Origin of the sequence: Azospira sp., assembly GCF_030247495.1 — a bacterium.
Classification (GTDB): Bacteria; Pseudomonadota; Gammaproteobacteria; order Burkholderiales; family Rhodocyclaceae; genus Azospira; species Azospira oryzae.
Window position 1 is genome coordinate 1 of record NZ_JAOTRW010000005.1, and the last position, 56,013, is coordinate 56,013.

Genomic DNA, 56,013 nt, shown 5'->3' on the forward strand with positions numbered 1-56,013 from the left:
CCGATACCGTCACCGAAGCAGCCAGCGAGGGCACCGACACCGTCCGCGTCGCCGTCACCTCCGTCGCCGGCGGCAATACCTATACCCTCGACGACAACGTCGAGAACGCCACCCTCACCAACACCATCGCCTTCAACCTCACCGGCAACGATCTCGACAACACCCTCACCGGTAATGCCGCCGCCAACACCCTGAACGGCGGCATCGGCAACGACACCCTCAACGGTGGCGCCGGGGCCGACACCCTGATCGGTGGTCTCGGCGACGACACCTACGTCATCGACAATGCCGCCGATGCCATCACCGAGCTCTCCGGCGAAGGCACCGACACCGTCCAGGTCGCCATCGCCACCGCCGGCGGCACCTATACCCTCGGCGCCAACCTCGACAACGCCACCCTCACCAACGCCGTCGCCTACAACCTCACCGGCAACGCCCTGGCCAATACCTTGACCGGCAACGCCGCTGCCAACACCCTTACCGGCGTCGGCGGCAACGACACTCTCATCGGCGGCAACGGCAACGACACCTATGTCGTCACCGCCGGCGATACCGTCGTCGAGAACGGCCTGGCCTCCGACATCGATTCCGTCAGCGCCGACTTCTCCTATAGCCTCGGCGCCAACCTGGAGAACCTCACCCTCTCCGGCTCCGCCAACATCGACGGCACCGGCAACGCCCTCAAGAACACCATCACCGGCAACATCGGCAACAACGCCATCGATGGCGGCGACGGCGTCGATATCCTCAAGGGCGGCAAGGGCGACGACACCTACACCGTGGACATCGTCAAGGTCGGCACCGGCGCCACCGCCACCGCCGCTCTCCAGGACACCGTCACCGAACTGGCCAGCGAAGGCAACGACACCGTCGTCCTGCGCGGCACCATCGCCGACCTCACCAACCCCACCACCCTCATCGTCGGCGCCAATATCGAGAACCTGGACGCCAGCAATACCGGCTCCACCAAGCTCAACCTCTCCGGCTCCGCCGTCGCCAACACCCTCACCGGCAACGATGCCGACAACCTCATCGATGGCGGTGCCGGCAACGACACCCTCGTCGGCGGCAAGGGCAATGACACCTACGTCATCGATTCCCTCGCCGATACCGTCACCGAAGCAGCCAGCGAGGGCACCGACACCGTCCGCGTCGCCGTCACCTCCGTCGCCGGCGGCAATACCTATACCCTCGACGACAACGTCGAGAACGCCACCCTCACCAACACCATTGCCTTCAACCTCACCGGCAACGATCTCGACAACACCCTCACCGGCAATGCCGCCGCCAACCGCATCGACGGCGGCGCCGGCAGCGATGCCATGGCCGGCGGTGCCGGCAACGATATCTATGTGGTGGATGATCTCGGGGATACCGTCACGGAAATCCTCAATGGCGGCATCGATACGGTGGAGTCCAGCATCACCTTCTCGCTCGGCAACCATCTGGAGAATCTCACCCTTACCGGCGCTGCCGGCATCAACGGTACTGGCAATGAACTGGCCAATACCCTCATCGGCAACAGCGGGGCCAACACCCTGACCGGCGGCGCCGGCAACGACATCCTCGACGGCGGGGCCGGTGTGGACACCCTCGTCGGCGGCAACGGCAACGACACCTACTATGTCGATGAATCCCTGGATGTGATCGACGAACAGGGACCGGCAACCGACATCGATTCCGTCATCGCCACGGCCTCCTATAGCCTCGGTGCCAACCTGGAGAACCTCACCCTCTCCGGCTCCGCCAACATCAATGGCACCGGTAACGCACTTAACAACACCATTATCGGCAACGACGGCAACAATGCCATCGACGGCGGGGCTGGTGTTGATATCCTCAAAGGCGGCAAGGGTGACGACACCTACACCGTGGACATCGTCAAGGTCGGCACCGGCAGCACTGCCACCGCCGCGTTCCAGGACAGCGTCACCGAAGTTGCCGGACAGGGTAACGACAGCCTTGTGCTACGGGGTGTGGTAGGCGATCTCAGCAATGCGACCACGATCAACCTGGATGTGAATATCGAGAATCTGGATGTCAGCGCTACAGGAATCACGAAGCTCAACCTGACCGGTAACGTGAGCGACAACATCCTTACCGGCAATAGCGGTGACAACATCATTAATGGGGGCGCCGGCAACGACCAGATGAGTGGCGGCGCCGGGAACGACACCTACGTCGTTGACAGCGCGGGTGATAGCGTCAGCGAATCTGCCGGACAAGGCATCGACACCGTACAGATCAACATTTCCACTGCCGGCGGTTCCTACACCCTCAGCGAAAATGTGGAGAACGGCACCCTGGGTAACAGCGTTGCCTTTGACCTCGCCGGCAACGCACTGGACAACGTTCTGACCGGCAACGACAAGGCCAATCTGCTGACCGGCGGTGCCGGCGCCGACACCCTCAACGGTGGTGCCGGCAACGACACCCTCAACGGCGGCATCGGCAACGACACCCTCAACGGTGGCGCCGGTGCCGGAGATATTGCCGTGTTCAGCGGCAATCATGGCGACTACACCGTCAGCTACAACAACGGGATATTTACGGTTGCCGGTGCCGATGGCACCGATACCCTGCAAGGAGTTGAATTCCTCAAGTTTGACGACAGTATCGACGTCATCCCGATCCAGACCATGCTGGGTTCCGTTGCCACGGAGATCGACAGCACACCTCCCCAGCACGCCATCGATGCCCTCGATTCAGGTTACACCTGGCAACCGACCACCATCGGCCAGCCCCTGGTCATCAGCTACAGCTTCATGACCTCCATCCCGGCTTATTACTCCGGCAGCGGTGCCGATCCCATCTATTCATTCCAGGCGCTGGATGCCGCCCACCAGGCCGCCATCGAAAAGGCACTGGGTATCTACGCCAGCCTGCTCAACGTCACATTCCAGGAGGTGGCCAGCGGCGGCACCCTGCAGTTCGGCTCCAATTATCAAGGCTTCTACAATTCGGCCGGCTACGCCTACCTGCCCTGGGGAACCGGTACCAACAACGGCACCGACATCGGTGGCGACGTCTGGCTGGCCAATGACCAAAGCACCTTCAACCAGCTTGCCGATGGGGAATACGGTCTGGCCACCATCATTCATGAAATCGGCCATGCCCTGGGCCTCAAGCATCCGGGCGACTACGGTGCCGGCGAACCGGGCCCCTTCCTGCCGACGGCGGAGGACAATTACCTTTACAGCATCATGTCCTACAACGCGGACAGCTATACCGTCTCCTACGATGGCACCTACATCTATCTGAATCCCCTGTCGCCGAGCACGCCCCAGGTATTCGACGTTGCTGCCCTGCAGGACATGTACGGCGCCAACACGGCAACCAACAACAGCAATACGACGTACACCTTCAGCAACGACCCGTTCATCAAGACGTTGTGGGATGGCGGAGGCAACGACACCATCAGCCTGGCCGGCCTGAGCCACGGCAGCGTGCTGGACCTGCATGCAGGCAGTTTCTCCGACATCAACTACGATGCGACGGGTGCGTCCGCCTTGCCAGACGGCTTCATCAAGTCCGACATCCCTGTCGGCTGGTGGAACTACCTTTATACCGGCGATGACAACTTCAACATCGCCTACGGCGTCACCATCGAGAACGCCATCGGCAGCTCCAACGCCGACACCATCATCGGCAACGAAACGGCCAACGTTCTCACTGGCGGCCTGGGTGCAGACAAGTTCGTGTTCGAGGACAATCCGGTCATGGGCGTCATCGACACCATTACGGACTTCGTCTCCGGCACGGACAAGCTGGTTTTCGAGAACAGCGTATTCACCGCCCTGGGCACGGCGACCGGCACGCTGGCGGCAACCATGTTCGCCAGCGGCGACAATCTGGCCGGAGGACTGGACGCAAGCGACCGCTTTGTCTTCGACTCCAGCGACGGCAGTCTCTACTACGATGTGGACGGTTCCGGTGCTGCCGATGCAATCCTCATTGCCCAACTGACCGGCGTCACCAACCTGAAGGCCAGCGACATCCAGATCATCTGAGGCCTGGACAAAAAAAGGGGGCGCAGCCTTGCGGTTGCGCCCCCTTTGTATTCAGGCGGAGCGGATGTGCACCAGCGCCGGATCGTCCCAGTGTTCCAGCAGGATGCGGCGCACCCGGTCCTGCCAGAGGAGGCGGAAATCACGGCCGTCCGCCTCGCTGGCTTCGCCGCTGAGCAGGGCCTGGAGCAGGCCGCCCATACGGGGATCAGGAGGGACGGAGGAGAGGTCGAGACTCAGGGTGACGGCGCTGCCGTCGTCCAGGCGCCGGAAGGTGAACGTGCCGCCACCGCCCTGGCCGAAGGCCAGCAGGTTGCGGCGCGAGTGCTGGCCGGCCAGGCCCTTGAAACCGCCGCTGCCGGCGGCGCCGGTAAGCAGGGTGAGAACGCTGGCGATGACGCCGGTGACACCCTCGTCCAGGGAGTCACCGCAACTGACGTGAAAATTGCCCCGCCGGGGTACTTCGCTCCCGTACAAGCAGCCCAGGGCGCGGCTGGCGAGCAGGTAGGCGCCGGCCACCGTGGGGCAGGAATGGCCGGCCAGGCGCACGGCATCGGCGTAGCGGTATTCGATGAGGCCACCTTCCGCCGCCCCCAGGAATTCGGCCAGGGGATCCCGCAGCAGGATCGGCGGCACCTGGGCGAAGAAGGCGGGGAAGGTCATGCTCCGCTCAGCCGCCGACGAGGGCCATGGCTTCGGCGACAGAAACCGGCGTCACCGGCTTGCGCACGAACTGCACCGCAAGGGCGGCCGCCTTGTCGCGGATGGCATCCTGGATATTGGCGGTCAGCAGGGCCAGCTGGGCCGTGCTGCCCTGGGCCCGGACCCGGGCGGCGAACTCCAGGCCGTCCATGCCGGGCATGTTGTAGTCGATGGTCATCAGGTCGAAAGCCTGCCCGTCGCACTTGGCCAGGGCCTCGTCGCCGGTGCCGGCCTCTTCCACCGTCCAGTCCGGATGCTTGTCCAGCATGATGGCCCGGATCATCATCCGGCTCACCCGGCTGTCGTCCACCACCAGAACGCGCTTGCTCATTTCCATTGTCTCCACTGTCAGGGGCAGTCTAGCGGGGCACCTGGCCCTGCCGCCTTGATCCAAATCGGCTTTGAGGATCGCCCATAACCCCCGCCGTCGCCAAGGAGGAAAATCACACCCTCCCTGCCGCCCAGGGTTAGCTGTGCTTCTGGATCAGTTCGATCTTGTAGCCGTCCGGATCTTCGACGAAGGCGATGACGGTGGTTCCGTGCTTCATCGGGCCGGCTTCCCGCACCACCTTGCCGCCCCGGGCCTTGATGGCGGCGCAGGCGGCGTAGGCATCGTCCACTTCCAGGGCGATGTGACCGAAGCCGTTGCCCAGCTCGTAGGCGGGGGTGTCCCAGTTGTGGGTCAGTTCGATCACGGCGCCTTCGCTTTCCGGGCCGTAGCCGACAAAGGCCAGGGTAAAGCGGCCATCGGGATAATCCTGGCGGCGCAGCTGCTGCATGCCGAGGACCTCGGTGTAGAAAGCCAGGGAACGGTCCAGGTCGCCGACCCGGAGCATGGTGTGCAATAGACGCATGAAAAACTCCTGCTGTTGAAGGATCACCAGCGCGGCAGGGTCTGGGCCAGACGCTTGAGCTCGGCCCGGGCCTGCTGGTATTCGGGATAAAGTCGCTCCACCACGGACCAGAAACGGGGCGAGTGGTTCATTTCCCGCAGGTGGGCCAGCTCGTGGGCCACCACGTAATCGACCACCGCCAGGGGAAAGTGGATGAGGCGCCAGTTGAGACGGATGCCGCTGACGCGGCTGCAACTGCCCCAGCGGGTGCGGGCCGAACTGAGGGCCAGGGGCGGTGCGGCGACACCGAGCAGAGGGGCGTAATGATCCAGGCGCTCGGCGAACAGGGTACGGGCCCGCGCCTTCAGAGCCTTCTCCAGCAAGGGGCGCGGATCCTTGGCTTCAGGCAGGCATAGCTGGAGATGCCCGTCGATCCAGGAGATGCGGGCAGGGCCGGCCGTGATGCGCACCGATATTACCTCTCCGAGCAGGGGCAGGAACATGCCGTCGCTCACGCTGACCGCCGTCTGGATCTGGCGCTGGCGCCATTCCTCCAGCTTGCCCAGGACCCAGTCCTGATGCTGGTGGATCAGCTTCTCCACCTCCCGCACGGAAGCGCGCAGGGGCGCGCCGACCCGCAGGCCCCGGTGGTCGATGGTGAGGCCGATGGTGCGCCGGCGGCTGCGCCGCAACTCGTAGGGAATCAGTCGTTCGCCGAGCAGCACGGCGGCGCCCCGGGCGTCCGCCGGCGGCCGCTCTGCCGGATCGCGAAAGAGGGCCAGTTCGAGCTGGGGGGAATCAGGCCTGCTGGGACGACCCATCGCAATAACGGTGCGGGGAGATGCGGTGCATCTCGCCTTCGATCCAGGCTTCCACCTGGCGGTTCACTTCTTCCACCGTCAGGCCGCTGGCGTCGATGGCCGGACCGAAGCTGATGGTGACGGTGCCCGGCTGCTTGATGAAGGCATTGCGCCGCCACACCTCGCCGGCGTTGTGGGCCACCGGCACCACCTTGGCCTTGGCCTGCACCGCCAGGTGGGCACCGCCGGGCTTGTAGCGCTTCTTCTGGCCCGGAGCGAGGCGGGTGCCCTCGGGGAAGATGATGACGCTGATGCCACGCTGCAGCAGGGCCGTGCCCTGTTCGGAAACCTGGGCCAGGGCATCCATGCCGGCCTTGCGGTCGATGGCGATCATGCCGATGGCCTTGAAGGCCCAGCCGAGGAAGGGCAGCAGCAGCAGTTCCTTCTTCAGCACGAAGACCATGCGCGGGAACCACTGCTGCAGGGCCACGGTTTCCCAGGCGGACTGGTGTTTGGAAAGCACCACCACGGCTTCGTCGGGAATGTTCTCGATGCCGACGACCCGGGTACGGATGCCGAGCACCCCGCGCACCAGAAGGCCGAGGAAGATGGAACGCCAGATGTCGATCAGGACGTAGGCGGTGTTCACATGGAACGGCGCGACGACACAGACCAGAGCCCCGAAGAAGGCAATCAGGGGGACCGACAACAGGGTGAACAACAGGGAGCGGATCAGGGCCATAGGGTCAGTTCTTGCCGTTGCCGAGCAGATGATCGACGGCGGCGGAGAGATCGGGGAAGACTTCGGTGGCGTAGGGCAGGTCGCCCTCTTCCTGGGTTTTCTCGCCCTTGCCGGTGAGCACCAGGATGGGGGAAGCGCCGGCCCGGGCGGCGGCCTGCAGGTCGCGCAGGGAATCGCCGATGGCCGGCACGCCCTTCAGTTCGGCGTTGTACACCGCGGCGATGCGCTGGAACATGCCGGGCTTGGGCTTGCGGCAGTCGCAGCCCGCATCGGCGGCGTGGGGGCAGTAGAAGATGGCGTCGATGCGCCCGCCCGCCGCCGCCACGGTCTTGTGCATCTTTTCGTGGATGGCGTTGAGGGTATCCATGTCGAACAGGCCGCGCCCGACGCCGGACTGGTTGGTCGCCACCACCACCCGGTAGCCCGCCTGGTTCAGCTTGGCGATGGCTTCCGGGCTGCCGGGAATGGGCTTCCACTCGGCCGGGCTCTTGATGAACTGGGCCGAGTCGAAGTTGATGACGCCGTCCCGGTCGAGGATGACAAGTTTCTTCATGGTTGCGTGCGCTCCGCGAAACTCAGGCCGACAGCTTGGAAATGTCCGCCACCTGGTTCATGGCCAGGTGCAGGGTGGCCAGCAGGCCGAGGCGGTTGGCCCGCAGGGCGGGGTCTTCCGCATTGACCATGACGTCGTTGAAGAAGGTATCCACCGGCGCCTTGAGGGCCGCCAGGGACTGCAGGGAGGCGGCGTAGTCGCCCTTGGCGAAGGCCGCATCGGCAGCCGGCTTCACCTCGGCCAGGGCCTGGGCCAGGGCCACTTCGGCGGCTTCCTGGAGCAGGGCGCTGTCGATCTTGGCGGCGACGCCACCTTCCACCTTCTTCAGGATGTTGCCGACCCGCTTGTTGGCAGCGGCCAGAGCCTCGGCTTCCGGCAGGGCGGCAAAGGCGCGCACGGCGGCCAGGCGCTTGGGGATGTCACCCAGGCGCTGGGGCCGCTGGGACACCACGGCATCCACTTCCTGGGCGCTGTAGCCCTGCTCCCGCAGGCTGCCGGCAAGGCGGTCGTAGATGAAGTCGGCCAGGGCCTCGTTGGCGGCCTTGAAGCCTTCCACCTGGGCGAAGGTGGCGGCGGCACCGGCCAGCAAATCGGAGAGCGGCAGGGCCAGGTCGCCTTCAGCCAGCATGCGGATCACGCCCAGAGCGTGGCGGCGCAAGGCAAAGGGATCCTTGTCGCCGGTGGGAATCTGGCCGATGCCGAAGAGGCCCACCAGGGTTTCCAGCTTGTCGGCCAGGGCCACCACGGTGCCCACATTGCCCCGGGGCAGGCTGTCGCCGGCGAAGCGGGGCTTGTAGTGGTCCTCGATGGCGTCGGCGATGTCGGCGGAAAGGCCGTCATGCAGCGCGTAGTAGCGGCCCATGATGCCCTGCAGTTCGGGGAACTCGCCCACCATGTCGGTGAGCAGGTCGGCCTTGGCCAGCAGGGCGGCCTGTTCGGCCTGCAGTGCCAGGGCTTCGCCGCCGAGCTGCTGACCGATGGCCTTGGCAATGGCGCAAACCCGCTGCACCCGCTCGCCCTGGGTGCCCAGCTTGTTGTGATAGACCACCTTGGCCAGGCCGAGGACGCGGGATTCCAGGGTCTTCTTGCGGTCCTGGTCGAAGAAGAACTTGGCGTCGGCCAGACGGGGGCGCACCACCCGTTCGTTGCCGCCGATGACGGCGGACGGATCGGCCGGGGCGATGTTGCTCACCACCAGGAACTGGTTGGTCAGCTTGCCGCTGGCGTCCAGCAGGGGGAAGTACTTCTGGTTGGCCTTCATGGTGAGGATCAGGCATTCCTGGGGCACGGCCAGGAATTCGGCTTCGAACTTGCCGATCAGCACATTGGGGCGCTCCACCAGGGCGGTGACCTCGTCCAGCAGGGCCTCGTCCTCGATAGGCTTCAGGTTGGGGCCGGCCTTGGCCGCCGCGGCTTCGAGCTGGCGCACGATCTCGGCGCGGCGCTCGGCAAAGCTGGCGATGACGGCGCCGTCCCGCTTCAGGGTATCGGCATAGCTGTCGGCGTCGGCGAAGGTCACCACTTCCTTGGCCGCTTCGAAACGGTGGCCCAGGGTGGTGTTGCCGGAGGTCAGGCCGAGGATGGCGAGGGGCACCACCTCGCTGCCGTGCAGGGCCACCAGACGATGGGCGGGGCGCACGAAATTGACACTGGTCCAGCCGTCCTGCAGCTGGTAGCTCATCACCTTGGGAATGGGCAGGGCGGCCAGGGCCGCTTCCAGGGCCTTCTGCAGGCCTTCGGCCAGGGCGGCACCCTTGGCCAGGCTGTCGTAGAACAGCACTTCGGCCTTGCCGTCGTTCTCGCGGCGCAGGCTGGGGACGACGGAGGCGTCAGCACCCAGGGCGGCAAGCTTCTTCAGCAGGGCCGGGGTGGCGTTGCCGGCAGCGTCCAGACCCACGGCCACGGGCATCAGCTTTTGCACCACGGGCTTGTCGGCGGCCACGGCCAGCACGTCGGTCACATGGGCGGCCAGACGGCGGGGCGAGGCGTAGGCGGTGACGGCGGCGGCTTCGGGCGCCAGGCCCTGGGTCTTGAGGGACTGGGCCAGGCTCTGGGCGAAGACTTCGCCCAGCTTCTTCAGGGCCTTGGGCGGCAGTTCCTCGACGAACAGTTCAACGAGCAGATTCTTGGCGGACATGATCAGGCGACTTTCTTGGCGTTCTGTTCTTCAAGCTTGGCCAGCACTTCGGCGGACCATTCCTTGGGCGCCATGGGGAAGCCCAGGCGGGCGCGGGAATCCAGGTAGGACTGGGCGACGCTGCGGGCCAGGTTGCGGATGCGGCCGATGTAGGCGGCCCGCTCGGTGACGGAAATGGCGCCCCGGGCATCCAGCAGATTGAAGGTGTGGGCAGCCTTGAGCACCTGCTCGTAGGCCGGCAGGGCCAGCTGGGCCTGCATCAGGTGCTGGGCCTGCTTCTCGTGGGCACCGAAGGCGGTGAACAGGAAGTCGGCGTCGCTGTGCTCGAAGTTGTAGGTGGATTGTTCCACCTCGTTCTGGTGGTACACGTCGCCGTAGGTGAGGCCTTCGGTCCACTTCAGGTCATAGACGTTTTCCACGCCCTGCAGGTACATGGCCAGGCGTTCCAGGCCGTAGGTGATCTCGCCGGTGATGGGCTTGCAGTCGATGCCTCCGACCTGCTGGAAGTAGGTGAACTGGGTCACTTCCATGCCGTTCATCCACACTTCCCAGCCCAGGCCCCAGGCGCCCAGGGTGGGGTTTTCCCAGTCATCCTCGACGAAGCGCACGTCGTTTTTCTTCAGGTCGAAGCCGAGGGCTTCCAGGGAGCCCAGGTACAGCTCCAGGATGTTGTCGGGAGCGGGCTTCAGCACCACCTGGAACTGGTAGTAGTGCTGCATGCGGTTGGGGTTTTCGCCGTAGCGACCGTCCTTGGGCCGGCGGGAGGGCTGCACGTAGGCGGCCTTCCAGGGCTCGGGGCCGATGGCCCGCAGGAAGGTGGCGGTGTGGCTGGTGCCGGCGCCGACTTCCATGTCGTAGGGTTGCAGGAGGGCACAGCCCTGTTTGCTCCAGTAGTCCTGCAGACGCAGGATCACTTCCTGAAAGGTAGGCATGGGTATGGGGTTCGCCAAAAAGCGTTGGAAATTTGTCGGAAACGTTGGATTTTACTGGGTTTCCCGCCGCCGTGCCAAAGCACCTGCAGCCAGGAGAAGGGTCGCCAGAAACAGGGCCACCGTATTGCCGGTGCGGGCAAAGGGCGTCAGCCCCTGGTAACCCCGCACCTCGGCCACCAGGGCGCCCCGGGTGAAGGGCGGCAGCACGGCCTGGACCCGTCCGTCCGGGGCCACCACGGCGGTCATGCCGGTGTTGGTGGCGCGCAGCATGGGGCGACCGGTCTCCAGGGCCCGCAGCTGGGCGATCTGCAGATGCTGGGGCTGGGCCAGGGAACGGCCGAACCAGGCGGTGTTGGAGAGATTGACCAGCAGGGTGGCCCGGGGCAGGGCATGGATGATCTCGCCGCCGAAGACGTCTTCGTAGCAGATGTTGGGAGCGATCTGCTGGCCGGCCAGGGCCAGGGTCGGCTGTTGGCCGCCGCCGGAGGAAAAGTCCGACATGGGCATGTGCATGAGGTCGAGGAACCAGCGGAAGCCCGGCGGCACGAATTCGCCGAAGGGCACCAGGTGGGCCTTGCTGTAGGACTGCTGGGGACTGGCGCCGAAGCCGATGGCGCTGTTGTAATAGCGCCGCTCGCCGCTGCTCTCGTCGGCCACCGGCACCCCCAGCAGCAGGTCGCCACCGCGGCGGGCCGCCAGGACCTTGAGGTCGGCGATGAACTCGGGGGGCAGCTGGTCGTAGAGGGCCGGCACGGCGGTTTCCGGCAGCACCGTCAGGTCCGCCGGATTGTCCCGGGCCAGGCCGACGTAGGTGGTGAGGGAATCGAGAAAGCGCTCCGGCTGCCATTTCAGATCCTGGGGAATGTTGCCCTGGAGCAGGGCCACCCGCAGCGGCTCGCCCACCGGCGCAGTCCATTGCACCAGCCCCAGCCCGGAGCCGAGGCCGAGCAGCAGCAAGACCAGCAGCCCAGGCAGACGCTGGCGCCCCACCACCGCCAGGGCGCCCCAGGCGCCCAGCAGGGCGGAGGCCAGGGACACGCCATACACGCCGAGCAGCGGCGCCAGGCCGGCCAGGGGCGACGGCGGCGACTGGGAGTAGCCCAGGGCCAGCCAGGGAAAACCGGTGAGCACCCAGCCGCGGGCCCATTCGGCCAGCACCCAGCTGGCAGCGAACAGGCATGCGCTTCTCCAGGATACCTTGTCGGAGAAGTCCAGCCGGCGGGCGCTCCAGGCCGCCGCCATGGGATAGAGGGCCATGTAGGCGCACAGGGCCAGGGTGGCCAGGGCGGCCACCGGCAGGGGCATGCCGCCGACGTCGTGGAGGCTGACATAAACCCAGGAGACGCCGCCGAGGAATTGGGCCAGGCCGAAGGCGAAGCCGCGCCAGGCCGCCGCCCGGGGCGACGGCGCCCGGCTCACCAGGAGGAACAGGGCGCCCCAGCTGAGCCAGGCCAGCCAGAAGACAGTGAAGGGAGCGAAGGCGCCCACCCCCAGCAGGCCGGCGCCGGCCGCCAGCAGACGGGCCCGCCCGTCGCTGCTTACTACGGAGAGAAAAGCGGCGATTCCCACCTTATTCGGTATCGCCGATGGTGCGGGGCGTATCCACCAGCAGGGTATACAGACGCCGGCTGTCGGCCCGCAGGACCTGGAAGCGGACGTGGCCCACCTCCACCACTTCGTTGCGCTTGGGCACCCGGCCCAGGTGGTGCAGCAGCATGCCGCCGACGGTGTCGAAATCGTCGTCGGGGAAAGTGGTGCCGAAGGCGTGGTTGAAGCTGGCGATCTCGGTCTGGGCCTTGACCCGGTAGCGACCGGACTGGTCCAGCTGGATGTTGTCCACCGTCTCGTCGAAGTCGTACTCGTCCTCGATCTCGCCGACGATCTGCTCCAGCACGTCCTCGATGGTCACCAGGCCGGCGACGCCGCCGAACTCGTCCACCACGATGGCCATGTGGTTGCGGCTGACGCGGAACTCCCGCAGCAGCACGTTGAGACGCTTGGATTCGGGGATGAAGACGGCGGGGCGCAGCCAGTTGCGCAGGCTGAAGTCCCGCTCGATGATGGAGCGCAGCAGGTCCTTGGCCAGGAGAATGCCCAGCACGTCGTCCTTGCTCTCGCCAACCACCGGGAAGCGGGAGTGGGCGGTCTCGATCACCGTGGGGATGAGCTGGTCCAGGGAGGAGTCGATGTCGATCACGTCCATCTGGGCCCGGGGCACCATGACGTCGCGGACGGAGGTTTCGGAGGCGGCCATGGCCCCTTCGATGATGGTCAGGGCGTCGGCGTCGAGCAGGTCGCGCTCGAAGGCGGAATGCAGCAGGGCGAGGAGTTGCTCCCGATCCTCGGGCTCGCGCAGGAGGAGGGAGGAAAGGCGTTCGAGCAGAGTCGGTTTGGGCGAACTAGGGGAAGGGTCCATGGGCGGGGTTGGGCAACGGAAATTGGGGATGGGGAACCTGGGCGCCCCACCGGCGCCGCTCAGGCGGCGTAGGGATCGGGGTAGCCGAGGCCGGCCAGGATGTCGCGTTCCAGGGCCTCCATGTGCTCGGCCGCCGCTTCTTCTTCGTGGTCGTAACCTTGCAGGTGCAGCATACCATGCACCACCAGGTGGGCGTAGTGAGCTGCCAGGGGCTTGCCCTGCTCGGCCGCTTCCCGGGCCACCACGGCATGGCAGATGACCAGGTCGCCCATGACGACGGGCTCGTATTCGTAGGGGAAGGAGAGGACGTTGGTGGCGTAGTCCTTGCCCCGGTAGTCCCGGTTCAACTCCTGGCCTTCGTCGGCTTCCACCAGGCGGATGGTGACCTGGCCGCCCTTCATGCCGTCCACGTTGAGGGCGGCGCGGGCCCAGGCGCGGAAATCGTCGCGGCAGGGTAGGCCTTCCCGGTTACAGGCGTATTGCACCGACAGGTTGAGGCGGCGGCTGGGCTGATTCATGGCTTGCGTCCGTGTTCTTCGTAGGCGGAGACGATGCGGGCCACCAGGGGGTGGCGCACCACATCTTCCTTGAGGAATTCGGTGAAGGCGATGCCCCGCACTTCGCGCAGAATCTGGGCCGCTTCACGGAGACCGCTCTGGTGGCCCCGGGGCAGATCCACCTGGGTCAGGTCGCCAGTGACCACGGCCTTGGCGCCGATGCCGATGCGGGTGAGGAACATCTTCATCTGTTCCGGCGTGGTGTTCTGGGCCTCATCGAGGATGATGAAGGCGTGGTTGAGGGTGCGCCCGCGCATGAAGGCCAAGGGGGCGATCTCGATGGCGCCCTTTTCGTAGAGCTTGGTCACCTTGTCGAAGCCCATCAGGTCGTAGAGGGCATCGTAGAGGGGACGCAGGTAGGGATCCACCTTCTGGGCCAGGTCGCCGGGCAGGAAGCCGAGGCGCTCACCGGCTTCCACTGCCGGCCGGGTGAGGACGATGCGCTCCACCTGGTCCCGCTCGAAGGCATCCACGGCGCTGGCCACGGCCAGATAGGTCTTACCGGTGCCGGCGGGGCCGATGCCGAAGGTAATGTCGTGATCCTGGATGTGCTTCAGGTATTCGATCTGGCGCGGCGTGCGGCCGTGCAGTTCGCTCTTGCGCGTGATCAGGGCCGGCGAGGTGGGGTCGATGCCGGCGGAACCGGCCCGGGCCGGCTGGTTCAGCAGTTCGATAAGCCCCAGCTGGATGTCGTCCACCGACAAGGGCTCCCTGGCCTTGGCGTAGAAGCGGCTGATGGCGTCGGAGGCACGGCGGGCCTGGGCGACGGAACCGTGAAAGGTGAAACGCTCGCCGCGGCGGGTGATGGTCACATCCAGGGCCGTCTCGATCTGCCGCAGGTTCTCGTCCAGGGCGCCGCACAGGTTGGCCAGGTACTGGTTGTCCACCGGGGACAGGAACAGCTCCAGGGGCCGGGTTTTGCTCGCACCCATCAGGCGGCCACGCCTTCCCGGGTGACGATCTCACCCCGCAGGGAATGGGGCAGGGCCGAAGTGATGGTGACGTCCACGAAGTGGTTGATGAGACGGGGATTGCCGACGAAATTGACCACCCGGTTGTTGTCCGTGCGGCCGGCCAGCTCGTTGGCATCCTTCTTCGAGGTGCCTTCCACCAGCACCCGCTGTACCGTGCCGACCATGGCCTGGGAAATGGCCATGGCCTGCTCCTCGATGCGCTTTTGCAGACGGGCGAGGCGGGCCAGCTTCACGTCCTGGGGCGTGTCATCTTCCAGTTCCACCGCCGGGGTCCCGGGGCGGGGGCTGTAGACGAAGCTGAAGGAAGTGTCGAAGCCCACGTCCTCGATCAGTTTCATGGTCTTCTCGAAATCCTCCTCGGTCTCGCCGGGGAAGCCGACGATGAAGTCGGAACTGAGGGAAATGTCGGGCCGCGCCACCCGCAGCTTGCGGATGATGCTCTTGTATTCGATGGCGGTATAACCGCGCTTCATCACCGCCAGCACCCGGTCGGCACCGGCCTGCACCGGCAGGTGCAGATGGGAGACCAGCTTGGGCACCTTGGCGTAGGTGTCGATCAGGCGCTGGGTCATTTCCCGCGGGTGTGAGGTGGTGTAGCGGATGCGTTCGATGCCGGGCATCTCGGCGATGTACTCGATGAGCATGGCCAGGTCGGCGACCTCGCCGCCAAACTCGCCCCGGTAGGCATTGACGTTCTGTCCCAGCAGGGTCACTTCCTTCACCCCTTGCTGGGCCAGGCCGGCCACTTCGGTGAGGATGTCCTCAAAGGGGCGGGACACCTCGGCGCCCCGGGTATAGGGGACGATGCAGAAGGTGCAGAACTTGGAACAGCCCTCCATGATGGAAACGAAGGCGGTGGCCCCCTCCACCTTGGCCGGGGGCAGCGCATCGAATTTCTCGATTTCCGGAAAGGACACATCCACCGCCGCCTTGCCCTGGCTCTTCCGCTCGGCAATCAGCTGGGGCAGGCGGTGCAGGGTCTGGGGACCGAAAACCACGTCCACATAAGGCGCCCGTGCCACAATGGCGGCACCTTCCTGGCTGGCGACACAGCCACCAACGCCGATCACCAGATTGGGATTGAGCTTCTTCAGGTGCTTGACCCGGCCCAGGTCGTGGAAAACCTTCTCCTGGGCCTTTTCCCGCACGGAACAGGTGTTGAAGAGAATGATGTCAGCCTCTTCGGGGTTGTCGGTCTTTTCCAGGGGTTCGGACTGGTTCAGCACATCGGCCATCTTATCCGAGTCGTACTCGTTCATCTGGCAGCCGAAGGTTTTGATGTAAAGCTTTTTGGACACGGGATCGCTACGTATAGGTGATGAAGGCCGGAATGGCCGGAAGCTGCATCAGTTGGAGGAGGCTGCCGCAGCGCCGGCAGTGCCCATGGTAGGCAAAGTGGGCAATGGCAGCGGTTGGGCCGGAATTTTCCGGGGATTCAGGTTCGCATATTCAGCCGCAGACAGGATCCAAACGCGGATCACATCGCCATTTACATCCACCTGATACCGCACGGGCACCCCACCGCTAACGGATGCCAGTACATCGGGCATCCGGATCAGATTGTCTGTTCCGCGAATCTGCGCCCCTGGCGCCAGCCGATACAGATAAGCGCCAATGGCAATCTGACCATTGCTAACTCCCTTGAGTTCGCCAAACGACGCCCCATCAGGAATGGCTCGCATGATTTCACCCTGCGCCTGCACCGCCATGGCGGACAGCAACGACAAGAGCAACAGAAATCTTCGTAAATTCATCGGATTATTATACAGCACGAAAACCACCCGCCTTGTCAGGCCGGAATCCAAACGCCCCCCCAAGCGGCACGACGCTGGATAGTTGACCTGGAGCGCCCTGAAAGATAGAATCGCGCACCTTGGATTGGGGTCGCACGCGGCCGCCAAACAATATGGTGATGTAGCTCAGACGGTTAGAGCGATGGATTCATAACCCATAGGTCGGCAGTTCGATTCTGCCCATCACCACCAAACACCAAAGAAAATGGCCCGCATTGCGGGCCATTTTCTTTTGCTCGTCCACTCAGCACTCCCCTGCCCAGCAGGTTGCCATTTCAGCGCACCCCGAAGCGGCGGCCATCACCAGACGGCCGCCGACAAGCTTTAACGCAAAGCCAGGTCGCCAGAGACAATTTTCGGCGTAATGAAAATGAGCAGCTCCACCTTGTCTCGATCCGTCCGGGTATTGCGGAACAGGAAGCCGACATAAGGCAGGTCACCCAGGAATGGGATACGACTGGTAGCCTGATTCTCGGTTTCTTCGTAAATACCACCGATCACAACCGTCCCGCCGTTCTCCACCAGGATGTCGGTCTTGATGTGCTTGGTCTTGATGGCGATCACATTGCTAGCAATGGTGGTATCGGGAACATCCTTGTTGATATCCAGAGACATGATGACCCGGCCATCAGGCGTAATCTGGGGCTTCACCTTCAGGGACAGATTCGCCTTCTTGAACATCACGGCGGTGGCCCCGGAACTGGTAGCCTGCTGGTAGGGAATTTCAATACCCTGCTCAATGATGGCCTCTGCCTGATCCGAGGTCATGACACGAGGGCTGGAAACCACCTTCCCTTTGCCATCCACTTCCAAGGCCGACAGCTCCAAGTTGAGGAAGCGGGTGGCACTGGGATTAAAAAGGACCAGCGAGAAAGCTCCGGCTTGGGAACCCTTGATCGCACTGGCAGGCAAATTAACGCTAGTCGCAGAATTATTGTAGGTGGCCGAATTATCCAGCATGACCTTCGCTGGCCGCGTGATCGTTTCAATACCCGTTGTCGCATCAATGGTACGGCTAATTACGTTCTGATAGGTCTCCCGCGCCTGATCCAGCATGCTGCCGCCAATCCGACTTTGCAGACGCCCCGTTCCGTTGACCGGATTGCTGATGTCATTAAAACCAAGTCGAACGCCGAGGTTCTTACTGAAGTTGTCTGTCGCCTCGACGATTCGGGCCTCGATCAAAACCTGCCGTACCGGCACGTCGGTTTTCGCAATGATTTTGCGCAGTTCCTCAAGCCGGGTGGGAGTGTCCTGAATGAACAAAGTATTGGTTCTTGGGTCCATCACCGCGCTACCGCGCTTGGATAGAATCCGTTGCTTTTCATCGGTCAGGACCTTATGGAAAGCCTCTGCCCGTTGATAGTTCAATTGAAAGGTTTCTGTCTTCAACGGCTCAACATCACTGATCTGCTGCTTGGCCTGAAGTTCCAGCTCTTCCTTCTTCAACAACTCATCTTTCGGGGCAATGAGCAGAACAGTTCCCCGCCGACGCTTATCCAATCCACCTCGTTCCAGAATCAGGTCAAACGCCTGATCCCACGGAACATTTTGCAGGCGCAGGCTGATCGAGCCGGACACGGTATCCGACATCACGACGTTGTAGCCAAATTCCTCACCCAGCGTCTGCAGCAACTGTTTTACCGGGGTGTTCTGGATATTGAGGGATATCTTGTCACCACCATACTCATGCGGGCCGCCGGAACGGGCCAGTTTGTTCGGATCTTCAGAAACGGCCTTAACCTCAATGACAAACTGATTTTCAGCCTGGTAGGCCTGATGTTCCCAGAGCCCCTTCGCCGAAATTGCAACCCGAGCATTGCCGGCCTGCGGCATTGCCGTGACACTGGTTACAGGCGTGGAAAAATCGGTCACATCGATCTTCTGGGCCATGTGTGGCGGCAGAGTTGCCTTCTGGAACTCGACAATTACCTGCTCCCCTTGCTGGCGCACATCCACGCCAACATTGGCATCACTGAGATCAATGACCACCCGCCCTTCCCCGCCCGCCCCTCTCCTAAAATTAATCGAGCGGATCGCGTGGGTAGTCGCCGCGTATTTTGACTCGGCAAACTGACTGACCTTGTTGTCAGCCACAATCGCCCCGGTCACTTTCGTCAGCGTGACGTAAACCTGATTGCCTTCTAGGCGCGTTTCGTAGGCCATGGGCTGATTCAGGTTCAGAACCAACCGGGTCCGCTTATCGGACTGAACAACGTTATAGCCACGAATACCACCGCTGGACAACTGCTCGGCATTTTTACCGAGGCTGTTTTCCGTATCCGGGAAATCCAAAGCCACGCGCGCCGGGCTGGCAACACTGAAACTGGCAGGGATAGCAGCCAGCGGATTTTTTAAAGACACCTTGAGCGTTACGGAGTCGCCCTGGGTTGCTACATTAATCGCTTCAATCGCGTTGGATTGAGCCACCCCATAGGCGGAGAAGGATAGCAATCCCAGCAGGGATGCAACCTTCAGGATCTGTTTATAAAACTTCATTTTCCGTCCCCCGTTTCCTGGAGTTGTAGCGAGCTGACACGCTCCACCCAATCACCAGAACTTTCCTGAACCAACTCACGCAAAACAATCTGCGTTTCATCAATATTGGTAATGATCCCAAAGTTCTGGCCCATGTAATTCCCGATCTTTACCTGGTGCAGAGAACTGTCAGCCAGAACAATCCCATTTGCCAGCTTTCCCCGATAGAGGAAGCCCACATACTTCAGCGATTCAAGCGGATAAGCTTCCAAGGCCTCCTTCGGGCGATTGAAGTCCGGCAGCAGCCCGCCTCCGCCCGCTTTGTTGGCCGGGTTCAGCTTGGCTGCCTTAAATGGATCAATATTGCCGGCGGCATCGTAAGCAACGGCTTCATAAGGCTTCATCTCAGGAAGAGGGGCCACTCGCCCTTTCAAACCCTTGGTGGATTCTTGCATCCACTGCTTCAAGTCCTCGTGCTCACCATCCCCGCATCCGCCAAGAGCCAAAACGAGCACACTTGCACCGATCGCCAGACGACGGTTACTCATTTTTTGCCTCCCGCAGCTTTCTTCGCAGCTTCTTGTGCCGCCTTCTTCTGCTTGGCGACCTCTTCTTCATCCAGATAACGGAAGGTTTTGGCAATAGCCTCCATGCTGAGGCTGCCATCTTTTTGAGGGGCGATTGCGATGTTGTTGAGCGTAACGATACGAGGCAACCTGCCAATATCCTCGGCAAAAGCACCCAAATCGTGGTAATTCCCGGTCAATTTTACGGAAACAGGAAGCTCCGCATAAAATTCCTTAAGCGCCTCCTGACCAGGCTTGAATAACTCAAAGGAAAGCCCCCGCCCCAAACCGGACTGATTGATTTCCACAAGAAGGGATTCAACTTCCGCCTTGTTTGGCAGTTGTTTCAGCAATGCGCCGAACGAGCGGTCAATTTCATTGAGCTGCTGCTCATAAAGGCTCAAGTTGATTGTCTGGCGCTTTTTGCTGACATATTCGTCCTTGAGTTTCAGCTCTTCCTCTCGCCGGCCATCGAGCACACCATACTGCTCACTCCAGACGACCACGTAACCTGCAACCAACAGGCCAACAAAAAGTCCAATCAGCACGGCAAACCTTGGTACAGCCGGCCAGGCTCCAATATCATTGGGGTTAAGGTTACGAAAATCCTGTGCGATTTTTTCAAAGTTCAGCGCTGGCAAAGAGATTTTTGGCTTATTCATTTTTTCTCCTTGGCCGTATCCGAAGACTCTCGCGTCAACGTCAAGGTCATGCTGAACTCGCTCAAACGCCGACGCGCCACATCTACTGACTTGATTTCAATCAGATTGGGCTTCTCCATCCATTGGGAAGCCTCCACGTTACGCATCAACGTCGAGACTCGAGCATTGGACTGGGCCAAGCCGGTGAGGGTTACCTGCCCCCCCTCCTGCTTGATCGACTTCAGATAAACCCCCTCAGGTACCTGAATCGCCAACTCGGAAAGAAGCCGAACTGCCTCGGCACGATCGCGCTGCAGGGATTCGATAACCTGCTTGCGAGCCAGCAAAGCCTGGGTTTTCTCACGCAACCCCTTGATCAGATCAATATCCTTGTCCAGGCTGGCAATTTCCTTTTTCAGGAAGGCATTTTTTTCTTCCTGAACGCTGATATAACCACCAATCACGGTATAACCAAGGAAAATAATGAGACATGCCAAAACGGAGATTAGCCCCGCCAAAGCATAAAACTGCTGCCGCCGCGCCTTGCGCTTTTCCTCGCGGTGAGGAAGAAGATTTATTCGAATCATTCTTCAAACCTCCGCAAGGCCAAGCCACAAGCCACCATTAGCGAAGAGGCATCATTAACCAGGTTGCGCGGCCGGACGCGGTCCGAGACGGACATGCCGGCGAAGGGATTGGCGACCAGGCAGTTGACCTGGGTCCGAGTGGCCACCACTTCGTCCAGCCCGGGAATGGCCGCACATCCACCAGCCAGGACCAGATGATTGACCTGGTTGTACTGGGTGGAAGTGAAGAAGAACTGCAGGGCCCGGGAGACTTCCAGTGCCAGGCTTTCCATGAAGGGACGCAACAGTTCGGCTTCGTAGTTCTCCGGCAGGCCGCCGTTGCGTTTGGCTGCATCGGCCTCTTCGAAGCTCATGCCGTACTGGCGGACGATGTCCTGGGTCAGTTGGGCGCCGCCGAAGGCCTGTTCCCGGGCATAGACCTGCTGACCATTACGCATCACCGTCAGGTTGGTGACGTTGGCGCCGATATCCACAATCGCCACCACCTGGTTCTTCCCCTGGTCCGGCAACTGGCGCTCGATCAGCTCGAAGGCGGCGAGGGCGGCATAGGACTCCACGTCCATGACCGCTGCCTTGAGCCCGGCCGCCTCGGCCACGGCCACCCGGTCTTCCACCTTTTCCTTGCGGGAGGCGGCAATCAGCACTTCCACCTCATCCGGCGAGGACGGGGCGGGGCCGATGACCTGGAAGTCCAGGTTCACTTCCTCCAGGGCGAAGGGAATGTACTGGTTGGCCTCGGATTCGACGAGTACTTCCAGCTCTTCTTCCCGCTGCCCGGCCGGAACGATGATCTTCTTGGTGATGACGGCCGCGGCCGGCAAGGCCATGGCTACCTGACGGGTGGAAGTACCCATGCGTTTCCACGCCCGCTTGACGGATTCCGCCGCGGCTTCCAGATTGACGATATTGCCATCCGCAATGACGTCCCGGGACAGCACTTCGATGGTATATCGCTCGACGCGGAAACCATCCTTGGCATTACCGGAAAGCTCGACCATCTTGACGGCGGACGAACTTATGTCCAGACCGATCAAGGGCTTGGCCTTCGGATTGAATATCGAGAGGTCGAGCTGCAAACCGGACTCCCCAAAAAAGTCCCTTTAAATATATATAGTTAGGGACAATACAGATAATTTACTTTAGATGCTAGCAGCAACTATAGAGCATGTAAAGCGAATTAACCCCAGCAAAAGGGCCGGCGTATAATCCGCGTTTCCCGTCGTTACAGGTCTGCCCCTTTGCCTGCCCTGCCCTCCCTCCCCCCGGCCCTGCGCTGGATTCTCTATCCCGTCTTCATCGCCGCCGGACTCGCCGTCATCGGTGCCGCCCTGGCGGGTATGGTGCTGATCCTGGCCTATCCCAACCTGCCTTCCCTGGAAGTCCTCACCGATTACCGGCCGAAGATTCCCTTACGTGTTTACTCGAGTGACGGCGCCCTGATCGGCGAATTCGGCGAGGAGCGCCGGGCCCTGGTGCGCATCCAGGACGTGCCCCCGGTGATGAAGCACGCCATCCTGGCGGCCGAGGACGAGCGCTTCTACCAGCACGGTGGCGTGGACACCCTGGGGGTGTTGCGAGCAGCAGTGGCCAACCTTTCCGGCGGCGGCAAGCGCCAGGGAGCTTCCACCATCACCATGCAGGTGGCACGCAACTTCTTCCTCTCCAGCGAGAAGACCCTGTCCCGCAAGTTCTATGAGGCCCTGCTCTCCTTCAAGATCGAGCACAACCTCAGTAAGGACGAGATTCTCCAGCTCTACATCAACCAGATTTACCTGGGCCAACGGGCCTACGGCTTCGCCGCTGCCGCCCAGATCTATTTCGGCAAGTCCCTCAACGACATCACCGTGGCCGAGGCGGCCATGCTGGCCGGCCTGCCCAAGGCTCCCTCTTCCTTCAACCCGGTGGTCAATCCCAAGCGGGCCCGCCTGCGCCAGCAATATGTATTGCGGCGCATGCACGAACTGCATTTCATCGACGACAAGCAGCACGAGGAAGCCCTGAAGCAGACCCTGGTGGTGAAGCGGGATGCCAACGAGTTCTCGGTGCACGCCGACTACGTGGCCGAAATGGCCCGCCAGATCGCCGCCGAGCGCTTCCCCGACGACGTCTATACCCGCGGCCTGCGGGTGTACACCACCATCCTCAAAGCCGACCAGGAAGCCGCCTACCAGTCCCTGCGCAAGGGGGTCATGGACTACGACCGGCGCCACGGCTACCGGGGGGCGGAAGCCTACGCCGACATGAAGGAAGTGCAGACCGACCAGGACGAAGACCTGGAAGACCTGCTCTCCGACCATAACGACGTGGGCGACCTGCAGGCCGCCATCGTGCTGCAGGCCGACACCAAGACCGTCAAAGCCTACAAACGGGGAGGCGAGCTGGTGGTGCTCTCCGGCGACTCCCTCAAGTTCGCCGCCCGCATGCTGGATGACAAGGCGCCCCCCAACAAGCGCCTGAAGCGGGGCGCCATCATCCGCCTACAGAAGGACGACAAGGGCAACTGGCAGATCAGCCAGCTGCCGGAAGTGGAATCAGCCTTCGTCGCCACCGACCCCCGGGACGGCGCCATCCGCGCCCTGGTGGGCGGCTTCGACTTCAGCCGCAACAAGTACAACCACGTCACCCAGGCCTGGCGCCAGCCCGGCTCCAGCTTCAAGCCCTTCATCTACTCGGCGGCCCTGGAGAAAGGCTACACCCCGGCCACCATCGTCCAGGATTCGCCCATCGTCATTCCCGCCAGCGCCACCGGCAGCACCCCGTGGGAGCCGCATAACTACGACGGCAAGTATGAAGGCCCGATGAAGCTGCGCACGGCCCTGGCCAAGTCCAAGAACATGGTCTCCATCCGCGTGCTGCAGGCCATCGGCACCCAGTACGCCCAGGACTACGCCACCCGCTTCGGTTTCGACGCCGAGAAGCACCCGCCCTACCTGACCATGGCCCTGGGCGCCGGCTCCGTCACCCCCTGGCAGATGGTCAGCGCCTACGCCGTCTTCGCCAATGGCGGCTACCGCATCCAGCCCTACGTGGTGCGGGACATCCGGGACGACAAGGGCAACATCCTGGCCCAGGCCCAGCCGGTGCCGGTGGGCGACGAGGGCAACCGGGCCATCGACCCGCGCAATGCCTACCTGATGGATTCCATGCTGCGCGACGTGGCCATCTTCGGCACCGCCGCCAAGGCCTCGGTGCAGCTCAAGCGCCGCGACCTGGCCGGCAAGACCGGCACCACCAACGACTACATCGACGCCTGGTTCTGCGGCTACCAGGCCACCGTGGTGGGCTGCGCCTGGGTCGGTTTCGACCAGCCGAAGAAGCTGGGCAGCGGCGAGACCGGTGGACTGGTGTCCCTGCCCATCTGGATCAACTACATGCACACGGCCCTCAAGGACGTGCCGGAGAGCTTCCAGCCGGCGCCGGAAGGCCTGGTATCCGTGGATGTGCCGAGCGAACGCTCCAAGACTGGTACCGCCAAGGAATTCTTCTACAGCGAAAACGTGCCCGCCGAAGTGCCGCCCGAACCCAAGGACGACGGCAGCAAGCCGGTGGATTGAGCGGGAGCCGCCATGCAGAACGTACTCATCATCGTGCACGCACCGCCCTACGGCAGCGAGCGGGTGCTCTCCGCCCTGCGCCTGGCCACGGCCCTGGCCGGCAACGATGCCCGGCCGGCGGTGCGCCTCTTTCTCATGTCCGATGCGGTGGTGGCCGGTCTGGCCAATCAGGTGGATGCGGCCGCCGGTGGCGGCCTGCGGGAGATGATCGAGGCCCTGGTGGCCCAGGGCGTGCCGGTGAAGCTGTGCCGGACCTGCGCCCAGGCCCGGGGCGTGCATGAACTGCCCCTGATCGCCGGTACCGCCATCGGCACCCTGCCGGAACTGGCCCAATGGACCCTGGAGGCGGACAAGGTCCTGACCTTCTGACGGGACGCCCCCCTCTCAGGCGGCCACGCCGCCTGGCGCTCAGCGCAGGGGTACCGGCTCCCCGGCCTGCTCGGCAAGCAGGCGCTCCAGCTTGGCAAAGAGTTCGCTCCCATCCCGGGTGTCGATCCAGTTGCCGTTGTCGGGGCGGAAGTGGAAGCCGCCGGAGCGGGCCGCCACCCAGATTTCCCGGGCGGCGCCGTGACGGTTGATGATCATCTTGGAACCGTCGGCAAACTCCACTTCGAGCACGCCGCCGGCACCCAGTTCGAAATCCACATCGGCCCCGCTGTTTTCCAGGCCGGCCTCGATGGCCGCCAGGGTTTTTTCCGCCAGGGCGTTGAATGCGCTTTCTTCCATATCCGATCCATTCTGCTGTGAAGGCAAGGGTTTGGGCCCTGTGCTACCATGACCGGTCACGACAAGGGCGGCCTCTTGGGGCCCTCTCCTTGCGCCCGAATTCCAAGTGAGCCGTAAGCCATGCACCCACGTTATCTGATTGCCGGCCTGCTGGCCCTGACGCTGACCGCCTGCGGCAGCAGGGGCTCCCTGGTCCTGCCGCCGCCTGCCGACGGGCAGGCCCGGCCGGCACCGAACACCGGCGCCAATCCTAACATGCAGTCCCCCTCCCCTTCCCAGATACAGCCGCAATGACCTTCTTCTCCCGCAAAAACGGCGTCCTGCACGCCGAAGCCGTTGCCCTGAGCAGCATCGCCGCCCAGTTCGGCACGCCCACCTACGTCTATTCCCGGGCTGCCCTGGAAGCCGCCTACGGCGAGTTCCGCGATGCCCTGGCCGCCCATCCTGCCGGTGCCGGCGGCCTGGTCTGCTACGCCGTCAAGGCCAATTCCAACCTGGGCATCCTCAGTCTCTTCGCCCGCCTCGGCGCCGGTTTCGACATCGTCTCCGGCGGCGAGCTGGAACGGGTCCTGGCGGCCGGTGCCGAAGCCGGCAAGGTGGTCTTCTCCGGCGTCGGCAAGACCGAAGCAGAAATGGCCCGGGCCCTGGAAGTGGGCATCCGCTGCTTCAACGTCGAGTCCGTGCCCGAGCTGGATCGCCTCAACGCCGTTGCCGTGCGCCTGGGCAAGAAGGCGCCCCTGAGCCTGCGGGTCAATCCCAATGTGGATGCCAAGACCCATCCCTACATTTCCACCGGCCTCAAGCAGAACAAGTTCGGCGTCGCCTACGAGGATGCCCTGGCCCTCTACCGCCGCGCCGCCAGCCTGCCCGGCATCGAGGTCACCGGCATCGACTGCCACATCGGCTCCCAGCTGCTCGACGCCGCCCCCTTTGCCGAAGCCCTGGACAAAGTGCTGGCCCTGGTGGACCAGCTGGCCGCAGCTGGCATCCGCCTGCACCACATCGACCTGGGCGGCGGCCTCGGCATCCGTTACCTGGACGAAGCGCCGCCCCGGGTGGCCGATTACCTCACCCCCCTGCTGCAGAAGCTGGAAGGACGCGGCCTGCAGGTCATCCTGGAGCCGGGCCGCCGTCTGGTGGGCAATGCCGGCCTGCTGCTGACCAAGATCGAATACCTGAAGCCGGGCGAGGAAAAGAACTTCGCCATCGTGGATGCGGCCATGAACGACCTGATGCGCCCCGCCCTTTACGATGCCTACCACGACATCGTCGAAGTGGCCCCCGGCAGTGCCGCCAAGGCCAGCTACTCCATCGTCGGCCCCATCTGCGAATCCGGCGACTTCCTCGGCCACGGCCGGGAACTGGCCGTGGTGCCGGGCGACCTGCTGGCGGTGATGTCCGCCGGCGCCTACGGCTTCTCCATGAGCTCCAACTACAACACCCGGCCCCGGGCGGCCGAGGTCATGGTGGACGGAGACCAGGTGCACCTGGTGCGCCGCCGCGAGACCGTCGCCGAGCTGTTCGCCCTGGAAAGCCCCCTGCCCTGACCCCCGCGGGTGCCGCGGCAAAATGTCGCAGCGGCACCCCACATCCCCTCGCCCCGCCCCGCGGGCGCTAGAATGGCGGCGATGCCTGCCGCCACGCCCTCCCTGCCCGCCACCCCGTCCGTCGCCTCCGGCCAGCCCCTGGCCCGGCTGGTCATGCTGCGCCGGATCGAAGTCCTGGCCCAGGGTCTGGTCCTGGTGCTGGCTGCCGGCTGGCTGCGCATTCCCCTGGAAGTCCTGCCCATGGCCGCCGCCAGCATCGGCCTGGGGCTCTTCAATCTGTATACCCAGTGGCGCCTGGGCCGCCCCCGGCCCGTGGGCGACCGGGAATATTTCTGCCAGCTCCTGCCCGACGTGCTGGTGCTGACCCTGCTGCTCTATTACGCCGGCGGCTCGGCCAATCCCTTCGTCTCCCTGTTCCTGCTGCCCCTCACCATCGCCGCCGCCACCCTGCCCGGGCGCTACATCTGGGCCATGGCCGGCATCACCCTGGGGGCCTACACCTTCCTCATGTTCTTCAACCTGCCGCTGCCGCCGCCCCAGGGCGACCTGGCCCGGCTGGACGAAATCCTTGCCCGGGCCAGCGGCGTCGCCCCGGAACACGCCGGCCACGGCGGCGGCTTTGCCCTGCACGTGCTGGGCATGTGGTTCAACTATCTGGTGAGCGCCCTCATCGTCGCCTTCTTCCTTTCCCGCCTGGCCGCCAACCTGCGGGAGCGGGAACGGGAACTGGGCGAGGCCCGCCAGCGGGAGCAGGAGCGGGCCCTGCGCCACGAGCAGATCCTGGCCCTGGGCACCCTGGCCGCCGGCGCCGCCCACAAGCTGGGCACGCCCCTGTCCACCATGGCCGTAGTGCTGCGGGAACTAGAGCTTGAACACGGCCAGACCCCGGCCCTGGGAGAAGACCTGGCCCTGCTGCGGCAACAGGTGGACCTGTGCAAGCGCACCCTGACCCAGGTCCTGGCCTCCGCCGGCGCCGCCCGGGAAGGGCAGGAAGCCGCCCCCGCCCGGCCCCTCGGCCAGTGGCTCAACGAACTGCTCGACGGCTGGCGTGTGCTGCGGCCCCGGGTGCGGGTGGACTACCAGTCGGCAGATGGTGACGCCGAGCCTCTGGTGCAGGCGGAGCCGAGCCTGGAGCAGGCCCTCATCAACATCCTGGACAACGCCGCCGACGCCTCCCCCGAAGGGGTCGAAGTGCGCAGCCGCTGCCAGGGCGAGGACTGCATCATCGAATTCCTCGACCGGGGCCCGGGCCTGGACCCGGCCCTGGCCCCGCGCCTGGGCCAGGCCTTCGTCAGCACCAAGGACGACCCGACCCAGGCCGGCGGCAGCGGCATCGGCCTGTTCCTCACCCGGGCCACCCTGGAACGCTTCGGGGGCCGCCTCGAACTGTGCAACAGGCCGGCCCCGGAAGGCTCCGGCGCCTGCTGCCGCATCACCCTTCCCCTCGCCGCACTGAACCGCCACAGGCCATGAACGACACCCTTCCCGCCAGCACCGACGCCCTCGACGGCCCGGACAACGACTGCCCCACCCTGCTCCTGGTGGACGACGACGAAGTCTTCCGCCGGGTCCTCACCCGGGCCCTGGAACGCCGCGGCTACCTGGTGACGCCGGCGGACAGCGCCGAGAACGCCTACGCCCTGGCCAGCGCCAATCCGCCCGAGTACGCGGTGGTGGACCTGAAGATGCCCGGCGACTCGGGCCTGGTGCTGATCGAAAAACTGGCCGCCCTGGAGGCGGGCACCCGCATCGTCATGCTCACCGGCTACGCCAGCATCGCCACGGCGGTGGAGGCCATCAAGCTGGGCGCCACCCACTACCTGGCCAAGCCGGCGGACGCCGACGAGATCGTCGCCGCCCTGCAGCGCACCGCCGGCGACGCCACCACCCCGGTGGCCGACTCACCCCTGTCGGTGGACCGGCTCGAATGGGAGCACATCCAGAAGGTGCTGGCGGAACACGGCGGCAACGTCTCCGCCACCGCCCGGGCCCTGAAAATGCACCGCCGCACCCTGCAGCGCAAACTGGGCAAGCGTCCGGTAAGGGAATAGGGGCCGCCCCCAGGCCATCACCAGGGGTACACCCCGCCCCTCCGAGAGGCAGAAGGGACGCCACTCTTCGGAATGCCATCCCGGAGATGCAAGCAGCACGGGCATTCCAGGCCAGGCATCCACAGCCGTCCATTCCCGACGGGACACTAGCCCCCGCAGCCGGTGGGACGGCGGACACCACGGCAGGATGGGCATAGACCCGGGAGCGCGCTAGACTGCGGCCGGCGCCACATTCCGGCAACCAACCCCGAACCAAGCCGCAACCCAACCCGCCTTATCTCCCCCCATGGTCGACGACACCCCCCTGCCCTACATTCCCGGACTCAGCCGCGACGGCCGCCTGCGGCTGGACAAATGGCTGTGGGCCGCCCGCTTCTTCAAGACCCGGGCCCTGGCCCAGGACGCGGTGGAGGGCAACAAGGTCAAGCTCAACGGCCAGACGGTGAAGGCCTCCCGGGAGGTCAAGGCCGGCGACCGCCTCGACATCGGGACGGGTCAGGAACGCTGGGAAGTGACGGTGCTGGCGATCAACGGCCAGCGGCGGCCGGCGCCGGAAGCCCGGCTGCTGTATGAGGAAAGTGCGGAATCCGTGGCGCGCCGGGCCACCGAACAGGAACAACGGGCTCTGGCCCCCTCCCCCGGCCAGGACAGCCGGGGCCGCCCGACCAAGCGGGACCGGCGCCGCCTGGACCGCTTCGCCGGCTAATCCGGACGGCCGATGCTGATGGCCGCCGTCGGGCAGGGCGCCAGGCAAGCGCCACAGCCGGTGCAGCGGTCTTCCAGCAATACCGGCAGGGCCGGGCCGCCGGCCCGGGCGGGAAAGCGCAGGGCGCCCTCGGGACAAAAATCGCCGCAGCTGCGGCACTCCACCTGCTGCCGCGCAAGACAGGCCTCGCCAGCGGTGGCCTTGTAGGGCCAGGGTTGCCGGTCATCCTCCCGGCGCAGGGCCCGGGGCCGGCAGGCGCTGGCGCACTGGCCGCAGAAGGTGCATTCCCCCTGGCGGAAATCCACCACCGGCGGCTGGCCTGGGGCCAGCGCCGTCAGGATGCCGGTGGGACAGACCCGGATGCAGTCGCCGCAGCCGGTGCATTGCTGCAGGAAGGCCGCCTCGTCCACGGCCCAGGGCGGCCGCAGGGGCGCCGCCGGGGCGCTGCGGCCGCGGAAAAAGCCGCGCCGGGACAGGTTGGCAGGGGGATGGCTCAAGACGGCGTGCTCCGCGGCAGTAGCAAAGAAAAAGGCGGGGCAACTGCCCCGCCCCAATTGGCCGCAAAGCCAACTCGCGAAGATTTGCGGCCCGAGAGATCGTTACTGCTTGGCGGCGGTCACGTCGGCCTTGGCGCCGACGCCCAGGCTGTAGCCGAAGGAAACGTGGTGGAAGCGGCCGCCGGCGTGGTCGTCGTGAATGGCGAAGCCGAAGGGCACGGTCTTGCCTTCGGCCAGGGCCACGTCGCCTTCGCCGCCGGTGAGCTTGCGGGTGAAGGTGACGGTCCAGGTGTCGCCCTTCTTCTCGCCCTTGGCATCCACCAGGGCCTTGCCGCCTTCCATGACGCGCTTGTCGGCGATGTAGCCGTCCACCGGCTTGGCGCCCTTGCCGCTCTTCCACTGGATCAGATCGTAGTAGACGCCGCCGGCCACATTGCCGTCCTTGACGTACTTGGTCTTCTTGTCGTCGGCGCCGGGCATGGTGCGGGCGTCGGTGTGGCAGCTCTGCCAGCAGCCGACCTGGTCGGCCAGAGGCACCTTGTCGCCGGCCAGCAGCACGGTCAGCTTGACCTCGTTGTCCTTGTCCAGCTTCTCGCCGCCGCTGGCGGGCTGCTTCCAGGAGAAGCGGAAGTACACGTTGTCCTTGTCGTAGGCGGCCTGGACGTTGACCGGGATGGAGCCGGCCTTGCCCTTGGGCGGGTTCGGTTCCAGCTTCTCGCCGGAGACCACCTTCTTGCCGATGTCGGCGATTTCCTCTTCGTGGCAGCCGGTGCAGGCCTCGCCCTTGCGGATGCCCTTGGCGCCGCTGTGGTCGGTGCCCTTGGTGATCCACTCGATGCCGGAGGTGCCCGGGTAGAACACGGTGATCTTCTTGGCGGGGACCTTGGACCAGTCGGGAGCGGCGAAAGCGGCCTGGCTGCCCAGGGCCAGCATGAGGCCGACGGCGGAGGCGATGGCGGTTTGCTTGAACATGGTGTAACTCTCCATTCTTGATTTGGGCTCGGGGAGCCGGCTGCTTGGTTCAGGGGCGGGGCCTTGCTGCGCCCCGCCGGTTACGGCCTGCCGTGGGATTCGACGCAGATTACTCGTCGTCGTCCTCGGGCATGTTCTGGGGTTTGTGGTGGGCAATGCCCTTGTGGCAGTCGATGCAGGTCTTGTTGTCCTTCTGGGCCAGCTCATGCATCTTCTTGGCGCGGGGCTTCTGCTTGTCCGTGTTCATGCCGTCGAAGCTGTGGCAGTTGCGGCACTCGCGGGAATCGCTCTTCTTCATCCGCTCCCACTCGTGGGTGGCCAGTTCCAGGCGCTTGGCCTCGAACTTTTCCTTGGTGTCGATGGTGCCGGTGAGCTTGCCCCAGACTTCCTGGCTGGCCTGGATCTTCCGCTTCATCTTGTGCACCCAGTCCTTCGGCACGTGGCAGTCGGAGCAGACGGCACGCACGCCGGTGCGGTTGGAGTAGTGGATGGTCTGCTTGTATTCCTGGTACACGTTGTCCCGCATCTCGTGGCAGGAGATGCAGAACTCCAGGGTGTTGGTGGCTTCCATGGCGGTGTTGAAGCCGCCCCAGAAAATGATGCCGCTGACGAAGCCGACGGTGATCAGCGCAAACAAGGAATACTTGGCGCTGGGCTTCTTGAGGGTGGCCCAAAGGCCGGTTTTCTGATTCTCGGACATGATGCGCTTTCTCTCCCTGAGGCCGGCAGCAGGGCTGAAATGCCCGAACCGGACTTCTCTCTATCGTGGGAAGCAGTCTAGCCGAGGCGAAAAGCCCGGATATTTGATGCGGGTTAATTCCGCGCAAAAACGCGGAACGGCCCGTGCGGGCCGTCCGTGACGCTGCCTAAACACTGGAAAATCAAGGATTTCACAAGGACCTGCCACCCCAGGCAGGATGGACGCGCCTCTCCGGCATGGGGCGCCGGAAAGGGGCGCCCCGCCTGCCTTGCAGGCCTGCCGCCTACTTGCGGGCGGCCTTTTTCCCCGGCTGGGCCTCGGCCTTTTCCCGCAGGCGGGCCAGGGCTTCCTTGAGGGAGGTCTCCTCTTCCGATCCCGGTTCCACCATGGGCAGCAGCCGTTCCCAGTAGCCGATGGCGGCCTTGTAGTCCTCCCGTTCGCCGGCGGCGACGCCGGCCAGGATCAGGGCCTGGGGCTCTTCCGGATTGAGCTTGAGGGCCTGGTTGATGAGCTGGGTCGGCTTGCCGGCGAAACGGCCTTCACTGAGGCTGGCCAGGGTTTCGGCGTAGTCGGTGAGCAGGGCGGCGTTCTCCTGCAGCAGCTTGCCGCCCTTGGCGTAGGCGTCGGCGGCCTCCTGCAGGCGGCCCAGGGTCTTGTAGGAGCGGGCCAGCATGATCCAGCCCTTTTCGTCGTCCGGATTGTCCTTCATGCGGGCGGCCAGCTTGCCCACCATGTCGTTGATCTGCTCCGCCGTCACCTGGGGCTGGGCCTGCAGGTTGCGCGGGTCCAGGGCCTTGGGGTTGCCCAGCAGGGTGTAGCCCAGCAGGGCGGCGGCAGGCAGCAGCAGGGCCAGGACGATGGCGGTGGGGCGGCTCGGCCCCTGGCGCGGCGCGACCGCCTCGGCGGCCACGTCCACCTCTTCCAGCAGGCGGCGCTGCAGTTCTTCCCGGGCCTGCTGGTAGTCGGCTTCGCCCAGGGTGCCGGCGGCCTTTTCCTTTTCCAGCTCGGCTTCCTGGTCGCGGAACACGGCCAGGTTGGCCTGACGGCGGTCAGCCCGGCTCACCGCCCGGCCCCTGAGCAGAGGCGGCAGCAACAACAGGACGACGAGGGCCACCAGGACGGCGGCGGCGATGGCAAAGGCGGTCATTGGGCGGAATCTTTCTTGTCGGAGGCGGCGGCTTCCTGCAGCAGGGTTTCGGCGCGGCGGCGCTCGGCCTCGGAAAGGCCGCCGCCGGCAGCGGCCGTGGCGGCCACGTTACGCCGGCGCAGGTAGCGCACCAGGGCCACCAGGCCGACCACCAGAATCAGCAGGGGGCCAAACCACAGCAGGGCGGTGTTGTTCTGCACCGGCGGCCGGTAGAGGACGAAGTCGCCGTAGCGGGCCACCATGAAGTCGAGGATTTCCCGGTCGCTCTTGCCCTGCTGGATCATGCCGCGGATTTCCCGGCGCAGGTCCAGGGCCAGGTCGGCGTTGGAATCGGCAATGGTCTGGTTCTGGCAGACCAGGCAGCGCAGCTCGGCGGAAATTTCCATGAGGCGCTTTTCCGCCACCGGGTCGGCGGCCAGGTCGGCCGCTTCCTTGGCCTGCAGGGAGGCGAAGGGGACCAGGGCCGCCAGGGCCAGGCAGGCGGCCAGGCACAGTCGCTTGAAGGGGCTCATTTGTTCAGCTCCGCCACCAGGGGCAGGATTTTCTTTTCCAGCACCTCGGGGGTGATGGGGCCGATGTGCTTGAAGCGAATGACGCCGGCCTTGTCGATCAGGTAGGTCTCGGGAGCGCCATAGACGCCGTAGTCGATGGCGACGCGGCCGTCCAGGTCCATGATCACCGTCTGGTAGGGATTGCCCTTGGCCGCCAGCAGCTTGCTGGAACGCTGGATGGCCAGGGCCATTTCCTTCTCCGGGGTGTCGGGCTTGCTGTCCAGGGCGCCGTCGCCGCGCACTTCCTTCCAGTTGAAGCCGACGATGGGCAGGTAGTTGCGCCTGGACATTTCCACCAGCACCGGATGCTCCTGCACGCAGGACGGGCACCAGGTGGCCCAGACGTTGAGCAGCCACACCTGGCCCTTCATCTCCTCGGGGGAGAAGGTCTTGGCCGGGTTGTCCAGGCGCGGCAGGGCGAAGGCTGGGGCCGGCTTGCCCACCAGGGGCGAGGGCACTTCCCGGGGATTGAGGTTGAGGCCGATGGCCAGCAGCACCACCAGGACGATGAAACCGATGAGGGGCCAGAGGAACTTGTTCATGGTCGTGTCAGGCTCGTTCAGGCCGCGGAGGAAGAGGCGGCGGCGGTTGGCGTGGCCGCCCGGGCCTTGACCCGGTAGCGGCGGTCGGCGATGGCGATGAGGCCGCCCAGGGACATCAGCAGGCAGCCGCCCCAGATCCAGTCCACGAAGGGCTTGTAGTAGACCCGCACGGCCCAGGCGCCTTCCGGCTGGCTCTTGTTGATGGGCTCACCCAGGGAGACGTACACGTCCCGGGTCAGGCCGGCGTCGATGGCGGCTTCGGTCATGGGCATGGCGGAGGAGGCGTAGTTGCGCTTCTCCGGATGCAGCACCTTGTCCAGCTTGCCGTCCTTGAGCAGCTCCACCTCGCCGCGCAGGGCCAGGTAGTTGGGACCTTCCACCTGATGCACGCCGATGAAGCGGAATTCGTAGCCCACCAGATGGACGCTGTCGCCCGGCTCCATCTTCACGTCCTTCTCCACCTCGTAGTTCTTCACCAGGGTGACGCCGACGACGAACACAGCGACGCCGATGTGGGCCAGGTGCATGCCCCAGAAGCTGCGGGGCTGCTTGAAGACGGCGGCAGCGAAGGAAAGGTCGCCCCGGGTGGCGCGCACCCGCTGCAGGAAGTTGAGCACCGCGGTGAGGGTGATCCAGGCGGCCACCAGGATGCCGACGGCCACGGCGGTATGCCAGGTGCCGTAGATGAAGGGCACGGCCACGCCCACCAGCACGGCGGCGGCGAAGGCCCAGCGCAGCAGGCGGGCGATCTCGGCCAGGCTGGCTTCCTTCCAGCGGGCGAAGGGGGCCACGCCCATGAGGAACAGCACCGGCACCATCAGGGGGGCGAAGACGGTGTTGAAGTAGGGCGGGCCGACGGAAATCTTGCCGGCGTTGAGGGCGTCGATCAGCAGCGGGTAGAGAGTGCCAAGGAAGACGGTACCGCAGCCCACCACCAGCAGGACGTTGTTGGTGAGCAGGAAGGATTCCCGGGACACCAGGCTGAAGCGGCCGCCCAGGCCCACCTTGGGGGCGCGCCAGGCGAACAGCACCAGGCTGGAGCCGATCACCACCACCAGGAAGGCGAGGATGAAGATGCCCCGGGTCGGGTCGGTGGCGAAGGCGTGCACCGAGGTCAGCACGCCGGAACGGACCAGGAAGGTGCCGAGCAGGGACAGGGAGAAGGCGCCGATGGCCAGCATCACCGTCCAGTTCTTGAAGCTGCCGCGCTTCTCGGTCACCGCCAGGGAGTGGATCAGGGCGGTGCCCACCAGCCAGGGCATGAAGGAGGCGTTTTCCACCGGGTCCCAGAACCACCAGCCGCCCCAGCCCAGCTCGTAATAGGCCCACCAGGAGCCGAGGGCGATGCCCAGGGTGAGGAAGATCCAGGCGGAGGTGGTCCACGGCCGGGACCAGCGGGCCCAGGCGGCGTCCAGCTGGCCGGAAAGGAGGGCGGCGACGGCGAAGGCGTAGGCCACGGAGAAGCCGACGTAGCCCATGTAGAGCATGGGCGGGTGGAAGACCAGGCCCGGGTCCTGCAGCAGGGGATTCAGGTCGCGGCCTTCCTGGGCTGCCGGCAGCAGGCGCTCGAAGGGGTTGGAGGTGACCAGGATGAAGAGCAGGAAGCCGGCCGCCACCAGACCGAGGACGCCCAGCACCCGGGCCACCATGGGCTCCGGCAGCTGGCGCGACAGGGCCGCCACGGCGAAGGTCCACAGGGACAGCATCAGGGCCCACAGCAGCAGGGAGCCTTCGTGGCCGCCCCACACGGCGGAGAACTTGTACAGGGTGGGCAGCAGGGTGTTGGAATGCTGGGCCACATAGACGACGGAGAAGTCGCTCTGCACGAAGGCCCAGGTCAGGCAGCCGAAGGCGAAGGCCACCAGCAGGGCCTGGGCCATGGCCGCCGGACGGGCGACGAGGACCCAGGGGGTACGGCCCTGATGGGCGCCCACCAGGGGCAGCACGCCCTGCACCAGGGCGACGCAGAAGGCCAGGATGAGGGCGAAGTGCCCGAGTTCGGGGATCATGGGGTCGCTCTCAATACTTCAGGGTTTTGGCCGCAGCCTTTTCGGCCGCCTCGACGGCCGCCTTCTTGTCGCCGGCTTCCGCCGCGGCCTTGTTCTCGCCGGCCTTGGCATGGGCGTCGGCAACGGCCTTCTGGGCTTCCGGCGGCATGTAGTTCTCGTCGTGCTTGGCCAGCACCTCGGTGGCGACGAAGAGGCCGGCATCATCCAGCTTGCCCTGGGCCACGACGCCCTTACCTTCCTTGAACAGGTCCGGCAGGATGCCCTTGTACTGCACCGGCAGGGTCTGGTCGGTGTCGGTCACGGCAAAGCGGACGCTGACGCCGTCGGCCAGGCGCTCGACGCTGCCTTCCTTGACCAGGCCGCCGATGCGGAAGGTCTTGCCCTTGGGCGCCTCACCGGCCAGGACCTGGGTGGGGGAGAAGAAGAACACCAGGTTGCTGTTGAAGGCGTTCAGCACCAGGGCCGTGCCGATGCCGAGGACCGCCAGACCGGCGACGATGAGGGCGATGCGCTTGTGACGGGCTTTCAACTTTCTTCACTCCTTTGGGCCAGATTCTCGGCAGTGATCTGCCGCTTCAGGCGGGACAACAGGTTCTTACGACGCCGGGCGACGATGATCGGTTCCACCGCCATGATGAGGGCGGTGACGCCGAAGGAACCCCAGACGTAAAAGGCGTAACCGCCCATGGCGAAAAACTCGGAGGCGCTGTTCCAGTGCATCTCAGGACTCCTTGCCGGCCAGCAGCTGGCGCACCCATTCGGTGTGCCGCTCCCGCTCCAGCATGATGTTGCGGGCCCGCCCCAGGGCCACGGCGATGGAATACATCCAGAAGCACAGGGCCACCAGCAGCATGGCCCAGAGCATGGTGGCGGCCATGGAGGGGGACTTGGTGAGGGAGACGGAAGCGCCCTGGTGCAGGGTGTTCCACCACTTCACGGAGAAATAGATGATGGGGATGTTCACCACGCCCACCAGGGCCAGCACGGCGCCGGCCTTGTCGGCCCGGCGCGGGTCGTCGATGGCGGACTGCAGGGCGATGAAGCCGATGTAGAGGAAGAGCAGGATCAGCTCGGAGGTCAGCCGCGCATCCCACACCCACCAGGTGCCCCACATGGGCTTGCCCCAGAGGGCGCCGGTCCACAGGGAGAGGAAGGCCATCAGCGCCCCGGTGGGGGCCAGGGCGGTGGCCATCATGCCCGACAGGCGGGTGTTGAAGGCCAGGCCCAGGGCGGCCCAGAAGGCCATCACCAGGTAGATGAACATGCTCATCCAGGAGGCGGGCACGTGGATGAAGATGATGCGGTAGCCCTCGCCCTGCTGGAAGTCCGTGGGGGCCACGAACATGCCCAGGTAGAGGCCGGCCGCGCCGAAGACGACGGAGAGGGCGACGAACCAGGGGATCATCTTGCCCGCCAGGGGGTAGAAGGTCGCCGGGGAGGCGAACTTGAACCAGTTGATCAGTCGATTGTTCATTCGAGAGATATCTTCAAGGCCGCCGCGGTCGCCCACGGCGCGAAAAACAGGCTGCCGGCCAGCAAGGCGCCGAGCAGGGACAGATGGGCTTCGAAGCCCAGGCCGGAAACGGCCGCATCGACGGCGCCGGCACCGAAAATCAGCACCGGAATATACAGGGGCAGCACCAGCAGGGAAACCAGCACGCCACCGCCCCGCAGGCCCAGGGTCAGGGCGGCGCCGATGGCGCCGATGGCCGAGAGGGAGGGGGTGCCCACCAGCAGGGCCAGGGTCAGCACCAGGAGGCCGTCGGCGGACAGGTCGAACTGTAGGCCGAGAACCGGCGCCAGCAAAGTCAGGGGCAGCCCGGAGGTGAGCCAGTGGGCGGCCATCTTGCCGAGCACGGTGACCGGCAGGGGCTGGGGCGCCAGCACCAGCTGCTCCAGGGTGCCGTCCCGGTAGTCGTCGCCGAAGAGGCGCGGCAGGGTCAGCATGGTGGCCAGCAGGGCCGCCACCCACAGTACGCCGGGAGCCATCTTGCGCAGCATGTCCATCTCGGGGCCCACGCCCAGGGGAAAGAGGCTGACGACGATGATGAAGAAGAACAGGGCGGAAACCAGATCGGCCTGGCGGCGCAGGGCCAGCTTCAGGTCCCGGGCGATGACGGCGAAGAGCAGGTCGAGCATCAGGCCCCCAGCCGGTATTCGCGGACGGCGCCGGCGGGAATGGTCACCGCCTGGTGCGTCGTCATCACCGCCAGACCGCCCCGCTGCAGGTGGGCGCCGATGAGGCCGGCCACCATATCCACGGCGGCCACGTCGAGGGCCACGAAGGGCTCGTCCAGCACCCACAGGGCGCGGCGCTCGTGGATCAGGCGGGCCAGGGCGACGCGGCGCTTCTGGCCCTGGGACAGGTATTTGGCCTGCAGGTCTTCCCGCCCGGCCAGGCCGACGGCGTAGAGGGCCTCCAGGGCCTGCTCCTCGGAGAGGGGCTCGCCGGCCAGACGGGCCGAGGCCAGCAGGTTCTCCAGGGGCGTCAGTTCTTCCTTGATGGCGTTGTGGTGGCCCATGTAGCACAGCTCGGCCCGGTAATCCTCGGCCAGCTTGCGGATCGGCTCGCCGCGCCAGGTGATCTCGCCCGCCACGGGCTGGGCCAGGCCCACCAGCATGCGCAGCAGACTGGTCTTGCCGGCGCCGTTTTTGCCCTGCAGGTTGAGCAATTCTCCGCCTTCCAGGCGAAAGCTCACCCCGGCGAACAGGCGACGGTCACCGCGTACGCATTCCAGTTGGGAGGCTTCCAGCATTGATGAGGGAGTCCAGGCAATCTGGGCGGGATTATGGAGGCGAGAGTGTAGCGGCTCTTTGATGGGAAACAAAACCGGTGCAAATTATTCCCGGCAGCCCGGATTATGGGCTATCCGGCACCTGTTCCCAATAGCCGGAAGCATTTAGGTGCAGAAAAAAACGGGGGCCCCGGCCCCCGTTCCAAGTCGAGAGGCGCTGCTTACTTCTTGCCGAAGGGCTGGGGACGCGGGGTGGCGTCGGCAGACGGCGGCAGGATCGGCAGCTTGAAGCTGGGCTGGTCGCCGGTCAGGGTCTTCAGGAAGGCCACGATCTTGGCGTTTTCCTCATCCGTGAACTTCTTGCCCAGCTGGATGCGGCCCATGGTGTCCACCGCTTCCTTCAGGGTGTTGGCGGCGCCGTCGTGGAAGTAGGGATAGGTCATTTCCACGTTGCGCAGGGTCGGCACCTTGAAGTTGAAGCGGTCCGCATCCTTGCCGGTCACGGCGACCCGGCCTTCGGCGGCGCTGGAAGCCTTGTACGGTTCCACCACGCCCATCTTCTGGAAGGAGTTGCCGCCCACGGCCGGACCGTTATGGCAGGCGACGCAGCCGCTGTCCTTGAACAGCTTGTAGCCTTCCAGCTCGTTCTTGCTCAGGGCCTTCTGGTCGCCCTTCAGCCACTTGTCGAAGCGGGAATTGGGGGTCACCAGGGTTTCCTCGAAGGCGGCGATGGCCTTGGTGATGCCGTCGATATCCACCTTGTCGGAGCCGAAGGCCTTCTTGAACTCGGCCACGTAGCCGGGAATGGACTTCACCACGTCCACCGCCAGGGTGTGGTTGGAGGCCATTTCACCCGGGTTGGCGATGGGGCCGCCGGCCTGGGCCTTGAGGTCGGCCGCACGGCCGTCCCAGAACTGGGCCACGTTGAGGCTGGAATTGAGCACGGTGGGTGCGTTGATGGGACCTTCGTTCCAGTTGTGGCCGATGGAGGTCTTGATGTTGTCCGTGCCGCCCATGGACAGGTTGTGGCAGGAATTGCAGGAAATGAAGCCGGACATGGACAGCCGGGGATCGAAATACAGCTTCTTGCCCAGTTCCACCAGGGCCGGGTTGGCCACCTTGGCGGGCTTGATCGGCTGGATGGGCTCGTTGCCGGCGGCTTGCGCCAGGCCGGCAAGGCCCAGGGTGGCCGCCAGGACGATGGCGGTCGGCGTGATCTTGAGTTGGAACATGTGTCACTCCCTTCGGGTTATGGAAATATTGTGCCGCCATTGTCCATCCCACGAGTAGGGTCTTGTTGATGTAAGTCAATGTTTTTCAATGGTTTTTGGCTATACATCCTATAGCTTTCGCCTATACACCCTTACGGCAGCAGTCCCCGGACAACATCCGCCGCCGGCCTTCAACGCCTGTATTGGCCGGGGATTCCGGAGCAATCGGCGGCCCCACCGCCGCCTCCCCGGGAAGCCGGCCCTCATCGCCACACCGGACGGGCCGTACGGTCCGCGCCCGCCCCTATCTCCCGCCCCCTTGACGGTAATCAAGGCGACGGCGGCCCCGATCCCCTAGGGTAGCGGTTTTTTTGCGGGAGGCAGGCCGGCATGGGCCAGCACGAGGGAAACGACGGCGCGCTGCAACTGGCCCTGGAATGGGACGGCCAGGGCATTGCCGCGGCCCGCGTCGCCAGCCCCCGCCCCCTGGCCGCCCGCCTGCTGCAGAGCCGTCCCGCCGCCGAGGCCGGCGAACTGGCGCCGCGCCTGTTCACCCTCTGTGCCGCCGCCCAGGGCAGCGCCGCCCGCCGGGCCCTGGCCGCTGCCGCCGGCGCCCCGATGGCAGAGCCGGATGGGGCCGAACGGCAGCGCCTGAGCCGGGAGATGATCGGCGAACACCTGTGGCGCCTGGGCCTGGACTGGCCGCCCCTGCTGGGCCTGCCGCCGCGCAAGGAGGCCCTGGTGGCCTGGCGCAAGGGCCTGCCCGCCGCCGATCAGCCCCAATGGCGCAGCTTCGCCGCCCATGCCCTGGAACTGCCGCGCTGCGCGGCTCCCGGCACGGACCTGCTGGAACACCTGGATGCATCCGCCTGGTGGCAATCCCTCCCCGGAGAGCGGGACTGGGACTGCCTCGCCGCCCATGCCCTGGCCCCGACCCTGGCCGGCCGGCCCCGGGAAACCGGCGCCGCCGCCCGCTGCCGCCGTCAGCCCGAGGTGGCAGCCCTGTGGCAGGCCGGTCGCCGTGCCGCCGCCCGCCTCCAGGCCCGCTGCCTGGAACTGGAAGCCCTGCTCGACGGCCACTGGGACCCGGCCTGGGTGGATGCCTGCAGCCCGGCCCCCGGCATCGGCCTGGCGCGGGTGGAAACGGCCCGGGGGCCCTTGCTGCATCTGGTGGCGCTGGCTGCCGGCACGGTGCAGCGCTATGTTATTGTTGCCCCCACGGAATGGAACTTTCACCCGGCCGGCGCCTTCGTCCAAGACATCACCGGCCTGCCCGCCCCGACCCCGGAAGCCGCCCGGCACATGGCCCGCTGCATCGCCCTGTCCCTGGACCCCTGCGTCGCCGTGGGCATCACCCTGGATACGCATCACCATGCATGAGATGTCCCTGGCAGAGGGCGTGCTGCAAATCGTCGAAGACGCCGCCCAAGGCCCCCAGGGCTTTGCCCGGGTAAAGACCGTCTTCCTCGAAATCGGCCAGCTCTCCTCGGTGGAAGCGGAGGCCATGGCCTTCTGTTTCGAGGCGGTGAGCAAGGGCACGGTGGCCGACGGCGCCAAGCTGGAAATCGTCAGCGTCCCCGGCGAGGGGCTGTGCCTCTCCTGCCAGAAGACCGTGCCCCTGGCCCAGGTGTACGACCCCTGCCCGGAGTGCGGCGGCTACCCGGTACAGCCCACGGCCGGCACGGAAATGCGGGTGCGGGAACTGGAAGTCGATTGAGGGCCAGCCCTCACCACAGAATTCAGGAAATCGAAGGAGCATCGAGCAAATGTGTACCACCTGCGGCTGCGGCGCCGGCGAAACCCGCATCGAGGGCGACGCCCTCCACGATCACGAGCATGGTCACGAACACTGGCACGTCCATGAGGACGGCACCGCCCACAGCCATGGCCACGAGCACGGTCACGGCCACAGCCATGCCCACGACGAGCACCAGCACGAGCATGTGCACGCCGACGGCACCCGTCACAGCCACCCGCACCATCACGACGGCGAACATCATCACGATCACCAGGGCGTCGCGCCCCAGCCTGCCGCCCCGACCCACGGCCACGTGCATACCCACGCCGACGGCACCAGCCACAGCCATCCCCACACCCACGAGGGCGAGCACCACCACGCCCACGCCGAGGGGGACCAAGGCGACCACGGGCACGGCCATCACCACCATCACGGCGATGGCAGCATCGACTACGGCAGCGGCCCCGCCGGCGCCCACGCCCCGGGCATGAGCCAGAAGCGCATGGTGCAGATCGAGCGGGACATCCTCTCCAAGAACGACGCCTACGCCGCCAAGAACCGCCAGGCCCTGGCCGAGAAGGGCGTCTTCGCCCTCAATCTCGTTTCCAGCCCCGGCTCCGGCAAGACCACCCTGCTCTGCCGCAGCATCGAGGAACTGAAGGCCAAATACCCGGTGGCCGTGATCGAGGGCGACCAGCAGACCAGCTTCGACGCCGAACGCATCCGCGCCACCGGCGCCCCCGCCCTGCAGATCAACACCGGCAAGGGCTGCCACCTGGACGCCCACATGGTGGGCCACGCCCTGGAAAAGCTGGAGGTGCAGGACGACTCACTGCTGCTGATCGAGAACGTCGGCAATCTGGTGTGCCCCGCCGCCTTCGACCTGGGCGAGGCCGGCAAGGTGGTGATCCTCTCCGTCACCGAAGGCGAGGACAAGCCGCTGAAGTACCCGGACATGTTCCGCGCCGCCCGCCTGATGCTGCTCTCCAAGGTGGACCTGCTGCCCCACCTGACTTTCGATGCGGATAAGGCGGTGGAATACGCCCGCCGGGTCAATCCGGCCCTGGAAGTGATCCGGGTCTCCACCACCAGCGGCGAAGGCTTCGCCGAGTGGCTGGCCTGGGTGGAAAAGGGCCTGGCCGCTGCCAAGGCGGCCCGCCAGGAAAACGTCGCCGCCCTGAAGGCCCGCATCGCCGAACTGGAAGGCCTGCTGGCCCGCCGCTGATCCCCTGGGCGGCTCTGCCGCCCCGGTTGCACCGCTGCCATGAACGACCTCACCCTTCCCCTGCTCTGCCGCCGGGTCCGCGTCCGCGGCCTGGTGCAGGGCGTCGGCTATCGTCCCTTCGTCTATCGCCTGGCCTTCGAGCTGGGCCTTGGCGGCTGGGTGCGCAACGACGCCGAAGGGGTGGATATCGAAGCCCGGGGCCCGGCCCCGCTGGTGGAGCGCTTCATCGCCCGGCTGCGGGCCGAGGCGCCGGAACTGGCCCGGGTGGAGGCGGTGGAAGTGCGGGAGGCCGAGCCCGAGCGCAGCCTGCCCGGCTTTCTCATCGTCGAGAGCCGGGGCGGCCACGCCAGTACCGCCATCGGCCCGGACAGCGCCCTCTGCCACGACTGCCTGGAAGAACTGTTCGCGCCCCAGGACCGGCGCCACCGCTACGCCTTCACCCACTGCACCCACTGCGGCCCCCGCTATTCCATCACCCGGGAGCTGCCCTACGACCGGGCCCGCACCAGCCTGGCGCCCTTCCCCCAGTGCCCGGCCTGCACCGCGGAATACGCCGATCCCCACAACCGGCGCTTCCACGCCGAGGCCAACTGCTGCCCCGACTGCGGCCCCCAACTCAGGCTGCTCGACGCCGCCGGCCAGCCGATGCCCGGTGACCCGGTGCGGGAGGCGGTGCGCCTGCTGCTGGCCGGCAAGATCGTCGCCCTCAAGGGCTACGGCGGCTTCCACCTGGCCTGCGATGCCCGCAATGGGGCCGCCGTGGCCGAACTGAGAAAGCGCAAGCACCGGGAGGAAAAGCCCTTCGCCGTGATGGCCCCCAACGTGGCCTCGGCCAATGCCCTCTGCGCCCTGGGCGGCGACGAGGTGGGCCTGCTGGAACTGCCCGAGCGCAGCATCGTCCTGCTGCGCAAGCAGGACAACACCGACACCCAATTGCCCGGCGTCGCCCCCGGCCTGCAATGGCTGGGCCTGATGCTGCCCTACGCGCCCCTGCACTACCTGCTCTTCCATGCCGCCGCCGGCGAGCCAGAGGGCCTGGCCTGGCTGGCCCAAGCCCAGGATCTGGTACTGGTGATGACCAGCGCCAACCCGGGGGGCGAGCCCCTGGTCACCGACAACGCCGAGGCGGTGGAGCGCCTGGCCGGCATGGCCGACGCCTTCCTCTGCCACGACCGGGACATCGTCATCCGCAGCGACGACTCGGTGATCCGCTGCGACGAAGGCGGCGTCCAGTTCCTGCGCCGGGGCCGGGGCCAGACGCCGCGCCCCATCAAGCTCAAGGACGAGGGCCCGGCCGTCCTGGCCTTTGGCCCCTACCTGAAAAACACCCTGTGCGTGGTCAAGGGCCGGGAGGCCTATCTCTCCCAGCACATCGGCGACCTGGACAACGTGCCCACGGTGAATTTCCTGGAAGAGACGGCGGCCCACCTGCTGCACATCCTGGACGTGGAACCCCAGGTCATCGCCCACGATCTGCACCCGGACTTTCCCTCCACCCGGCTGGCCGCCGCCTTCGCCGCCGAGCGGGGCATTCCGGCCATCGCCGTGGCCCACCACCACGCTCACATCGCCGCCGTGCTGGCGGAAACCCGCTACCCCAAGCCGGTCATCGGCCTGGCCCTGGACGGCATCGGTCTGGGTGAAGACGGCGGCCTGTGGGGCGGCGAACTGCTGCGGGTGGACGGGGCCGACTGCCAGCGCCTCGGGGGCCTTTCACCCCTCCAACTGCCCGGCGGCGACAGGGCGGCCCGGGAACCCTGGCGCCTGGCCGCCGCCGCCCTCCACGCCCTGGGCCGCAACGGCGACATCGAGGCCTTCGTCGCCCGCCGTTATCCTGACCAACAGGGCGCCGGAATGATCGCCGAGATGCTGCGCAAGCAGCTCAACTGCCCGCCCACCTCCAGCCTGGGCCGGCTGTTCGACGCCGCCGCCGGCCTGCTGGGCCTGCGCGCCAGCCAGCGCTTCGAGGCCCAGGCCGCCATGGAATTGGAAGGCCGGGCCCACGCCTGGGAAGAGCGCCACGGCTCCGCCGCACCCCTGGCCGATGGCTGGAACATCAACAACGGCGGCCATCTCGACCTGCTGCCCCTGCTCGCCTGGCTGGGCGAATGCGATGACGCCGACCTGGGCGCCGCCCGCTTCCACGCCACCCTGGCCGCCGGCCTGGTGCACTGGGCGGCCGAGGCGGCCGAACGGGCCAACCTGTCCACCGTCGCCCTGGGCGGCGGCTGCCTGCTCAACCACCTGCTTTCCCGGGACCTGCGCATGGGCCTGCAAGCCAAAGGGCTGGCCGTGCTGGAAGCCCGCCAGGCCCCGCCCAACGACGGCGGCATCGCCCTGGGCCAGGCCTGGGTGGCGCGGCAAAGCCAATAGAGAACTAGATGCCGGGCATCTATCAACTATCTACTCCTCAACGGCTCTTTGAGAAGCTACGCAGGGATTGGGCTGCCTTTTACCACCACCCTACAGAGGATGGTCTGTTCAACCTTCTGTTTCCCATTTATCACCTCAGGGAATGGATCTTTCCGGATGGATATCAGGCATACGATAACAAGCCGCAACAGAGTTATTCCCCTGAAGAATTACTTCACAGTTCATTGCACTCGTTACACGCATATAAGGTTGTAAAAGCACTCTGCAACAACGCAAAGCACTTTCGAGAACAGGACCAATTGGATTCCAGATCGGACATCACATATGGGTTTAATGTGGCCCATGGCACTTGCGATGATTCATTAGACCAAACCTACTTTCTCGTCGACAACACTGATATTCGAGAGATTTTCATGGAAGTTTACGTTGTGTATCTACGATATTTTGAAGAGCAAGGTTTAGTCTCAACTAACTAATACTCGAACTCATAACTTCCAAATTAATTGTTCAGGACCATTAGCCATGTGTCTCGCCATCCCCGCGAAAATCGTTGAACTCCTGCCCGACGACCAGGCCCGCATCGACCTGGGGGGCGTGCGCAAGGAAGTCTCCCTGGCCCTGGTGGAAGACGTGGCCGTGGGCGACTACGTCATCATCCACGTCGGCTACGCCCTGACCAAGCTGGATCCGGAAGAGGCAGCCAAAACCCTGGCCCTCTTCGCCGAGCTGGACGACGAAGCACGCGCCGCCGCCATGGCCCAGGCCTGATGTCCCCGCGCCAGCCAATGCCGCCCATGGCCCCCGCCCTCTGTGATCTCTGTGCCCTCTGTGGCAAAAGGTTTTCCCCATGAAGTACGTCGACGAATACCGGGACGGCGAACTGGCCCAGGGCCTGGCCGCCGCCATCGCCAAGGAGGCCCGGCCGGAGCGCCGCTACCACTTCATGGAATTCTGCGGCGGCCACACCCACGCCATTTCCCGCTACGGCGTCACCGACCTGCTGCCGGCCAATGTGCGCATGATCCACGGCCCCGGCTGCCCGGTCTGCGTGCTGCCCATCGGCCGGGTGGACCAGGCCATCCGCCTGGCCCTCAAGCACAACGTGATCCTGTGCACCTACGGCGACTGCCTGCGGGTGCCGGCATCCGACGGGCTCTCACTGCTCAAGGCCAAGGCCCGGGGCGGGGACATCCGCATGGTCTATTCCAGCGCCGACGCCCTCAAGCTGGCCCAGGAGAACCCCGAGAAGCAGGTGGTGTTCTTCGCCATCGGCTTCGAGACCACCACCCCGCCCACCGCCGTGGCCATCAAGCAGGCCAAGGCGATGGGCTTGAAGAATTTCTCCGTGCTGTGCTGCCACGTGCTGACCCCTTCGGCCATCAGCAACATCCTGGAATCGCCGGAAGTGAGGAAGCTGGGCACCGTGCCCCTGGACGGCTTCATCGGCCCGGCCCACGTCTCCACCATCATCGGCAGCCGGCCCTACGAATTCTTCGCCGAGGAATACCGCAAGCCCGTGGTCATCGCCGGCTTCGAGCCTCTGGACGTGATGCAGGCCATCCGCATGCTGGTGCGCCAGGTCAATGAAGGCCGGGCCGAGGTGGAAAACGAGTTTTCCCGGGCCGTCAGCCGGGAGGGCAACCTCAAGGCCCAGAACCTGGTGGCCGAGGTCTTTGAACTGCGCCGGGCCTTCGAGTGGCGCGGCCTGCACACCGTGCCCTATTCGGCCTTGCGCATCCGCGGCGGCTTCGCCGAGTTCGATGCGGAACAGCGCTTCGGTGAGGACTACGTCAGCGTGCCCGACCACAAGGCCTGCGAGTGCGGCGCCATCCTGCGCGGGGTGAAGCGGCCCCAGGACTGCAAGCTGTTCGGCACCGTATGCACCCCAGAAAACCCGGTCGGCTCCTGCATGGTCAGTTCCGAAGGCGCCTGCGCCGCCCATTACACCTACGGCCGTTTTCGCGAACTGCCGGCCTGAGCGAAAGTCCCGCCATGAAACAGAACTACATCCGCCCCCTGGACCTCAAGCACGGCCGCGTGGACATGAGCCACGGCAGCGGCGGCCGGGCCATGGCCCAGCTCATCGACGAACTGTTCGCCCCCCTGCTGGGCAACGACTATCTGGCCCAGGGCAACGACGGCTCGGTCATGCCCCTGCCGGAAGGCCCGGGCCGGCTGGTGATGGCCACCGACGCCCACGTGGTGTCGCCCCTCTTCTTCCCCGGCGGCGACATCGGCTGTCTCTCGGTGCACGGCACCATCAACGACGTGGCGGTGATGGGCGCCAAACCCCTCTATCTCTCGGCCAGCTTCATCCTGGAAGAGGGCTTCGCCCTGGCGGACCTCAAGCGCATCGTCGAATCCATGGCGGCGGCGGCGAAAGAAGCCGGCGTGCCGGTGGTGACCGGCGACACCAAGGTGGTGGAGCAGGGCAAGGGCGACGGGGTTTTCATCAGCACCACCGGCGTCGGCTGGCTGCCCGCCGGCATCGAGCTTTCCGGCAACCGGGCAGCGGCGGGCGACGCCATCCTGGTCTCCGGCCCCATCGGCGACCACGGCATGGCCATCATGAGCCAGCGGGAAAGCCTGGCCTTCGAATCCCCCATCGTTTCCGACACCGCCGCCCTGCACGGCCTGGTGGCCGACCTGCTGGCCAGCGGCGTCCAGGTCAAGGTGCTGCGGGACCCCACCCGGGGCGGCCTGGGCACCACCCTCAATGAAATCGCCCGCCAGTCAGGCGTCGGCATGATGCTGCAGGAAGCCCGCATTCCGGTGCAGCCGGCGGTGGCCGCCGCCTGCGAATTCCTCGGCCTCGATCCCCTCTACTGCGCCTGCGAGGGCCGCCTCATCGCCATCGTCGCCGGTGCAGACAAGGACAAGGCCCTGGCCGCCCTGCAGGCCCATCCCCAGGGCACCGGCGCCGCCATCGTCGGCAGCGTGCATGAGGACCCCCACCACTTCGTGCAGATGACCACCGGCTTCGGCGGCAAGCGCATCGTGGACTGGCTTACGGGGGAACAGCTGCCGCGCATCTGCTGACGGCGGAACGACAGTAAGACGGACGCAAAAAAAGCCGGCCGGGCCTTGTGGGCCCGGCCGGCTTTTTCTTTACCAGGCGGGAAGGGGTCAGTCCCGCACGACGATCATGGCGGCGGCCACGTTGCTCAATTCCTCGAGAATCATGCGACGGGCGTCGGCCACATCCTTGGCGTTGGAAACCTCGTAAACATTGCGGCTACCGTCGAGAAAACGCACGGAGGCGAGAAACGGCGCGGCACGGCGCCTGGGGCGACGCGGTGACGCAGGGGCAGCAGGGGCGGCGGGCGAGCCGGATGAAGCAGAACGACTGTGGCGTTGCATACAGCGAACCTCCCAGGTGGCGGTCAATTTTTTGACAGTAACCGCTCGTTCCCGGCCGGGACGGCGGGAATCTGGAGCCATGCTAACCAAAGCTAACTCATTGAAAAATAATACGAAGGTGATACCGACATGCTTATCGCCTGAATTCCGCCGCTAAGCCCCTAAAAATGCTGGAAATTACTTTTTCGGGAACGGCGAAAAAATCCTCATGGACTAAGGGAGGAGGATGACGATTTACCAAATAGTAATTGCCAATGACTATCGCAGTCTTTTAATCAATTCATTGGATCAATCATTCCCGCTTTGCTTAAATGGCAGCAACAACACCGGGAGTCCACCATGTCCGCCTTCATCCATCAGCTTGACGACCATGTCCTGCACAGCCGCCATCCCTGGCGCCGCGGCGCCGGCCTGGCCATCGCCGTGGCCGGCACGGTGATCCTGGCGGCCCACGGTGTGGCCGCCCTGCTCGATGCCCTGGAAAGCAGCGGCATGACCGGCGCCCTCCTGGGGGGCATGGCCGGTGCGGCCGCCACCGCCGCCGGCGCCGTGGCCATGCTTTTCCTCGGCAAGCTCAACGGCCGCCGGGAAGACCAGCTGATGGCCTTCGCCGCCGGGGTGATGCTGGCCGCCGCCATCGTCTCCCTCTTCATTCCCGCCATCGAAGCCGCCGCGCCGGTCTTCGGCAATGCCTCGCCCCTGGCCGTGCTGCTGGCCCTGGGCGCCGGCATCGGCCTGATGCTGGGCCTGGACAAGGCCCTGCCCCACGCCCACGCCGTCAGCGGTGTCCATGGCCCGGCCACCCATGCCTCCCGGGGCCTGCTGCTGGCCCTGGCCCTGTTCCTGCACAACTTCCCCGAAGGCATGGCGGTGGGCATCGCCGCCAGCGGCGGTGCAGGGGCCGTAGTGCCGGTGGCCCTGGCCATCGCCGTGCAGGATGTGCCCGAGGGCCTGCTGGTAGCCCTGGCCCTGGGCGCTGCCGGCATGAACCTGCAACGGGCCGTGCTGCTGGGCGCCGCCACCGGCCTGGCCGAGCCCGTGGGGGCCTGGATCGCCGCCACGGTCCTGGGCGACAACCCGGCCCTCTACCCGGTGGGCCTGGCCTTCGCCGCCGGCGCCATGGGTTTCGTGGTCTTCCACGAAATGCTGCCGGAACTGAAGAGCCGGGGCGGCCTGCCCCAGGTCTCCGGCGCCCTGGCCGGCGGCATCGCCCTGATGCTGGGGGTGGACCTCTTCCTCGGCTGATTGCGTTACATCAAGTCAAAAAAGCCCCGGGGCCGCTAGAATTGCGGCCCTATGGCTTCCCTGCGCATCCTCCTCCTCACCCACACCTTCAACAGCCTGACCCAGCGCCTCCACGCCGAACTGACGGCCCGGGGCCATGAGGTGTCGGTGGAGTTCGACATTGCCGATTCGGTCACCGCCGAGGCCGTCGTCCTCTTCCGTCCCGACCTGATCCTGGCCCCCTTCCTGAAGCGGGCCATCGCCGAGGAGCTGTGGTCCAAGCACCTGTGCCTGATCGTGCACCCGGGCATCGTCGGCGACCGGGGCCCTTCGGCCCTGGACTGGGCCATCCAGAACGGGGAGGAGACCTGGGGCGTCACCGTGCTGCAGGCCGAGGCGGAGATGGATGCCGGCCCGGTCTGGGCCAGCGCCGAATTCCCCCTGGGCGGCGGCAAGAAGGCCAGCGTGTACCGCCAGGAAGTGACCGAGGCCGCCTGCCGCGCCTCCCTGGAAGCCATCGCGCATTTCCAAGCCGGCGGCTTCACGCCCCGCCGCCCCGACCCGGCCGATCCTGCGGTACGAGGCCGGGAGCGCCCCCTGATGCGGCAGACGGACCGGGCCATCGACTGGTCCCGGGACGACACCGCCACCGTGCTGCGCAAGCTCAACGCCGCCGACGGCTTTCCCGGCGTGCTCGACGAACTCTTCGGCGAGCCCTGCCATCTCTACGACGCCTGGCCGGAAGCCAAGCTACGCGGCACCCCCGGCGCCATCATCGCCCGCCGCGAAACCGCCCTGTGCCGGGCCACGGCGGACGGCGCCCTGTGGCTGGGCCATGTGAAGCGGGGCGGAGCCTTCCCTCACGCCTTCAAGCTGCCCGCCACCACGGCCTTCGCCGAGCGGCTGGCCGAGATCCCGGAAGCGCCTCTGGACGGCTGGTTCGCCGCCGACCACGCCACCTGGCAGGACATCCGCTATGAGGAGGCCGGCGCCGTCGGCTTCCTCCATTTCGACTTCTACAACGGCGCCATGGGCACCGGCCACTGCCAGCGCCTGCTGGCCGCCCTCCACTTCGCCCTGGAACGGCCGACGTCCGTGCTGGTGCTGATGGGCGGGCGGGACTTCTGGTCCAACGGCATCCACCTCAACCTGATCGAGGCCGCCGATTCCCCCGCCGACGAATCCTGGCGCAACATCAATGCCATGGACGACCTGGCCGAGGCCCTCATCCGCGCCACCGGCAAGCTCACCATCGCCGCCCTGGGCGGCAACGCCGGCGCCGGCGGCTGCTTCCTGGCCCGGGCCGCCGATCTGCTGTGGGCCCGCCAGGGCGTCATCCTCAACCCCCACTACAAGAACATGGGCAACCTCTACGGCTCCGAGTTCTGGACCTACCTGCTGCCGCCCCGGGTCGGCGCGGACGGGGCCCGGGCCATCATGCAGCACCGCCTGCCCATGACCGCCGACGAGGGAGTGGCCCTGGGCTTCCTCGACGCCGCCCTGGCCGGCACTCCGGAGGCCTTCCGCGTGGACGTGGCCCGCCGCGCCGCCGAGCTGGCCGCCGCGCCGGACCTGGCCCAGCGCCTGGCCGAGAAGGCCGCCCGGCGGGCCTCCGACGAGGCCGAGAAGCCGCTGTCCGCCTGGCGCGCCGAGGAGCTGGCCCACATGCAGCGCAACTTCTACGGCTTCGACCCCAGCTATCATGTGGCCCGTTACCACTTCGTGCACAAGTCGCCCCAGTCCTGGACGCCGCGCCATCTGGCGAAGCACCGGGACCTGGGCTGGGAAACGCCTGTCGCCCCGGAATCTGCCACCGCCTAAGCCCCGATGAAAAACGCCCCCGCCCTGCCCGCCGTCCTCGTGGTGGACGATGAAGTCCGCTCCCAGGAGGCCCTGCGCCGCACCCTGGAGGAAGACTTCACCGTCTTCACCGCCTCCGGCGCCGACGAGGCCATGGCCATCATGGAGCGGGAGCAGGGCGCCAGCGGCGGCAAGGGCGTGCAGGTGGTGCTGTGCGACCAGCGCATGCCCGGCACCTCCGGCGTCGCTTTCCTCACCGAGGTGCGCCAGCGCTGGCCCGACGTGGTGCGCATCGTCCTCTCCGGCTACACCGAGGCTGGCGACATCATTGCCGGCATCAACGAGGCCGGCATCTACCAGTACCTGCTCAAACCCTGGCAGCCGGAACAGCTGCTGCTGACACTGAAGAGCGCCGCCAACGTCTGGCGCCTGCAGCAGGACAACCAGCGCCTCTCTCTGGAACTGCGCGCCGCCGAGCCGGTGCTGGCGAGCAAGGTGGAGATGAAGTACGAGCGGGTGAAGCGGGAGCTGGGCCTGGACGGCCTCACCCGCAGCGCCGGCAGCCCCATGAACCCGGTCTGCGACATGGTGCAGCGCATCGCCCCCTACGACCTCTCGGTGCTGCTCATGGGCGAATCGGGCACCGGCAAGGAAATGCTGGCCCGGGCCATCCACTACCAGAGCCGCCGCGACCGCCAGGCCTTCGTCGTGGAGAACTGCGGCGCCCTGCCGGACCAGCTGCTGGAAGCCGAACTCTTCGGTTACAAGCGGGGCGCCTTCACCGGCGCCTACGAGGACCGCATCGGCCTCTTCCAGCAGGCCGACGGCGGCACCATCTTCCTCGACGAAATCGGCGAGACCTCCCCAGCCTTCCAGGTGAAGCTCTTGCGGGTGCTGCAGGAGGGCGAATTCCGCCCCCTCGGCAGCCCCCGGCCGGTGAGCGTCAATGTGCGGGTCATCGCCGCTACCAACCGGGATCTGGAGGCCGAGGTGCGGGAAGGCCGCTTCCGCGAGGATCTCTACTACCGCCTGGCCACCGTCACCCTGCACGTGCCGCCCCTGCGGGAACGGCCCATGGATATTCCCCTGCTGGCCCAGCGCCTGCTGGAAGCCTCCCAGAAGGCCCTGGGCAAGACCGTGCAGGGCTTCACCACCGAGACCCTGGCCTGCATCGCCGCCTACCGCTGGCCCGGCAACGTGCGGGAACTGCAGAACGAGATCCTGCGCATGCTGGCCCTGTGCGAAGGCAAGCAACTGGGCGCCGAGCTGCTCTCGCCCCGGGTGCTGCGGGCGCCGGTGGGGGTCCATGAGGATGCGGAACTGTCCTTCCTCGCCGACCTTTCCGGCGGCCTCAAGGAGCGCATGGAACAGCTGGAGGCCAAGGTGGTGAAGGAGGCCCTGATCCGCCACCGCTGGAACAAATCCAAGGCCGCCGCCGACCTGGGCCTCTCCCGCGTCGGCCTGCGTAACAAGCTGGTGCGCTACGGGCTGGAGAAGGGATGATGCTTAAGATCGTTGCCACAGAGGGCACAGAGATCACAGAGTTTTTCCGGGCTGTGCAACGGTCGGCGCTTGCTTCAAGCGTGAGGAACGGCAAATTCCAGAGGACACCCTCTGTGCTCTCTGTGCCCTCTGTGGCAAAGGTTTTCCCGTGAACCTCCTCTGGCTCCAGGCCGGCGGCTGCGGCGGCTGCACCCTCTCCCTGCTCGGCGCCGACGCCCGGGATTTGCTGCGGCAGCTGGAGGACGTGGGCATCCGCGTGCTCTTCCACCCGGCCCTCTCCGAAGCTTCCGGCCCCGAAGCCCTGGCCATCCTCGAAGACGCCGCCAGCGGCAAGGTGCCGGTGGACATCCTCTGCGTCGAGGGCGCCGTGCTGCGGGGGCCCAACGGTAGCGGACGCTTTCACATCCTCGCCGGCACCGGCATTCCCATGCTGGACTGGGTCCAGCGCCTGGCGAACCAGGCCCGCCACGTCTTCGCCATCGGCTCCTGTACCGCCTTCGGCGGCGTGCCGGCGGCGGGGGAGAACAGCACAGACGCCTGCGGCCTGCAGTTCGAGGGCGACGAGAAGGGCGGCATACTCGGCGCCGAGTGGCAGAGCGCCGCCGGCCTGCCGGTGGTGAATGTGGCCGGCTGCCCGACCCACCCGGGCTGGGTGGTGGACAGCCTGATGGCCCTGGCCTTGGGCCAGCTCGGCAGCAAGGACCTGGACGCCCTGCAGCGCCCCCGTTTCTATTCGGACCAGCTGGTGCACCACGGCTGCCCGCGCAACGAGTTCTACGAATTCAAGGCCAGCGCCCACAAACCCTCGGAGCTGGGCTGCCTCATGGAGAACCTGGGCTGCAAGGGCACCCAGGCCCACGCCGACTGCAACACCCGGGTGTGGAACGGCGTCGGCTCCTGCCTGCGCGGCGGCTACCCCTGCATCTCCTGCACCGAGCCGGGCTTCGAGGAGCCGGGCCATCCCTTCATGGAAACGCCCAAGGTGGCGGGCATTCCCATCGGCCTGCCCTCGGACATGCCCAAGGCCTGGTTCGTCGCCCTCGCCGCCCTGTCGAAATCGGCCACCCCGAAACGGGTGCGGGAAAACGCCGCCGCCGACCATCCGGTGGTGATGCCGGCCATCCGCAAGACGGGGTTGAAATGAGCAAGCTGGTGTTGGGTCCCTTCAACCGGGTCGAAGGCGACCTGGAAGTGAGCCTGGAGGTGAGCGACGGCGCCGTGCACTCGGCCCGGGTGAACGCCCCCCTCTACCGCGGCTTCGAGCCCATGCTGCTGGGCAAGGCACCGATGGATGCCCTGGCCATCGTGCCGCGCATCTGCGGCATCTGCTCCGTGGCCCAGTCGGCCGCCGCCGCCAGCGCCCTGGCCGAGGCCATGGGCCTGACCCCGCCGCCCAACGGCCGCCTCGCCCGCAACCTGATCCAGGCCGGGGAGAACCTGGCGGACCACCTGACCCACTTCTACCTCTTTTTCATGCCGGACTTCGCCCGGGCCGCCTACGCCGCCAAGCCCTGGTTCGCCGAGACCGAAGGCCGCTTCAAGGCCCAGACGGGACGGGCCACCGCCGAGATGCTGCCCGCCCGGGCCGGTTTCATGCGCCTGCAGGGCTACCTGGCCGGCAAGTGGCCCCACACCATGGCCCTGCAGCCCGGCGGCACCACCCGGGCGGTGCTGGCGGCGGAAAAGATCCGCCTCTACGCCGTGCTGCGGGAATTCCGCGCCTGGCTGGAAAGCACGCTCTTCGGCGATGCCCTGGAAACCGTGGCTGCCCTGGATTCGGCCGATGCCCTGCGGGCCTGGGCCGCCGGACGCCAGGCCGACTTTCCCCGCTTCCTGGCCCTGGCCGACGACCTGGGCCTGCAGCAGGTGGGCCGGGCCGGCAATCTCTTCCTGAGCGTCGGCGCCTACCCGGGCTCCGTCGGCAGCCTCTTCCCCGCCGGCGTCTGGGACGGGGCCAAGGGCCGCCGCGCCGAGCTGGACACCGCCCGCATCGTCGAGGACCTGAGCCACGCCTGGCTGGCCGGTGACGCCCCCCAGGCGCCCGCCCAGGGCCAGACCCGGCCCCTGCTGGAGAAGGAGGACGCCTACACCTGGTGCAAGGCCCCCCGCTACGGCGGTCAGGTGGCCGAGGTGGGCGCCCTGGCGCGGCAACTGGTGGCCGGCCAGCCCCTGGCCCAGGACCTGGTGCGTAACGGGCAAGGAAAATCCGCCGGCGGCAATGTCACCGCCCGCATCGTCGCCCGCATGCTGGAAATCGCCGCCCTCATCCCGGCCATGGAAAACTGGGTGCAGCAGCTGGCCCCCGGCGAACCTTTCTGCGCCCACGGCGAACTGCCGGATACCGCCGTCGGCGTCGGCCTCACCGAAGCCGCCCGGGGCAGCCTGGGCCACTGGCTGACGGTGAAGCACGGCGCCATCGCCGGCTACCAGATCATCGCCCCCACCACCTGGAACTTCTCCCCCCGGGACGCCGCCGGCACCCCCGGCCCCCTGGAACAGGCCCTGGTGGGCCTGCCCATCCCCAAGGACGAAGCGGCGCCGGTGCTGGTGCAGCACGTGGTGCGCTCCTTCGATCCGTGCATGGTGTGCACGGTGCATTAGGCACCGGCCGGCGATCCAGAAAAGACGGGCATTTCAGGCAGGGGCTGGCTAGCAGCCCCGTCCCACCTGCCTTCCAGCCCTATCCCAAAGGCAGCTTCTCCGCCCCCAGGCGAATGGCCTCCACCGCCGGGTGGCGGATCTTGCGCTCGTTGGAAATGGCGTAGAACTGCTCCCGCACGTCCTCCATGCCGCCCACCGGGCGGGCGCGGAACTGCTCCTCCAGGGCGTCGGCCAGCAGGGTCGGGGCCGGGAAGAGGCCCAGGCCGGAGCGGCCGAAAGTCATCATCAGGGCGCTGTCCTCGAATTCCCCCACCACGTCGGGCCGCAGGTTGCGGGCCGAGAGCCAGGCGTCGATGCGGCCGCGCAGGGCCGTGTCCCGGGTCGGCAGCAGGAGGGGGGCGCCGTTGAGGGAATCGGGGAAGCCGGGGCCGTAGCGCGCCGCCAGCTCCGCCGTGGCGAAAACCCCCATACGGCACTCCCCCAGGGGATGGCTGTACACCCGCAGATTCGGACGGCTGCCGGC

The 56,013-nt window shown here is 65.9% G+C and carries 54 protein-coding genes, 1 tRNA gene and 1 pseudogene (1 of these 56 only partly in view); 21 read left to right on the forward strand and 35 right to left on the reverse strand.

Features of this window, described 5'->3' with window-relative positions; genetic code table 11:
- On the forward strand, positions 1–4,010 hold a 4,010-nt coding region (locus tag OEL49_RS08130; protein ID WP_287874389.1), incomplete at its 5' end, for a calcium-binding protein.
- Between the two features lie 51 nt (positions 4,011–4,061).
- On the opposite strand, the gene OEL49_RS08135 is transcribed toward OEL49_RS08130, so the two are convergent.
- From OEL49_RS08135 to OEL49_RS08200, 14 genes are all read right to left on the reverse strand, one after another.
- A complete protein-coding gene (locus tag OEL49_RS08135; RefSeq protein WP_014236308.1) occupies positions 4,062–4,670 on the reverse strand; it encodes a hypothetical protein in 609 nt (202 codons plus the stop codon).
- 7 nt (positions 4,671–4,677) lie between these two features.
- Positions 4,678–5,040: a response regulator gene (locus OEL49_RS08140; RefSeq protein WP_014236307.1), complete on the reverse strand. Its 363-nt coding sequence runs from the start codon at positions 5,038–5,040 to the stop codon at positions 4,678–4,680.
- A gap of 136 nt (positions 5,041–5,176) precedes the next feature.
- Positions 5,177–5,563, reverse strand: a complete 387-nt coding sequence (gloA, locus tag OEL49_RS08145; protein WP_130459398.1) for a lactoylglutathione lyase — start codon at positions 5,561–5,563, stop codon at positions 5,177–5,179.
- Positions 5,564–5,586: 23 nt separating this feature from the next.
- Complete coding sequence (locus tag OEL49_RS08150) at positions 5,587–6,363, reverse strand: M48 family metallopeptidase (protein ID WP_287874390.1); 777 nt, start codon at positions 6,361–6,363, stop codon at positions 5,587–5,589.
- Entirely contained in the window at positions 6,341–7,084 is a 744-nt protein-coding gene (locus OEL49_RS08155) for a lysophospholipid acyltransferase family protein (RefSeq protein WP_287874391.1), read from the reverse strand. The genes OEL49_RS08150 and OEL49_RS08155 overlap by 23 nt, the downstream gene beginning before the upstream one ends.
- A 4-nt stretch (positions 7,085–7,088) precedes the next feature.
- Entirely contained in the window at positions 7,089–7,637 is a 549-nt protein-coding gene (gene gmhB / locus OEL49_RS08160; protein ID WP_014236303.1) for a D-glycero-beta-D-manno-heptose 1,7-bisphosphate 7-phosphatase, read from the reverse strand.
- Positions 7,638–7,659: 22 nt separating this feature from the next.
- Positions 7,660–9,774 (reverse strand): glycine--tRNA ligase subunit beta, encoded by a 2,115-nt coding sequence (glyS, locus tag OEL49_RS08165; RefSeq protein WP_287874392.1) that lies wholly within the window; start codon positions 9,772–9,774, stop codon positions 7,660–7,662.
- Between the two features lie 2 nt (positions 9,775–9,776).
- The gene (glyQ, locus tag OEL49_RS08170; protein ID WP_152090430.1) at positions 9,777–10,706 is read right to left on the reverse strand and encodes a glycine--tRNA ligase subunit alpha; all 930 of its coding nucleotides are present in this window, start codon (positions 10,704–10,706) and stop codon (positions 9,777–9,779) included.
- Between the two features lie 51 nt (positions 10,707–10,757).
- Positions 10,758–12,275, reverse strand: a complete 1,518-nt coding sequence (lnt, locus tag OEL49_RS08175; RefSeq protein ID WP_287874393.1) for an apolipoprotein N-acyltransferase — start codon at positions 12,273–12,275, stop codon at positions 10,758–10,760.
- A 1-nt stretch (position 12,276) separates the two neighbouring features.
- Entirely contained in the window at positions 12,277–13,122 is an 846-nt protein-coding gene (locus OEL49_RS08180) for an HlyC/CorC family transporter (protein WP_014236299.1), read from the reverse strand.
- 59 nt (positions 13,123–13,181) lie between these two features.
- The gene (gene ybeY, locus OEL49_RS08185) at positions 13,182–13,640 is read right to left on the reverse strand and encodes an rRNA maturation RNase YbeY (protein ID WP_014236298.1); all 459 of its coding nucleotides are present in this window, start codon (positions 13,638–13,640) and stop codon (positions 13,182–13,184) included.
- On the reverse strand, positions 13,637–14,611 hold the full coding sequence (locus OEL49_RS08190; RefSeq protein ID WP_014236297.1) for a PhoH family protein: 975 nt from the start codon (positions 14,609–14,611) through the stop codon (positions 13,637–13,639). The genes ybeY and OEL49_RS08190 overlap by 4 nt, the downstream gene beginning before the upstream one ends.
- Positions 14,611–15,951 carry a tRNA (N6-isopentenyl adenosine(37)-C2)-methylthiotransferase MiaB gene (gene miaB, locus OEL49_RS08195; protein WP_014236296.1) on the reverse strand — a complete coding sequence of 447 codons (1,341 nt, stop codon included), beginning with the start codon at positions 15,949–15,951 and terminating at the stop codon, positions 14,611–14,613. Before miaB ends, OEL49_RS08190 begins: the two co-directional genes overlap by 1 nt.
- A gap of 48 nt (positions 15,952–15,999) precedes the next feature.
- Complete coding sequence (locus OEL49_RS08200; RefSeq protein ID WP_287874394.1) at positions 16,000–16,434, reverse strand: hypothetical protein; 435 nt, start codon at positions 16,432–16,434, stop codon at positions 16,000–16,002.
- A 127-nt stretch (positions 16,435–16,561) separates the two neighbouring features.
- On the opposite strand from OEL49_RS08200, the gene OEL49_RS08205 reads away from it, so the two are divergent.
- A tRNA-Met gene (locus OEL49_RS08205) sits at positions 16,562–16,638 on the forward strand.
- A 132-nt stretch (positions 16,639–16,770) separates the two neighbouring features.
- Here the strand turns inward: OEL49_RS08205 and pilQ are convergent.
- From pilQ to OEL49_RS08230, 5 genes are read right to left on the reverse strand one after another with little or no spacing between them, the layout of a single operon-like run.
- Positions 16,771–18,945, reverse strand: coding sequence for a type IV pilus secretin family protein (pilQ, locus tag OEL49_RS08210; RefSeq protein ID WP_014236294.1), 2,175 nt, complete (start codon positions 18,943–18,945; stop codon positions 16,771–16,773).
- Positions 18,942–19,472 carry a pilus assembly protein PilP gene (locus tag OEL49_RS08215; protein WP_014236293.1) on the reverse strand — a complete coding sequence of 177 codons (531 nt, stop codon included), beginning with the start codon at positions 19,470–19,472 and terminating at the stop codon, positions 18,942–18,944. Before OEL49_RS08215 ends, pilQ begins: the two co-directional genes overlap by 4 nt.
- Entirely contained in the window at positions 19,469–20,152 is a 684-nt protein-coding gene (locus tag OEL49_RS08220) for a type 4a pilus biogenesis protein PilO (protein WP_014236292.1), read from the reverse strand. Before OEL49_RS08220 ends, OEL49_RS08215 begins: the two co-directional genes overlap by 4 nt.
- Positions 20,149–20,718 carry a PilN domain-containing protein gene (locus OEL49_RS08225; RefSeq protein ID WP_014236291.1) on the reverse strand — a complete coding sequence of 190 codons (570 nt, stop codon included), beginning with the start codon at positions 20,716–20,718 and terminating at the stop codon, positions 20,149–20,151. Before OEL49_RS08225 ends, OEL49_RS08220 begins: the two co-directional genes overlap by 4 nt.
- Positions 20,715–21,794: a pilus assembly protein PilM gene (locus OEL49_RS08230; RefSeq protein ID WP_014236290.1), complete on the reverse strand. Its 1,080-nt coding sequence runs from the start codon at positions 21,792–21,794 to the stop codon at positions 20,715–20,717. The genes OEL49_RS08225 and OEL49_RS08230 overlap by 4 nt, the downstream gene beginning before the upstream one ends.
- Positions 21,795–21,956: 162 nt before the next feature.
- On the opposite strand from OEL49_RS08230, the gene OEL49_RS08235 reads away from it, so the two are divergent.
- Positions 21,957–24,272: a penicillin-binding protein 1A gene (locus OEL49_RS08235; RefSeq protein ID WP_014236289.1), complete on the forward strand. Its 2,316-nt coding sequence runs from the start codon at positions 21,957–21,959 to the stop codon at positions 24,270–24,272.
- Between the two features lie 12 nt (positions 24,273–24,284).
- Positions 24,285–24,641, forward strand: coding sequence for a DsrE/DsrF/TusD sulfur relay family protein (locus OEL49_RS08240; protein WP_014236288.1), 357 nt, complete (start codon positions 24,285–24,287; stop codon positions 24,639–24,641).
- Between the two features lie 39 nt (positions 24,642–24,680).
- Here OEL49_RS08240 and cyaY read toward each other — a convergent pair whose 3' ends face one another.
- On the reverse strand, positions 24,681–24,998 hold the full coding sequence (cyaY, locus tag OEL49_RS08245; RefSeq protein ID WP_014236287.1) for an iron donor protein CyaY: 318 nt from the start codon (positions 24,996–24,998) through the stop codon (positions 24,681–24,683).
- A gap of 120 nt (positions 24,999–25,118) precedes the next feature.
- On the opposite strand from cyaY, the gene lptM reads away from it, so the two are divergent.
- The 5 genes from lptM to OEL49_RS08270 all read left to right on the forward strand — a co-directional run bounded on the left by lptM (position 25,119) and on the right by OEL49_RS08270 (position 29,302).
- Complete coding sequence (gene lptM, locus OEL49_RS08250; RefSeq protein WP_014236286.1) at positions 25,119–25,292, forward strand: LPS translocon maturation chaperone LptM; 174 nt, start codon at positions 25,119–25,121, stop codon at positions 25,290–25,292.
- The gene (gene lysA / locus OEL49_RS08255; protein ID WP_287874395.1) at positions 25,289–26,545 is read left to right on the forward strand and encodes a diaminopimelate decarboxylase; all 1,257 of its coding nucleotides are present in this window, start codon (positions 25,289–25,291) and stop codon (positions 26,543–26,545) included. The genes lptM and lysA overlap by 4 nt, the downstream gene beginning before the upstream one ends.
- A 72-nt stretch (positions 26,546–26,617) precedes the next feature.
- On the forward strand, positions 26,618–28,018 hold the full coding sequence (locus tag OEL49_RS08260; protein WP_287874396.1) for an ATP-binding protein: 1,401 nt from the start codon (positions 26,618–26,620) through the stop codon (positions 28,016–28,018).
- The gene (locus OEL49_RS08265; protein WP_287874397.1) at positions 28,015–28,596 is read left to right on the forward strand and encodes a response regulator transcription factor; all 582 of its coding nucleotides are present in this window, start codon (positions 28,015–28,017) and stop codon (positions 28,594–28,596) included. Before OEL49_RS08260 ends, OEL49_RS08265 begins: the two co-directional genes overlap by 4 nt.
- 286 nt (positions 28,597–28,882) lie before the next feature.
- On the forward strand, positions 28,883–29,302 hold the full coding sequence (locus tag OEL49_RS08270; RefSeq protein WP_014236282.1) for an RNA-binding S4 domain-containing protein: 420 nt from the start codon (positions 28,883–28,885) through the stop codon (positions 29,300–29,302).
- Here OEL49_RS08270 and napF read toward each other — a convergent pair.
- The 13 genes and pseudogenes from napF to OEL49_RS08335 all read right to left on the reverse strand — a co-directional run bounded on the left by napF (position 29,299) and on the right by OEL49_RS08335 (position 39,687).
- Positions 29,299–29,799 (reverse strand): ferredoxin-type protein NapF, encoded by a 501-nt coding sequence (napF, locus tag OEL49_RS08275; protein WP_014236281.1) that lies wholly within the window; start codon positions 29,797–29,799, stop codon positions 29,299–29,301. The two genes, OEL49_RS08270 and napF, sit on opposite strands and share 4 nt — an antisense overlap.
- A gap of 102 nt (positions 29,800–29,901) precedes the next feature.
- Positions 29,902–30,771: an ethylbenzene dehydrogenase-related protein gene (locus tag OEL49_RS08280; protein WP_014236280.1), complete on the reverse strand. Its 870-nt coding sequence runs from the start codon at positions 30,769–30,771 to the stop codon at positions 29,902–29,904.
- 109 nt (positions 30,772–30,880) lie between these two features.
- Positions 30,881–31,471 (reverse strand): NapC/NirT family cytochrome c, encoded by a 591-nt coding sequence (locus OEL49_RS08285; RefSeq protein WP_014236279.1) that lies wholly within the window; start codon positions 31,469–31,471, stop codon positions 30,881–30,883.
- Between the two features lie 283 nt (positions 31,472–31,754).
- Positions 31,755–32,618 (reverse strand): c-type cytochrome biogenesis protein CcmI, encoded by an 864-nt coding sequence (ccmI, locus tag OEL49_RS08290; protein WP_014236278.1) that lies wholly within the window; start codon positions 32,616–32,618, stop codon positions 31,755–31,757.
- Positions 32,615–33,130 carry a cytochrome c-type biogenesis protein gene (locus OEL49_RS08295; protein WP_014236277.1) on the reverse strand — a complete coding sequence of 172 codons (516 nt, stop codon included), beginning with the start codon at positions 33,128–33,130 and terminating at the stop codon, positions 32,615–32,617. Before OEL49_RS08295 ends, ccmI begins: the two co-directional genes overlap by 4 nt.
- On the reverse strand, positions 33,127–33,711 hold the full coding sequence (locus tag OEL49_RS08300) for a DsbE family thiol:disulfide interchange protein (RefSeq protein ID WP_014236276.1): 585 nt from the start codon (positions 33,709–33,711) through the stop codon (positions 33,127–33,129). Before OEL49_RS08300 ends, OEL49_RS08295 begins: the two co-directional genes overlap by 4 nt.
- Positions 33,712–33,728: 17 nt before the next feature.
- Complete coding sequence (locus OEL49_RS08305; RefSeq protein WP_014236275.1) at positions 33,729–35,720, reverse strand: heme lyase CcmF/NrfE family subunit; 1,992 nt, start codon at positions 35,718–35,720, stop codon at positions 33,729–33,731.
- Positions 35,721–35,808: 88 nt separating this feature from the next.
- Positions 35,809–36,249, reverse strand: a pseudogene (ccmE, locus tag OEL49_RS08310) (cytochrome c maturation protein CcmE); the annotation flags it as partial.
- Positions 36,246–36,440, reverse strand: a complete 195-nt coding sequence (gene ccmD, locus OEL49_RS08315; RefSeq protein WP_014236273.1) for a heme exporter protein CcmD — start codon at positions 36,438–36,440, stop codon at positions 36,246–36,248. The gene ccmD and the pseudogene ccmE, both read right to left, overlap by 4 nt.
- Position 36,441: 1 nt before the next feature.
- Positions 36,442–37,194, reverse strand: coding sequence for a heme ABC transporter permease CcmC (gene ccmC, locus OEL49_RS08320; RefSeq protein WP_130459419.1), 753 nt, complete (start codon positions 37,192–37,194; stop codon positions 36,442–36,444).
- Positions 37,191–37,859, reverse strand: coding sequence for a heme exporter protein CcmB (gene ccmB, locus OEL49_RS08325; protein WP_014236271.1), 669 nt, complete (start codon positions 37,857–37,859; stop codon positions 37,191–37,193). Before ccmB ends, ccmC begins: the two co-directional genes overlap by 4 nt.
- Entirely contained in the window at positions 37,859–38,476 is a 618-nt protein-coding gene (gene ccmA / locus OEL49_RS08330) for a cytochrome c biogenesis heme-transporting ATPase CcmA (protein WP_152090403.1), read from the reverse strand. Before ccmA ends, ccmB begins: the two co-directional genes overlap by 1 nt.
- A 200-nt stretch (positions 38,477–38,676) precedes the next feature.
- Complete coding sequence (locus OEL49_RS08335) at positions 38,677–39,687, reverse strand: cytochrome-c peroxidase (protein ID WP_014236269.1); 1,011 nt, start codon at positions 39,685–39,687, stop codon at positions 38,677–38,679.
- Positions 39,688–40,056: 369 nt separating this feature from the next.
- Between OEL49_RS08335 and OEL49_RS08340 the strand changes: the two genes are divergently transcribed.
- The 7 genes from OEL49_RS08340 (at position 40,057) to hypE (ending at position 48,041) form a co-directional block, all read left to right on the forward strand.
- A complete protein-coding gene (locus OEL49_RS08340; RefSeq protein WP_205230180.1) occupies positions 40,057–41,046 on the forward strand; it encodes a nickel-dependent hydrogenase large subunit in 990 nt (329 codons plus the stop codon).
- Positions 41,039–41,383: a hydrogenase maturation nickel metallochaperone HypA gene (gene hypA / locus OEL49_RS08345; protein WP_287874399.1), complete on the forward strand. Its 345-nt coding sequence runs from the start codon at positions 41,039–41,041 to the stop codon at positions 41,381–41,383. Before OEL49_RS08340 ends, hypA begins: the two co-directional genes overlap by 8 nt.
- A 49-nt stretch (positions 41,384–41,432) precedes the next feature.
- Positions 41,433–42,629, forward strand: coding sequence for a hydrogenase nickel incorporation protein HypB (gene hypB, locus OEL49_RS08350; RefSeq protein ID WP_287874400.1), 1,197 nt, complete (start codon positions 41,433–41,435; stop codon positions 42,627–42,629).
- Positions 42,630–42,668: 39 nt separating this feature from the next.
- The gene (hypF, locus tag OEL49_RS08355; RefSeq protein WP_287874401.1) at positions 42,669–45,002 is read left to right on the forward strand and encodes a carbamoyltransferase HypF; all 2,334 of its coding nucleotides are present in this window, start codon (positions 42,669–42,671) and stop codon (positions 45,000–45,002) included.
- Positions 45,003–45,524: 522 nt separating this feature from the next.
- A complete protein-coding gene (locus OEL49_RS08360; RefSeq protein ID WP_014236263.1) occupies positions 45,525–45,770 on the forward strand; it encodes a HypC/HybG/HupF family hydrogenase formation chaperone in 246 nt (81 codons plus the stop codon).
- Between the two features lie 79 nt (positions 45,771–45,849).
- Entirely contained in the window at positions 45,850–46,980 is a 1,131-nt protein-coding gene (gene hypD / locus OEL49_RS08365) for a hydrogenase formation protein HypD (protein WP_130459426.1), read from the forward strand.
- 14 nt (positions 46,981–46,994) lie between these two features.
- Positions 46,995–48,041: a hydrogenase expression/formation protein HypE gene (gene hypE, locus OEL49_RS08370; RefSeq protein WP_287874402.1), complete on the forward strand. Its 1,047-nt coding sequence runs from the start codon at positions 46,995–46,997 to the stop codon at positions 48,039–48,041.
- Between the two features lie 87 nt (positions 48,042–48,128).
- Here hypE and OEL49_RS08375 read toward each other — a convergent pair whose 3' ends face one another.
- Positions 48,129–48,257: a hypothetical protein gene (locus tag OEL49_RS08375; protein ID WP_268907597.1), complete on the reverse strand. Its 129-nt coding sequence runs from the start codon at positions 48,255–48,257 to the stop codon at positions 48,129–48,131.
- A gap of 444 nt (positions 48,258–48,701) precedes the next feature.
- On the opposite strand from OEL49_RS08375, the gene OEL49_RS08380 reads away from it, so the two are divergent.
- The 5 genes from OEL49_RS08380 (at position 48,702) to OEL49_RS08400 (ending at position 55,490) form a co-directional block, all read left to right on the forward strand.
- Positions 48,702–49,607, forward strand: coding sequence for a ZIP family metal transporter (locus tag OEL49_RS08380; protein ID WP_287874403.1), 906 nt, complete (start codon positions 48,702–48,704; stop codon positions 49,605–49,607).
- A 51-nt stretch (positions 49,608–49,658) separates the two neighbouring features.
- Complete coding sequence (locus OEL49_RS08385; protein WP_287874404.1) at positions 49,659–51,407, forward strand: enoyl-CoA hydratase-related protein; 1,749 nt, start codon at positions 49,659–49,661, stop codon at positions 51,405–51,407.
- 6 nt (positions 51,408–51,413) lie between these two features.
- Entirely contained in the window at positions 51,414–52,889 is a 1,476-nt protein-coding gene (locus tag OEL49_RS08390; protein WP_287874405.1) for a sigma-54-dependent transcriptional regulator, read from the forward strand.
- Positions 52,890–53,037: 148 nt separating this feature from the next.
- Positions 53,038–54,033, forward strand: coding sequence for a HupU protein (locus tag OEL49_RS17360; protein ID WP_287874406.1), 996 nt, complete (start codon positions 53,038–53,040; stop codon positions 54,031–54,033).
- A complete protein-coding gene (locus tag OEL49_RS08400; RefSeq protein WP_205230188.1) occupies positions 54,030–55,490 on the forward strand; it encodes a nickel-dependent hydrogenase large subunit in 1,461 nt (486 codons plus the stop codon). Before OEL49_RS17360 ends, OEL49_RS08400 begins: the two co-directional genes overlap by 4 nt.
- Positions 55,491–55,569: 79 nt before the next feature.
- Here the strand turns inward: OEL49_RS08400 and nhaR are convergent, their stop codons facing one another.
- On the reverse strand, positions 55,570–56,013 hold the 3' end of the coding sequence (gene nhaR, locus OEL49_RS08405; RefSeq protein ID WP_014236254.1) for a transcriptional activator NhaR. 477 nt of this gene lie beyond the right edge of the window; only the last 444 of its 921 coding nucleotides appear in the window; its start codon lies beyond the right edge, outside the window; its stop codon occupies positions 55,570–55,572.

Excerpts from the sequence above, each read along its gene's own strand:
- OEL49_RS08305 (WP_014236275.1), bottom strand. The coding sequence starts at position 35,720 with ATGATCCCCGAACTCGGGCACTTCGCCCTCATCCTGGCCTTCTGCGTC.
- hypF (WP_287874401.1), top strand. The coding sequence starts at position 42,669 with ATGAACGACCTCACCCTTCCCCTGCTCTGCCGCCGGGTCCGCGTCCGC.
- OEL49_RS08220 (WP_014236292.1), bottom strand. The coding sequence starts at position 20,152 with ATGAATAAGCCAAAAATCTCTTTGCCAGCGCTGAACTTTGAAAAAATC.
- hypB (WP_287874400.1), top strand. The coding sequence starts at position 41,433 with ATGTGTACCACCTGCGGCTGCGGCGCCGGCGAAACCCGCATCGAGGGC.
- hypA (WP_287874399.1), top strand. The coding sequence starts at position 41,039 with ATGCATGAGATGTCCCTGGCAGAGGGCGTGCTGCAAATCGTCGAAGAC.
- ccmA (WP_152090403.1), bottom strand. The coding sequence starts at position 38,476 with ATGCTGGAAGCCTCCCAACTGGAATGCGTACGCGGTGACCGTCGCCTG.
- cyaY (WP_014236287.1), bottom strand. The coding sequence starts at position 24,998 with ATGGAAGAAAGCGCATTCAACGCCCTGGCGGAAAAAACCCTGGCGGCC.
- OEL49_RS08265 (WP_287874397.1), top strand. The coding sequence starts at position 28,015 with ATGAACGACACCCTTCCCGCCAGCACCGACGCCCTCGACGGCCCGGAC.
- OEL49_RS08240 (WP_014236288.1), top strand. The coding sequence starts at position 24,285 with ATGCAGAACGTACTCATCATCGTGCACGCACCGCCCTACGGCAGCGAG.
- OEL49_RS08285 (WP_014236279.1), bottom strand. The coding sequence starts at position 31,471 with ATGTCCGAGAATCAGAAAACCGGCCTTTGGGCCACCCTCAAGAAGCCC.
- OEL49_RS08390 (WP_287874405.1), top strand. The coding sequence starts at position 51,414 with ATGAAAAACGCCCCCGCCCTGCCCGCCGTCCTCGTGGTGGACGATGAA.
- OEL49_RS08385 (WP_287874404.1), top strand. The coding sequence starts at position 49,659 with ATGGCTTCCCTGCGCATCCTCCTCCTCACCCACACCTTCAACAGCCTG.
- ccmD (WP_014236273.1), bottom strand. The coding sequence starts at position 36,440 with ATGCACTGGAACAGCGCCTCCGAGTTTTTCGCCATGGGCGGTTACGCC.
- OEL49_RS08215 (WP_014236293.1), bottom strand. The coding sequence starts at position 19,472 with ATGAGTAACCGTCGTCTGGCGATCGGTGCAAGTGTGCTCGTTTTGGCT.
- hypE (WP_287874402.1), top strand. The coding sequence starts at position 46,995 with ATGAAACAGAACTACATCCGCCCCCTGGACCTCAAGCACGGCCGCGTG.
- glyQ (WP_152090430.1), bottom strand. The coding sequence starts at position 10,706 with ATGCCTACCTTTCAGGAAGTGATCCTGCGTCTGCAGGACTACTGGAGC.
- lysA (WP_287874395.1), top strand. The coding sequence starts at position 25,289 with ATGACCTTCTTCTCCCGCAAAAACGGCGTCCTGCACGCCGAAGCCGTT.
- ccmC (WP_130459419.1), bottom strand. The coding sequence starts at position 37,194 with ATGAACAATCGACTGATCAACTGGTTCAAGTTCGCCTCCCCGGCGACC.
- OEL49_RS08155 (WP_287874391.1), bottom strand. The coding sequence starts at position 7,084 with ATGGCCCTGATCCGCTCCCTGTTGTTCACCCTGTTGTCGGTCCCCCTG.
- ccmI (WP_014236278.1), bottom strand. The coding sequence starts at position 32,618 with ATGACCGCCTTTGCCATCGCCGCCGCCGTCCTGGTGGCCCTCGTCGTC.
- OEL49_RS08140 (WP_014236307.1), bottom strand. The coding sequence starts at position 5,040 with ATGAGCAAGCGCGTTCTGGTGGTGGACGACAGCCGGGTGAGCCGGATG.
- OEL49_RS08180 (WP_014236299.1), bottom strand. The coding sequence starts at position 13,122 with ATGGACCCTTCCCCTAGTTCGCCCAAACCGACTCTGCTCGAACGCCTT.
- OEL49_RS08280 (WP_014236280.1), bottom strand. The coding sequence starts at position 30,771 with ATGTTCAAGCAAACCGCCATCGCCTCCGCCGTCGGCCTCATGCTGGCC.
- OEL49_RS08295 (WP_014236277.1), bottom strand. The coding sequence starts at position 33,130 with ATGAGCCCCTTCAAGCGACTGTGCCTGGCCGCCTGCCTGGCCCTGGCG.
- OEL49_RS08260 (WP_287874396.1), top strand. The coding sequence starts at position 26,618 with ATGGCGGCGATGCCTGCCGCCACGCCCTCCCTGCCCGCCACCCCGTCC.
- OEL49_RS08335 (WP_014236269.1), bottom strand. The coding sequence starts at position 39,687 with ATGTTCCAACTCAAGATCACGCCGACCGCCATCGTCCTGGCGGCCACC.
- lptM (WP_014236286.1), top strand. The coding sequence starts at position 25,119 with ATGCACCCACGTTATCTGATTGCCGGCCTGCTGGCCCTGACGCTGACC.
- OEL49_RS08300 (WP_014236276.1), bottom strand. The coding sequence starts at position 33,711 with ATGAACAAGTTCCTCTGGCCCCTCATCGGTTTCATCGTCCTGGTGGTG.
- OEL49_RS08340 (WP_205230180.1), top strand. The coding sequence starts at position 40,057 with ATGGGCCAGCACGAGGGAAACGACGGCGCGCTGCAACTGGCCCTGGAA.
- ybeY (WP_014236298.1), bottom strand. The coding sequence starts at position 13,640 with ATGAATCAGCCCAGCCGCCGCCTCAACCTGTCGGTGCAATACGCCTGT.
- gloA (WP_130459398.1), bottom strand. The coding sequence starts at position 5,563 with ATGCGTCTATTGCACACCATGCTCCGGGTCGGCGACCTGGACCGTTCC.
- OEL49_RS08380 (WP_287874403.1), top strand. The coding sequence starts at position 48,702 with ATGTCCGCCTTCATCCATCAGCTTGACGACCATGTCCTGCACAGCCGC.
- pilQ (WP_014236294.1), bottom strand. The coding sequence starts at position 18,945 with ATGAAGTTTTATAAACAGATCCTGAAGGTTGCATCCCTGCTGGGATTG.
- OEL49_RS08360 (WP_014236263.1), top strand. The coding sequence starts at position 45,525 with ATGTGTCTCGCCATCCCCGCGAAAATCGTTGAACTCCTGCCCGACGAC.
- gmhB (WP_014236303.1), bottom strand. The coding sequence starts at position 7,637 with ATGAAGAAACTTGTCATCCTCGACCGGGACGGCGTCATCAACTTCGAC.
- OEL49_RS08270 (WP_014236282.1), top strand. The coding sequence starts at position 28,883 with ATGGTCGACGACACCCCCCTGCCCTACATTCCCGGACTCAGCCGCGAC.
- OEL49_RS08400 (WP_205230188.1), top strand. The coding sequence starts at position 54,030 with ATGAGCAAGCTGGTGTTGGGTCCCTTCAACCGGGTCGAAGGCGACCTG.
- OEL49_RS08135 (WP_014236308.1), bottom strand. The coding sequence starts at position 4,670 with ATGACCTTCCCCGCCTTCTTCGCCCAGGTGCCGCCGATCCTGCTGCGG.
- OEL49_RS08225 (WP_014236291.1), bottom strand. The coding sequence starts at position 20,718 with ATGATTCGAATAAATCTTCTTCCTCACCGCGAGGAAAAGCGCAAGGCG.
- glyS (WP_287874392.1), bottom strand. The coding sequence starts at position 9,774 with ATGTCCGCCAAGAATCTGCTCGTTGAACTGTTCGTCGAGGAACTGCCG.
- OEL49_RS08150 (WP_287874390.1), bottom strand. The coding sequence starts at position 6,363 with ATGGGTCGTCCCAGCAGGCCTGATTCCCCCCAGCTCGAACTGGCCCTC.
- hypD (WP_130459426.1), top strand. The coding sequence starts at position 45,850 with ATGAAGTACGTCGACGAATACCGGGACGGCGAACTGGCCCAGGGCCTG.
- ccmB (WP_014236271.1), bottom strand. The coding sequence starts at position 37,859 with ATGCTCGACCTGCTCTTCGCCGTCATCGCCCGGGACCTGAAGCTGGCC.
- OEL49_RS08190 (WP_014236297.1), bottom strand. The coding sequence starts at position 14,611 with ATGGGTGCGAGCAAAACCCGGCCCCTGGAGCTGTTCCTGTCCCCGGTG.